Origin of the sequence: Pseudomonas sp. GL-RE-26 (genome assembly GCF_019956275.1) — a bacterium.
GTDB lineage: Bacteria > Pseudomonadota > Gammaproteobacteria > Pseudomonadales > Pseudomonadaceae > Aquipseudomonas > Aquipseudomonas grandcourensis.
The window spans coordinates 1-56,695 of the sequence record NZ_JAHBDI010000008.1 but is presented as its reverse complement, the minus strand read 5'-3'; the positions used below and the strand labels follow the sequence as shown (position 1 = coordinate 56,695).

General features: G+C 60.3%; 53 protein-coding genes (1 of these 53 cut by a window edge). 26 read left to right on the top strand and 27 right to left on the bottom strand.

Annotated features, from left to right (window positions below):
* Positions 1-1,304 carry the 5' portion of an imelysin family protein gene (locus KGB07_RS05860; RefSeq protein ID WP_223464893.1) on the bottom strand. It extends 46 nt beyond the left edge of the window, so only the first 1,304 of its 1,350 coding nucleotides appear in the window; its start codon is at positions 1,302-1,304; its stop codon lies beyond the left edge, outside the window.
* Positions 1,305-1,489: 185 nt separating this feature from the next.
* On the bottom strand, positions 1,490-3,541 hold the full coding sequence (locus tag KGB07_RS05855) for a putative bifunctional diguanylate cyclase/phosphodiesterase (RefSeq protein WP_046042141.1): 2,052 nt from the start codon (positions 3,539-3,541) through the stop codon (positions 1,490-1,492).
* Between the two features lie 1,125 nt (positions 3,542-4,666).
* On the opposite strand from KGB07_RS05855, the gene KGB07_RS05850 reads away from it, so the two are divergent.
* Positions 4,667-4,900: a DUF6124 family protein gene (locus KGB07_RS05850; RefSeq protein ID WP_046042142.1), complete on the top strand. Its 234-nt coding sequence runs from the start codon at positions 4,667-4,669 to the stop codon at positions 4,898-4,900.
* A gap of 30 nt (positions 4,901-4,930) precedes the next feature.
* On the opposite strand, the gene KGB07_RS05845 is transcribed toward KGB07_RS05850, so the two are convergent.
* The 3 genes from KGB07_RS05845 to KGB07_RS05835 form a co-directional block, all read right to left on the bottom strand.
* Positions 4,931-5,527: a superoxide dismutase gene (locus KGB07_RS05845; protein WP_008022038.1), complete on the bottom strand. Its 597-nt coding sequence runs from the start codon at positions 5,525-5,527 to the stop codon at positions 4,931-4,933.
* A gap of 164 nt (positions 5,528-5,691) precedes the next feature.
* The gene (locus KGB07_RS05840; protein WP_046042143.1) at positions 5,692-6,294 is read right to left on the bottom strand and encodes a LysE/ArgO family amino acid transporter; all 603 of its coding nucleotides are present in this window, start codon (positions 6,292-6,294) and stop codon (positions 5,692-5,694) included.
* A 6-nt stretch (positions 6,295-6,300) separates the two neighbouring features.
* Positions 6,301-6,702: an ACT domain-containing protein gene (locus KGB07_RS05835; RefSeq protein WP_046042144.1), complete on the bottom strand. Its 402-nt coding sequence runs from the start codon at positions 6,700-6,702 to the stop codon at positions 6,301-6,303.
* Positions 6,703-6,798: 96 nt separating this feature from the next.
* Between KGB07_RS05835 and KGB07_RS05830 the strand changes: the two genes are divergently transcribed.
* The 4 genes from KGB07_RS05830 (at position 6,799) to KGB07_RS05815 (ending at position 10,884) form a co-directional block, all read left to right on the top strand.
* Positions 6,799-7,698 (top strand): LysR family transcriptional regulator ArgP, encoded by a 900-nt coding sequence (locus tag KGB07_RS05830; protein ID WP_046042145.1) that lies wholly within the window; start codon positions 6,799-6,801, stop codon positions 7,696-7,698.
* A 96-nt stretch (positions 7,699-7,794) separates the two neighbouring features.
* Positions 7,795-8,787: an NAD-dependent epimerase/dehydratase family protein gene (locus KGB07_RS05825; RefSeq protein ID WP_046042146.1), complete on the top strand. Its 993-nt coding sequence runs from the start codon at positions 7,795-7,797 to the stop codon at positions 8,785-8,787.
* Between the two features lie 116 nt (positions 8,788-8,903).
* A complete protein-coding gene (locus tag KGB07_RS05820) occupies positions 8,904-9,776 on the top strand; it encodes an ATPase (RefSeq protein ID WP_223464892.1) in 873 nt (290 codons plus the stop codon).
* Positions 9,777-10,035: 259 nt separating this feature from the next.
* Positions 10,036-10,884 (top strand): cache domain-containing protein, encoded by an 849-nt coding sequence (locus KGB07_RS05815; protein ID WP_046042148.1) that lies wholly within the window; start codon positions 10,036-10,038, stop codon positions 10,882-10,884.
* A gap of 148 nt (positions 10,885-11,032) precedes the next feature.
* Here the strand turns inward: KGB07_RS05815 and KGB07_RS05810 are convergent, their stop codons facing one another.
* Both KGB07_RS05810 and pobA read right to left on the bottom strand, forming a co-directional pair.
* Positions 11,033-12,550: an MDR family MFS transporter gene (locus KGB07_RS05810; RefSeq protein ID WP_046042149.1), complete on the bottom strand. Its 1,518-nt coding sequence runs from the start codon at positions 12,548-12,550 to the stop codon at positions 11,033-11,035.
* A 78-nt stretch (positions 12,551-12,628) separates the two neighbouring features.
* Positions 12,629-13,822: a 4-hydroxybenzoate 3-monooxygenase gene (gene pobA / locus KGB07_RS05805; RefSeq protein ID WP_223464890.1), complete on the bottom strand. Its 1,194-nt coding sequence runs from the start codon at positions 13,820-13,822 to the stop codon at positions 12,629-12,631.
* 181 nt (positions 13,823-14,003) lie between these two features.
* Between pobA and KGB07_RS05800 the strand changes: the two genes are divergently transcribed.
* Positions 14,004-14,900, top strand: coding sequence for a helix-turn-helix domain-containing protein (locus KGB07_RS05800; RefSeq protein ID WP_223464888.1), 897 nt, complete (start codon positions 14,004-14,006; stop codon positions 14,898-14,900).
* A 9-nt stretch (positions 14,901-14,909) separates the two neighbouring features.
* Here the strand turns inward: KGB07_RS05800 and KGB07_RS05795 are convergent, their stop codons facing one another.
* Entirely contained in the window at positions 14,910-15,086 is a 177-nt protein-coding gene (locus tag KGB07_RS05795) for a hypothetical protein (protein WP_162837843.1), read from the bottom strand.
* 131 nt (positions 15,087-15,217) lie between these two features.
* Positions 15,218-16,123: a LysR family transcriptional regulator gene (locus KGB07_RS05790; protein ID WP_221174493.1), complete on the bottom strand. Its 906-nt coding sequence runs from the start codon at positions 16,121-16,123 to the stop codon at positions 15,218-15,220.
* Between the two features lie 114 nt (positions 16,124-16,237).
* On the opposite strand from KGB07_RS05790, the gene KGB07_RS05785 reads away from it, so the two are divergent.
* Positions 16,238-17,116, top strand: coding sequence for an MBL fold metallo-hydrolase (locus KGB07_RS05785; RefSeq protein ID WP_046042154.1), 879 nt, complete (start codon positions 16,238-16,240; stop codon positions 17,114-17,116).
* A 219-nt stretch (positions 17,117-17,335) separates the two neighbouring features.
* Positions 17,336-17,950: an NAD(P)-dependent oxidoreductase gene (locus KGB07_RS05780; protein WP_046042155.1), complete on the top strand. Its 615-nt coding sequence runs from the start codon at positions 17,336-17,338 to the stop codon at positions 17,948-17,950.
* 130 nt (positions 17,951-18,080) lie between these two features.
* On the opposite strand, the gene KGB07_RS05775 is transcribed toward KGB07_RS05780, so the two are convergent.
* Positions 18,081-18,962, bottom strand: a complete 882-nt coding sequence (locus KGB07_RS05775; RefSeq protein WP_046042156.1) for a LysR substrate-binding domain-containing protein — start codon at positions 18,960-18,962, stop codon at positions 18,081-18,083.
* 159 nt (positions 18,963-19,121) lie between these two features.
* Between KGB07_RS05775 and KGB07_RS05770 the strand changes: the two genes are divergently transcribed.
* The 6 genes from KGB07_RS05770 to KGB07_RS05745 all read left to right on the top strand — a co-directional run bounded on the left by KGB07_RS05770 (position 19,122) and on the right by KGB07_RS05745 (position 26,698).
* Positions 19,122-20,759: a 5-guanidino-2-oxopentanoate decarboxylase gene (locus KGB07_RS05770; RefSeq protein WP_223464886.1), complete on the top strand. Its 1,638-nt coding sequence runs from the start codon at positions 19,122-19,124 to the stop codon at positions 20,757-20,759.
* A complete protein-coding gene (locus KGB07_RS05765) occupies positions 20,756-22,204 on the top strand; it encodes an aldehyde dehydrogenase family protein (RefSeq protein WP_046042159.1) in 1,449 nt (482 codons plus the stop codon). Before KGB07_RS05770 ends, KGB07_RS05765 begins: the two co-directional genes overlap by 4 nt.
* A gap of 217 nt (positions 22,205-22,421) precedes the next feature.
* Positions 22,422-23,525 (top strand): ABC transporter substrate-binding protein, encoded by a 1,104-nt coding sequence (locus tag KGB07_RS05760; RefSeq protein WP_007986100.1) that lies wholly within the window; start codon positions 22,422-22,424, stop codon positions 23,523-23,525.
* A gap of 205 nt (positions 23,526-23,730) precedes the next feature.
* Positions 23,731-24,639 carry an ABC transporter permease gene (locus KGB07_RS05755; protein WP_046042160.1) on the top strand — a complete coding sequence of 303 codons (909 nt, stop codon included), beginning with the start codon at positions 23,731-23,733 and terminating at the stop codon, positions 24,637-24,639.
* Entirely contained in the window at positions 24,636-25,484 is an 849-nt protein-coding gene (locus KGB07_RS05750) for an ABC transporter permease (protein ID WP_223464884.1), read from the top strand. The genes KGB07_RS05755 and KGB07_RS05750 overlap by 4 nt, the downstream gene beginning before the upstream one ends.
* 158 nt (positions 25,485-25,642) lie before the next feature.
* Positions 25,643-26,698: an ABC transporter ATP-binding protein gene (locus tag KGB07_RS05745; RefSeq protein WP_150757246.1), complete on the top strand. Its 1,056-nt coding sequence runs from the start codon at positions 25,643-25,645 to the stop codon at positions 26,696-26,698.
* 153 nt (positions 26,699-26,851) lie between these two features.
* On the opposite strand, the gene KGB07_RS05740 is transcribed toward KGB07_RS05745, so the two are convergent.
* A complete protein-coding gene (locus tag KGB07_RS05740; protein ID WP_046042163.1) occupies positions 26,852-27,781 on the bottom strand; it encodes an AraC family transcriptional regulator in 930 nt (309 codons plus the stop codon).
* A gap of 339 nt (positions 27,782-28,120) precedes the next feature.
* Here KGB07_RS05740 and KGB07_RS05735 point away from each other — a divergent pair, with 339 nt between their 5' ends.
* On the top strand, positions 28,121-28,474 hold the full coding sequence (locus KGB07_RS05735; RefSeq protein WP_046042164.1) for an antibiotic biosynthesis monooxygenase family protein: 354 nt from the start codon (positions 28,121-28,123) through the stop codon (positions 28,472-28,474).
* 40 nt (positions 28,475-28,514) lie between these two features.
* On the top strand, positions 28,515-28,745 hold the full coding sequence (locus tag KGB07_RS05730; RefSeq protein ID WP_110661890.1) for a hypothetical protein: 231 nt from the start codon (positions 28,515-28,517) through the stop codon (positions 28,743-28,745).
* Here KGB07_RS05730 and KGB07_RS05725 read toward each other — a convergent pair whose 3' ends face one another.
* The 6 genes from KGB07_RS05725 to KGB07_RS05700 form a co-directional block, all read right to left on the bottom strand.
* Positions 28,746-29,375 (bottom strand): flavin reductase family protein, encoded by a 630-nt coding sequence (locus KGB07_RS05725; RefSeq protein ID WP_223464882.1) that lies wholly within the window; start codon positions 29,373-29,375, stop codon positions 28,746-28,748.
* A 256-nt stretch (positions 29,376-29,631) separates the two neighbouring features.
* The gene (locus KGB07_RS05720) at positions 29,632-29,865 is read right to left on the bottom strand and encodes a hypothetical protein (protein WP_046042167.1); all 234 of its coding nucleotides are present in this window, start codon (positions 29,863-29,865) and stop codon (positions 29,632-29,634) included.
* A 510-nt stretch (positions 29,866-30,375) separates the two neighbouring features.
* Positions 30,376-31,695 (bottom strand): MFS transporter, encoded by a 1,320-nt coding sequence (locus KGB07_RS05715; protein WP_046042168.1) that lies wholly within the window; start codon positions 31,693-31,695, stop codon positions 30,376-30,378.
* A 296-nt stretch (positions 31,696-31,991) separates the two neighbouring features.
* Positions 31,992-33,326: a sigma-54-dependent transcriptional regulator gene (locus tag KGB07_RS05710; RefSeq protein WP_046042169.1), complete on the bottom strand. Its 1,335-nt coding sequence runs from the start codon at positions 33,324-33,326 to the stop codon at positions 31,992-31,994.
* Positions 33,320-35,086 carry an ATP-binding protein gene (locus tag KGB07_RS05705; protein ID WP_046042170.1) on the bottom strand — a complete coding sequence of 589 codons (1,767 nt, stop codon included), beginning with the start codon at positions 35,084-35,086 and terminating at the stop codon, positions 33,320-33,322. Before KGB07_RS05705 ends, KGB07_RS05710 begins: the two co-directional genes overlap by 7 nt.
* Before the next feature lie 144 nt (positions 35,087-35,230).
* Positions 35,231-36,754, bottom strand: coding sequence for a fumarate hydratase (locus KGB07_RS05700; protein WP_046042171.1), 1,524 nt, complete (start codon positions 36,752-36,754; stop codon positions 35,231-35,233).
* 509 nt (positions 36,755-37,263) lie between these two features.
* Here KGB07_RS05700 and KGB07_RS05695 point away from each other — a divergent pair.
* The 4 genes from KGB07_RS05695 to KGB07_RS05680 all read left to right on the top strand — a co-directional run bounded on the left by KGB07_RS05695 (position 37,264) and on the right by KGB07_RS05680 (position 40,630).
* On the top strand, positions 37,264-38,370 hold the full coding sequence (locus KGB07_RS05695) for a GGDEF domain-containing protein (RefSeq protein ID WP_046042172.1): 1,107 nt from the start codon (positions 37,264-37,266) through the stop codon (positions 38,368-38,370).
* On the top strand, positions 38,363-39,298 hold the full coding sequence (locus KGB07_RS05690) for an iron-sulfur-binding ferredoxin reductase (RefSeq protein ID WP_046042173.1): 936 nt from the start codon (positions 38,363-38,365) through the stop codon (positions 39,296-39,298). The genes KGB07_RS05695 and KGB07_RS05690 overlap by 8 nt, the downstream gene beginning before the upstream one ends.
* 29 nt (positions 39,299-39,327) lie before the next feature.
* Positions 39,328-40,077: an enoyl-CoA hydratase-related protein gene (locus KGB07_RS05685; RefSeq protein ID WP_046042174.1), complete on the top strand. Its 750-nt coding sequence runs from the start codon at positions 39,328-39,330 to the stop codon at positions 40,075-40,077.
* Between the two features lie 274 nt (positions 40,078-40,351).
* Positions 40,352-40,630, top strand: coding sequence for a hypothetical protein (locus tag KGB07_RS05680; protein WP_155292762.1), 279 nt, complete (start codon positions 40,352-40,354; stop codon positions 40,628-40,630).
* 56 nt (positions 40,631-40,686) lie between these two features.
* Here KGB07_RS05680 and pyk read toward each other — a convergent pair whose 3' ends face one another.
* Positions 40,687-42,138 (bottom strand): pyruvate kinase, encoded by a 1,452-nt coding sequence (pyk, locus tag KGB07_RS05675; protein WP_046042175.1) that lies wholly within the window; start codon positions 42,136-42,138, stop codon positions 40,687-40,689.
* A 173-nt stretch (positions 42,139-42,311) separates the two neighbouring features.
* Between pyk and KGB07_RS05670 the strand changes: the two genes are divergently transcribed.
* The 3 genes from KGB07_RS05670 (at position 42,312) to KGB07_RS05660 (ending at position 44,091) form a co-directional block, all read left to right on the top strand.
* Positions 42,312-42,695 (top strand): tetratricopeptide repeat protein, encoded by a 384-nt coding sequence (locus tag KGB07_RS05670; RefSeq protein WP_046042176.1) that lies wholly within the window; start codon positions 42,312-42,314, stop codon positions 42,693-42,695.
* Between the two features lie 234 nt (positions 42,696-42,929).
* The gene (locus tag KGB07_RS05665) at positions 42,930-43,289 is read left to right on the top strand and encodes a PilZ domain-containing protein (RefSeq protein WP_223464880.1); all 360 of its coding nucleotides are present in this window, start codon (positions 42,930-42,932) and stop codon (positions 43,287-43,289) included.
* 340 nt (positions 43,290-43,629) lie between these two features.
* Positions 43,630-44,091 carry a hypothetical protein gene (locus KGB07_RS05660; protein WP_223464879.1) on the top strand — a complete coding sequence of 154 codons (462 nt, stop codon included), beginning with the start codon at positions 43,630-43,632 and terminating at the stop codon, positions 44,089-44,091.
* Positions 44,092-44,424: 333 nt separating this feature from the next.
* Here KGB07_RS05660 and KGB07_RS05655 read toward each other — a convergent pair whose 3' ends face one another.
* Genes KGB07_RS05655 through KGB07_RS05630 form a run of 6 tightly spaced genes read right to left on the bottom strand, consistent with a single transcriptional unit; the run spans position 44,425 to position 51,141 of the window.
* On the bottom strand, positions 44,425-45,756 hold the full coding sequence (locus KGB07_RS05655) for a DUF58 domain-containing protein (protein ID WP_223464878.1): 1,332 nt from the start codon (positions 45,754-45,756) through the stop codon (positions 44,425-44,427).
* The gene (locus tag KGB07_RS05650; RefSeq protein WP_223464877.1) at positions 45,753-46,754 is read right to left on the bottom strand and encodes an AAA family ATPase; all 1,002 of its coding nucleotides are present in this window, start codon (positions 46,752-46,754) and stop codon (positions 45,753-45,755) included. The genes KGB07_RS05655 and KGB07_RS05650 overlap by 4 nt, the downstream gene beginning before the upstream one ends.
* Entirely contained in the window at positions 46,751-47,914 is a 1,164-nt protein-coding gene (locus tag KGB07_RS05645) for a DUF4350 domain-containing protein (protein ID WP_223464876.1), read from the bottom strand. The genes KGB07_RS05650 and KGB07_RS05645 overlap by 4 nt, the downstream gene beginning before the upstream one ends.
* Positions 47,911-49,455 (bottom strand): DUF4129 domain-containing protein, encoded by a 1,545-nt coding sequence (locus tag KGB07_RS05640; protein WP_223464875.1) that lies wholly within the window; start codon positions 49,453-49,455, stop codon positions 47,911-47,913. The genes KGB07_RS05645 and KGB07_RS05640 overlap by 4 nt, the downstream gene beginning before the upstream one ends.
* A complete protein-coding gene (locus KGB07_RS05635) occupies positions 49,442-50,419 on the bottom strand; it encodes a stage II sporulation protein M (RefSeq protein ID WP_223464874.1) in 978 nt (325 codons plus the stop codon). The genes KGB07_RS05640 and KGB07_RS05635 overlap by 14 nt, the downstream gene beginning before the upstream one ends.
* Positions 50,416-51,141 (bottom strand): RDD family protein, encoded by a 726-nt coding sequence (locus tag KGB07_RS05630; protein ID WP_046042185.1) that lies wholly within the window; start codon positions 51,139-51,141, stop codon positions 50,416-50,418. The genes KGB07_RS05635 and KGB07_RS05630 overlap by 4 nt, the downstream gene beginning before the upstream one ends.
* A 187-nt stretch (positions 51,142-51,328) precedes the next feature.
* Between KGB07_RS05630 and sbcB the strand changes: the two genes are divergently transcribed.
* The gene (sbcB, locus tag KGB07_RS05625; RefSeq protein ID WP_223464872.1) at positions 51,329-52,759 is read left to right on the top strand and encodes an exodeoxyribonuclease I; all 1,431 of its coding nucleotides are present in this window, start codon (positions 51,329-51,331) and stop codon (positions 52,757-52,759) included.
* A gap of 100 nt (positions 52,760-52,859) precedes the next feature.
* Here sbcB and mvaT read toward each other — a convergent pair whose 3' ends face one another.
* Positions 52,860-53,237: a histone-like nucleoid-structuring protein MvaT gene (gene mvaT, locus KGB07_RS05620; RefSeq protein WP_007933316.1), complete on the bottom strand. Its 378-nt coding sequence runs from the start codon at positions 53,235-53,237 to the stop codon at positions 52,860-52,862.
* A gap of 336 nt (positions 53,238-53,573) precedes the next feature.
* Here mvaT and purU point away from each other — a divergent pair, with 336 nt between their 5' ends.
* Together purU and KGB07_RS05610 are read left to right on the top strand one after the other, a co-directional pair.
* Positions 53,574-54,422 carry a formyltetrahydrofolate deformylase gene (gene purU, locus KGB07_RS05615; protein ID WP_223464871.1) on the top strand — a complete coding sequence of 283 codons (849 nt, stop codon included), beginning with the start codon at positions 53,574-53,576 and terminating at the stop codon, positions 54,420-54,422.
* 86 nt (positions 54,423-54,508) lie between these two features.
* The gene (locus tag KGB07_RS05610; RefSeq protein WP_185754818.1) at positions 54,509-54,685 is read left to right on the top strand and encodes a hypothetical protein; all 177 of its coding nucleotides are present in this window, start codon (positions 54,509-54,511) and stop codon (positions 54,683-54,685) included.
* Between the two features lie 50 nt (positions 54,686-54,735).
* On the opposite strand, the gene KGB07_RS05605 is transcribed toward KGB07_RS05610, so the two are convergent.
* Together KGB07_RS05605 and KGB07_RS05600 are read right to left on the bottom strand one after the other, a co-directional pair.
* Complete coding sequence (locus tag KGB07_RS05605; protein ID WP_223464870.1) at positions 54,736-55,512, bottom strand: DUF2334 domain-containing protein; 777 nt, start codon at positions 55,510-55,512, stop codon at positions 54,736-54,738.
* Complete coding sequence (locus KGB07_RS05600) at positions 55,505-56,617, bottom strand: glycosyltransferase family 4 protein (RefSeq protein ID WP_046042190.1); 1,113 nt, start codon at positions 56,615-56,617, stop codon at positions 55,505-55,507. Before KGB07_RS05600 ends, KGB07_RS05605 begins: the two co-directional genes overlap by 8 nt.
* Between the last annotated feature and the right edge of the window lie 78 nt (positions 56,618-56,695).

The window sequence follows — 56,695 nt, the reverse complement described above, 5'->3', positions numbered from 1 at the left end:
AGTTTGCCAGCGGCGGCTTCGATCGAACCGGTCTGCTTGACCAGGGACGCGATGGCGTCACGGACGATCTGATTGCCCGCGGTGTTGCCGGCAGCGATCAACTGGTCGTAGTGCTCACCCTTGTTGGCGTGATCAACCATGAGCTGGATCTTGGCTTCGGTGGCGGCCAGGTCGTCTTTGAGCGCGGTGTCGGCAGTCGGGTCGGCTTTGGCCACCAGGGACGACAGGCTGGCGCCGGTCATTTTGGTGCCGTCGACGCGAGTGTATTCGCCCAGGTACACGTTACGAATGCCCTTGGCATCGTAGAAGTGCGAGTTGTGGGTGTTGTCGCTGAAGCAATCCTGTTCGTCTTCCGGGGAGTTGGCTTCCAGGGAAACCTTCATGCGCTCGCCCGCCAGTTCGCCCAGGGACAGACTACCCATGCCGAACAGCATTTTGCGCAGGCCGGTTTCAGCCGGTTCTGCTTCCAGGGTGGCGCGGTAGTTGTCGGCCACGTTCGGCTTCCAGTTACCGACCATTTCTTCCAGGTCGCTGACCAGCAGCTGAGTCACGGACTTCAGGTAGGCACGACGACGATCGTTGTGACCGCCGGTAGCGCCTTTGCCTTCCAGGTAGTCCGAAGCCGGACGGTTGCCAGCACCTGGGCCGGTACCGTTCAGGTCCTGGCCCCAGAGCAGGAATTCGATGGCGTGGTAGCCGGTGGCGACGTTGGCCTCGGAACCGCCCAGCTCGTTCAGGCTGGCGAGTTTTTCCGGGGTGATGTCTTTGACATCGACCTTGTCTTCGCCGATCTGGACTTCGGTGTTGGCGATGATGTTGGCAGTGGCACCCGGGTTGCCCAGGGCGTGTTCGTAGGATTTGTCGACATAGTCGATCAGGCCTTCGTCCAGCGGCCAGGAGTTCAGCTGACCTTCCCAGTCGTCAACGATGGTGTTGCCGAAGCGGAACACTTCACTCTGCAGGTAAGGTACGCGAGCGGCAACCCAGGCAGCCTTGGCGGCTTTCAGGGTGTCGGCGTTCGGCTTGGCGAGGAAGGCGTCGACGGCGGTTTGCAGGGTCTTCGCGGTGGATTCGGCATCGCTGTAGACGGCGAACACGATGTCGGCGTAATGGGCGACAACGGCTTTGGCAGCGGCTTCGTCGACTTTACCGGCAGCGGCAGGCACAGCGGCTGGAGCAGCCGGGGCAGCCGCAGTGCTGGCAGCTGGCGCGGCAGCTTTTTCTTGGTCTTTACCTTCGCCGCAACCGGCGAGGGAAATAGCGATGGCCAACAGACTGGCGGTAGCCAGAGGCATACGAATCATGGCGAACATCCTGCTTCGATAGAGGTGGAGTCGTGCAATGCACACGCAAAACTGCGACATAATGCAAATCTTTCGCATTATGTGTAAAGGGTTGTACCTGTAAATATTTCTTATTCAGCGAATGGTTTGCTGCAAATCAAGGGATCGCTCGAGCGGCTGAACGCCGCCGTGCGGTTCTTGACGATTCAGAGGATGGCCGCATTACTGCGTTGGGCCTGCTTGAGGTAAACGCCCAGCTCCCGTGCCGGCAAAGGCTTGCTGTAGTGATAGCCCTGACCTTCGTGGCAGCCTTCGGAAATGATGTAGGCCTCTTGCTCGGCGGTTTCCACACCTTCGGCAATCACCTGCATGCCCAGGCTCTTGCCCAGTTGGATGATGGCGCGAACGATGGTCGCATCGTCGTCGTCATCGAGCAGGTCCTGTACGAAGCTCTTGTCGATCTTGATCTTGTCCAGCGGCAGGCTCTTGAGATAGCTCAAGGACGAATAGCCGGTTCCGAAGTCGTCGATGGCGATCAGCGCGCCGGAGCGGCGCAGGCTGAGCAAGTGCTGGGCCGCGGTGCTGATGTCTTCCATCAGGCCGGTTTCGGTGACTTCCAGCTCCAGGCTGCGCGGTGGCAGGCGGTACATCTGCAGCAGATTGTTGACCACCCGTGGCAGTTCGGCGTGGTGCAATTGAACCGTAGACAGGTTCACCGCCATGCGCAGGTCGGAGAAGCCCTGGTCGTGCCACTCGCGCAGTTGTTTGCAGGCCTGGTCCAGCACCCATTCGCCGATGGCAATGATGGTACCGTTCTGTTCGGCCAGCGGGATGAACAGGTCCGGCGGCACCAGACCGTGCTCGGGGTGTTGCCAGCGAATCAGGGCTTCGACGCCCACCACGCGGTTGTCGCGATAGCTGATCTGCGGTTGGTAGACGAGGTAGAACTGATTGCGGATCAACGCATCGCGCAGGTCTTTTTCCAGCTCGCGGCGGCGACGCATTTCGGTGTCGACGCTGGCGATATAGAACTGATAGCGGTTGCGCGAACGGGTCTTGGCCAGCGTCATGGTCTGCTCGGCCTTCTGCAGCAATTTCTCGGTGCTGTTGCCATCCTCGGGGAACAGGGTGATGCCGATGGTGGCGCGCAGGCGTATCTCCTGATGGTCGAGGGCAAACGCCGCTTCCAGGTCATCGAGAATGCTTTGCGCCAGCTCGGCGGCTTCGTAGGGCTGCTCGATATCGGCCTGGACCAGGGCGAACTGGTCGCCACCGAGGCGGGCGAGGGCGCCGAGGCGACCGCTATGACCGCGTAGGCGATCGGCCAGGGCCAGTAGCAACTGGTCGCCGGTCTGGTAGCTGAACTGCTCGTTGATGCCCTTGAAGTCATCGAGACCGACACACAGCACCGCGACCCGGCGCTGTAACTTGCCGGCGTCGATTAGGATCTTGTCCAGTTGCTGCTGCAATTGCTGCCGGTTCGGCAGCCCCGTCAGGAAATCGTACTGGGACATGCGCACCAGGCTGTTTTCCGCTTCGTGGCGCAGATGGGTATTGCGTTCGATGGATTCGAGCAACTGGTTGGCGGTGTTGATCCAGATGCCCAGTTCGTTGTTCTCGTGCCCCTTGAGCAGCGGGATCTTGTGCTCGCTGGGACGATCCGGATTGATTTCCGTGAGGTGCTCGATGATCCGCGACAGCGGCTTGGTCAGCAGCCAGTGGTAGACCAGATACAACACCAGCCCCATGGCGAGTGCGCGCAGGACGCCCGAGATGAAGATGATCACCGAGCTGACAATGAATCCTTGGCCGTAGTTGGCGGTATCGAGAGTGATGCTCAGGTCGCCGTAATACTCGCTGTAGGGCCCGCGGCCGACCAGCTGGGTGGTGAAGGTGCGTTCCTTGCCAAGAATCAGGTCGGTCAGCCAGCGACTGTTGGAGTGCTGCAATTCGCGGGTTTTTTGCGCGAGCATGGCTTCGTTGGGATGGCCGATGGAGGCCTGGCGTACGGCTTCGTCCTGAAACAGGCCTTCGATCACCTGCATGCCCATTTCCCGGTCCAGGCTATAGACGGCCTGGGTCGAAGGGTCGCGAAACATGTCGAGGATGCGTTCGGCATCGCTGGCGACGGCCTGGCGTGTTTTATAGGCATCGAACACAATCTGCGCGCAGCTCAAGACCACGCCGACGATCAATGCCGACAGGAGTACGACCCGGAGCAACTTCACCGACAAGCTGTTCTTGAGTTCCAGCTTCAAAGGGTTATTCCTTGTTCCGTGCGGGTAGCATCAAGTTGCCATGAGTATTGGCAATCCCGTGATGGCAGTCAAAGGGACAATCATCCTCGGGGGATTTTGCCTGCTGCTTGGCCGATTTGCAGTTGTCCTGGCGAGTTAGCCTATTAGTACTGTGTCGGTTGTCGAGTCCTTCAACTTGAGGGGCGGGGGTGGAGATATTTTCCTTTTGTTGATGTTAGTCGTCCGCGGCGGGGGAGCAAGGGCCGCAAGGCTTGTTTCATCGTCGGAAAATGCCTTGGATTCGGTAGGTTGTTTTGGAATTTCAACGGAGAGGGACATATCCATTTCTTCGGTAACGGCGGCTTATGGTTCCGCTCTTACAGCGGGTCACTTTTGGCAAACGCCCCAAAAGTAACCAAAAGGTCTCGCCCCTTACGTACGGCCCCTCGCTAAGGCTCGGGGTTCCTTCGCTGCGGTATTCATCCGGGGGCATTGCCCTCCGGTCGGCTTCGCTTCGACCTACATGCAATGAGTTCGACTGCGTCGAACGGCGCTGCGCGCCAATCCCCGGATGAACACCTCCGCTCAGCCTGCCGAGGGGGCGGGTGGATCAAGATCAAGAGCTGCAGGCGAGCTAACGCTCGGCCTGATGAGTGGTGAGAAGCGTGGGTGTACGCTGGTCTGCCTTTGCTTTTCTGTGGGAGCGAGCTTGCTCGCGATGGCGGCCTGACAGCCGACCAATCTCCCACGCCTCTAAGCTGATCGTTCCCACGCTCCCGCGTGGGAATGCTGCCAGAGACGCTCCGCGTTACGTTTTTGCGAGTTAGAGCGGTGTAGGAAAGCGCCAGAAGTTTCCCACGCAGTTTTCAGGTTGCCCGTCGGAAGCGGGCTGAATAGCCTTTGGCTGTCGCTGAAAACTCAGCGATCGGGTGTGAGAACCCGGCTACTTATGGTCATCCAGAACCTGTGCACGCATAATCGCCGCCAGCTAGTCCGCTGTCTGTAAATGCGTCATGGCGGCTGTGTGCGGGCAGACTTAGGTCTGGTCCGGGTGTCCATACCGGTTTCTCACCTCGCACATAGCTGCCACCTCTTCACCGCGTGAGAAACGGCTAGTGGTGGCCCCAGCGCTAGAGGAATGGTTTTATGGACAAATTAATCCCCGATCCCCCCTACAACACCACCAAACCCTACACCCCCAACACCATGTTCATGATCGTCCCGGATATGGATACCGAATCCCTGCTGGCCCACGCTTGTGAGTCATTGGCTTCGGCCAACGTCATGGCGAGTGATTTCGCCCGAAAACGAGAAAAGCCCTGCAAGCGTAAACCTGCAGGGCTTCTCGGTCAGGCTGACCATCTCATTAAACCCGGCTAAAAAGCCGGGTTCTTTTGACTGGCGTCGAGCTTAAGCGGTGAAGGTTTTGCCTTCGAACTGCTCAGCCACGAACTTCCAGTTGACCAGGTTCCAGAACGCTTCGACATACTTTGGACGCAGGTTGCGGTAGTCGATGTAGTAAGCGTGTTCCCAGACGTCGCAGGTCAGCAGCGGGGTGTCGCCGTTGGTCAGCGGGTTGCCGGCGCCGATGGTGCTGGCCAGGGCCAGGGAACCGTCAGCCTTCTTCACCAGCCAGCCCCAACCGGAACCGAAGGTGCCGATGGAAGTCTTGCTGAACTCTTCCTTGAACTTGTCGAACGAACCGAAAGCCGCGTTGATGGCTTCAGCCAGAGCGCCGGTTGGTTGACCGCCGGCGTTTGGCGCCAGGCAGTTCCAGTAGAAAGTGTGGTTCCAGACCTGAGCGGCGTTGTTGAAGATACCGCCCGAGGAAGTCTTGACGATTTCTTCCAGGGTCTTGCCTTCGAACTCGGTGCCTGGCACCAGGTTGTTCAGGTTCACGACGTAGGTGTTGTGGTGCTTGTCGTGGTGGAACTCCAGTGTTTCCTTGGAGATGTGCGGCTGCAGGGCATCGTGTGCGTACGGCAGTGGCGGCAATTCGAAAGCCATGATGATTCTCCTAATCAGGTCAGTTGCGGTGAGCGCAAGGCCGATCACGGGCGGCCAGACAAGCGCCGGGGAGTTTGTACTCTTTGCGGCGCAGGGAGTCGGATCATAGCACCGGGGGGGCGGCATAACCACGCAACAACTGTGTGGAATAGAGGTTCCGCGAATCAGCTGGTCGCGATCAACTGCAGCGCTACGGCAAACATCATCATAGCCACCAACAGATCGAGTATTCGCCAGGTGCTGGGCCGGGCGAGCCACGGTGCCAGCCATGCCGCACCGAGCGCCAGGGTGAAGAACCACAGCAGCGAGGCACTGGCCGCGCCGACGACATAAGCGCCGGGCTCGGTTTGTTGTGCGCCCAGGGAGCCGATCAGCAAAACGGTGTCCAGATAGACATGCGGATTGAGCAAGGTCACCGCCAGCGCGCTGAGCATGACCGCCCGCAGCGAGCGTACGGTTTGGCCTTCGCCTTGCTCAAGGCTCTGTTTCGAAAAGGCGCGGCGCAGTGCCTGGCTGCCGTACCACAACAGGAACGCTGCGCCGCCCCAACGGGCGATGGCCAACAGCGTCGGATTCTGCGCCAGCACCGTCGCCAGGCCGAATACCCCGGCGGCCACCAACAGGGCGTCGCAGGCCACGCAGAGCGCCGCCACCGGCAGGTGATGTTCACGCCGCAGGCTTTGCGCCAGGACAAACGCATTCTGGGTGCCGATCGCCATGATCAGGCCGAAGGCCACGAGCAGCCCGTTCACATAACTTTGCCACATGATTTTTTACTCCGCGTTGGCTGCCAGATCCCGCAGCACTAGCAGGGCTCGGTCGGCGTCGGCCTGGCCGACAAACAAATGGTCGTGGTAGTAGCCGGCAATCACGTTGCAGCTGATTCCTGCCTGGCCAAGCGCCGTGGCGAATGCAGCGGTCAGGCCGACCGCTTCGAGGGCCGAATGTACGTTCAAGGTGATCCAGGCGGCGATGTAGTCGAAGCTGAATCCGGCTTTTTCGGCGTGGGAACGCTCGAGAATCACGGTCAGGCCTTCCTGCTCGCGGAAGCTGCCGACAATCTCCAGATCCTTGGGCAACTTGCCGTCGCGCAAGGTGCAGAACACGTATTCGCCGGCGTTGAGTTGCGGGCTCATGCTGCGCAGCAGCGTTGCCAATGAAGTTTCGCCAGCCATGTGGATGATCCTTGTTCAAGAGTTCTTGATGGTCATTGTCCTTGTGAAGGCTGTATAAGAAAAACCAATCTTGCTGATCGCTCATTAGGAAAACTGATGTTCGACTATAAATTGCTTTCTGCCCTGGCCGCCGTGGTCGAACAGGCTGGTTTTGAACGGGCGGCCCAAGTGCTGGGCTTGTCGCAATCGGCGATATCCCAGCGCATCAAGTTGCTGGAAGCGCGGGTTGGCCAGCCGGTGCTGGTGCGGGCCACGCCGCCAACGCCGACGGAAATCGGTCGACGGTTGCTCAACCACGTGCAGCAGGTGCGATTGCTTGAACGGGATTTGCAAAGCCTGGTGCCGGCGCTGGATGAAGAGGGCCTGCCGGAACGCCTGCGGATCGCCCTGAACGCCGACAGCCTGGCCACCTGGTGGGCGCAGGCGGTGGGCGAGTTTTGCGCCGAACAGCATCTGCTGATGGATCTGGTGGTCGAAGACCAGACCGTCGGCCTCAAGCGCATGCGCGCCGGTGAAGTGGCGGCCTGCGTTTGCGCCAGCGAGCGGCCGGTGGCAGGTGCGCGCAGCGTGTTGCTGGGGGCCATGCGTTACCGTGCGCTGGCCAGCCCTGCGTTCATTGCCCGGCATTTTCCGCAAGGCGTACGCGCCGATCAGTTGGCCCGAACCCCGGCGCTGGTGTTTGGCCCGGACGATTTCCTGCAGCATCGCTACCTCGCGTCCCTCGGCGTCGAGGGTGGATTCGAACACCATTTGTGCCCGTCCTCCGAAGGTTTCATTCGTCTGACGGAGGCCGGGCTGGGCTGGGGTCTGGTTCCGGAACTGCAGGTGCGCGAGCAACTGGAAAGGGGGGTATTGCAGGAGCTGCTGCCAGATAAGCCGATCGATGTGCCTCTGTACTGGCATCATTGGCGTAATGGCGGCCAGTTGCTGGGGCTGCTCACCGATCAATTAGTCAGCGCATCGAAGCAATGGCTGGTGCCTTGGAAGCAGCCTTAAGCGTCAAGCTGCAAGCTGCAAGTGAAGCGCTTGCGGACCGTTTTTAACTTGCAGCTTGCAGCTTGAAGCTCGTGGCTGCATTTGTTGGAGCAATTCATGAAGATTCTGGTTACCGGCGCAAGCGGCTTCATCGGCGGGCGCTTTGCGCGTTTTGCCCTGGAGCAGGGCCTGGACGTGCGGGTCAACGGTCGCCGGGCCGAGAGCGTGGAGCATCTGGTACGCCGGGGAGCCGAGTTCATCCAGGGTGACTTGAGCGACCCGGAACTGGCGCGCGAGCTGTGCTCGGACGTCGAGGCCGTGGTGCATTGCGCCGGTGCCGTCGGTTTGTGGGGCCGCTATCAGGACTTCCAGCAGGGCAACGTCCAGGTCACCGAGAACGTGGTCGAAGCCTGCCTGAAGCAACGGGTTCGGCGGCTGGTGCATTTGTCGTCGCCGTCGATCTACTTCGATGGTCGCGATCATCTGGGCCTGACTGAAGAACAGGTGCCCAAACACTTTAAGCACCCTTACGCCGCCACCAAGTACCTGGCCGAACAAAAAGTCTTCGGTGCCCAGGAGTTCGGTCTCGAAACCTTGGCCCTGCGCCCGCGTTTCGTCACTGGGGCCGGAGACATGAGCATCTTCCCGCGTCTGCTGAACATGCAGCGCAAGGGACGCCTGGCAATCATCGGCAACGGTCTGAACAAAGTTGATTTCACCAGCGTGCAAAATCTTAACGAGGCGTTGCTCAGCAGTTTGCTGGCCAGCGGTTCCGCGTTGGGCAAGGCCTACAACATCAGCAACGGCACGCCGATTCCCCTGTGGGACGTGGTTAATTACGTCATGCGCAACATGGAAGTCCCACAGGTCACCCGCTACCGTTCCTACGGCCTGGCCTACAGCATGGCGGCGCTCAACGAGGGCGTGTGCAAGTTGTGGCCGGGGCGCCCCGAGCCGACGCTGTCGCGTCTGGGCATGCAGGTCATGAACAAAAATTTCACCCTGGACATCAGCCGCGCCCGGCATTATCTGGATTACGATCCCAAGGTCAGTCTCTGGACGGCGCTCGATGAATTCTGTGGCTGGTGGAAGGCCCAGGCTGTTCGCTGACGCTCGAACAACGATCCCTGACTGAACCGGATTCGGGCTTGGGGGTCAATGGTTGCGGCTGTGGGGTTTATACTGCGCGGCATTAAGCCACTATGTGATTCACTAAGGTTGATTCAATGTCCATGCGAAACGATGCCAACGACGACTTCGATGATGTACCGAGCCTGCGTGCAGACGTTCTCGATGACGACTTTGCGCCCACCGCCCGCACGGTCGTGCATTCGCGCACGGCGCCGGTGGTGAAGGTCAAGGCGGCGAGTACCGGTGCCTTGTGGGCGTTGGTCGGGGCGTTGTTCTTTGCGTTCGCGGGCCTGGCCTGGTGGAGTTTTCAGCAGATCTCCCTGATGGAACAGCAACTGGTGGCGACCCAGGAAAGCTTCGCGCGAATCAGTGAGGAAGCGGCAGGGCGCCTGCAGGATATTTCCGGCAAGGTTGTTGCCAGCCAGACCAGTGTCAACACCGACAGCGAGGCCTTGAAGCTGCAAATCCGCCAGCTGGAAAGCAAGCTCCAGGACCAGAACGCCCAGCAGCAAGGTGTTGCCGGCCAGGCCTCGGACCTGGACAAGCGACTGGCACAAATGACCGCGCAAACCACCGAACTGGACAAGCGCCTGGTGCAATTGACTGCCCAGGACACCGAACATCAGACGGCCAATACGCAGTTGCAGGCCCAGGTCAAAGCCTTGAGTGCTGAACTGGCCGCCCTGAAAAGTGCCCCGTCGGACTCGGAAAAATTCGATGCACAGTTGAAAAACCTGGGCGCCGATGTTGCCGCACTGAAGAAGCAAGGCAATCCGAGCGCTGCCATCGAGCGTCTTGAACAAGACATGATCGTGCTCAAGAGCGTGCAGGACAACCGTCCGGCGGTCACACAGGGCTCGACCAACACGGCCGAGTTCGATGCCTTCCGCAGCCAGGTCACCCGCAACATCAATACCCTTCAGGCGCAGATCCAGAACCTTCAACAGCAACTGCGCGCCCGACAGTAATTGTCTGCTCCAGAAGCATTTGTGGCGAGGGAGCTTGCTGTGGCGAGGGGGCTTGCCCCCGTTCGGCTGCGTAGCAGTCGTAAATCCGGTAGCGCATTTAATCTGTTGAATCGCGGTGAATGGATTCCGGGTGGCTTCGCCACCCAACGGGGGCAAGCCCCCTCGCCACAAAAATCTATGACCACGTTCTGGCGAATATTCGTACATATCCCCATCCCGTCTACGCTCTTGAAACACCATCAGGAACGAGGGATGCGCAATGGGGTTTCTGCATAGGTTCACCTTGCTGTGCGGCATGTTTTTGTTGTGCCTGGGCCAGGCGCAAGCCGCCGGGACGGAAAAGGACGACAGCAAAGCGGCCATTGCCCTGCTGGAAAAAGCCCTGGCTTACTACCACCAGAATGGCGACAAGGCCCTGGCGGCGTTCAGTCGCCAGGGTGAGTTTGTCGACAAGGACCGTTATGTCTTCGTGCTCGACACCAAGGGCGTGATGCTCGCCAGTGGTGGGCCGTCGTCGGCGCTGATTGGCCGGGACGTTTCGGAAGTGCTTGGGCCGGATTTGCAGAAAACCTTCAAGGACGCCCTGAAAGTGCCGGAAGGCAATGGCATTCAGCAGGCTGAATATCGCTGGCAGAACTGGAATGACGGCAAGGTTGAGCGCAAGCACGTCTACTACCAGCGCATCGGCCAGCGGATTCTGGCGGTCGGTTATTACCTTCCACGGGCCTCCGCCGAACAGGCCATGGCCTTGCTGAACAAAGCGGCCACCGATCTGGCCAAGGACGAAAAGGGCACCCTGACGGCGATCAACGCCCTCAAGGGCGGCTACCTGCAGGATGATCTGTACGTATTTGTCGTCGACCTGGACACCCAGCGTTACGTGGCTCACGGCACCAACCTGCGGTTGATCAATACCGACTTCAGCAAGATCGTGGACCCGGAAGGCAAACCGGTGGGCGAGCCGATTCTGGCGTTGATGGCCAAGCAGGATGATGGCGAATACGAGTACCGCTGGAAAAACCCGGTGACTGGCAAGGTCGAGAACAAGCACGCCTACCTGAAGAAGGTCGGGCATTTTCTGGTGGCGGTCGGGTATTACAGCCCTTGATTATATGGTTTCAATGAGGACGCCATCGCGGGCAAGTCGGATCGCCGCACCGCCGCTCCCACAGGTTTGAGTGTTGACCACAGATTTTGTGAACGACATCAATACTTGTGGGAGCGGGCTTGCCCGCGATGCAGGCGCCTCGGTCTATCTATCGAACCTTGTCCTCACGCCCACGCAACAACATGTTCGGCATGGCAATCGCCGCCGCCAGCCCCAGCAATGAAACAGCCGCGCTGACCGTCAGCAAATGCCGGAACGTCAGCAACAATTCGGCACGCAAGGCGTTCTGCGCATCACCCGGCGCGGCATTCAAACCGTCCAGCAACACATTCCCCGAACTGCCTTCGGCAATCAGCGACGAGTCGGCCAGGTGCGCAAAACTCGAGTCCTGCAACAACGCCAACAGCAGCGCCGACATCAACGCCACACCCACGGCACCACCCAGCGAACGGAACAGATTGGTGGTGCTGGTGGCGACACCGATATCCCGCTGGTCCACCGAGTTCTGCGTGCCGACCAATGACGTGGGGAACTGCATGCCGGAGGCAATCCCGCAGAGCAGCATGAACAGACTGCTCACGACGAACGCCTGGGGCGGGCTGAACGCCATGCCGATAATCGAGGCAGGCATCAGCGCCGCACCGCTAAGGATCATCGGTTTGTAGCGCCCGGTCACCGAGGTGCGGCGGCCGGCGAAATACGCGCCGATCGGCAAGCCCATGGCCAGGGGCAGCAGATGCAGGGCGGCGCTGTCGGCACCGGCGCCGGTGACGCTCTGAAAGCGCAGCGGCATCAATACGATCAGCGAGATGGCCTGGAAACTGGTGAAGAAAATCGTGCACCAGCACAGGATCGCGTTGCGGTTGGCGAACAGATGCATGGGCAACAACGGCTCCCGTGCCCGCCGCTCGTGGGCGACGAACAGCCCCAGCACCAGCACCGCACTAGCCAGCAGCGCCAGTACTTCGGCGCTGCGCCACGAATGGCCCTGACCGACCTGGGTGATGCCCAGCAACAATGCCGTGAGCCCGATGATCATCAGCATGGTGCCCAGGTAATCGATGATCGGTTTGCGTTGCGGAATCGGCAGGCCCACTAGCGTGCGATGGGCCACCAGCCAGGCACCCAGGCCCAGCGGCAGGTTGATCAGGAACACCCAGCGCCAGGACAGGTATTCGGTCATGTAGCCGCCAAGCACCGGGCCGGCGACGCTGGCCACGGCATACATACTGCTGAAATAGCCCTGGTAACGACCGCGCTCCCGTGGCGGCACGATGTCCCCGATGATCGCCTGGCTCACCGAAATCATCCCGCCGGCCCCGATGCCCTGGAGGATCCGCGCCAACACCAGTTGCTCCATGCTCTGGGCCATGCCGCAGAACACCGACGCCAGGGTGAACAGGCCCATGCCGAACAGCATCAGCTTGCGCCGCCCGTACAGATCGCCCAGTTTTCCGTAGATCGGCACCGCCACGGTCATGGCCACCATGTAGCCGGAAATCACCCAGGCGAGCAGGCTGACGTCCTTGAATTGCGCGGAAATGGCTGGCATCGAAACAGCGACGATGGTCTGGTCCAGCGCGCCGAGAAAGATCGCCAGCATCAGGGCGATCAGCACGCTGCGGATGGCGGGTTTGGGCGTTTCAGGCTGGTGGAGATTGGTCACGGGAAAACCTGCGGGCGGTGATTGACCCGCACGAGGCAAGGCGAGCGGGAATGCTCGCCAGTGTAAGTCGGTAGGAGGCTATTCGATAGCCTCATAAGGAAGACCGACGTAGTTTTCTGCAATGGTTTTTCGACCCGCTTCGGAGCCGACAAAATACTCCAGCTCCGACTCGGCAATGCGCTGGCTAAAGGCATCGTGGTCATCGAAACGGTGCAGCATCGAGGTCATCCACCAGGAAAACCGCTCGGCCTTCCACACCCGGCGCAGGCAGATTTCCGAGTATTTCTCCAGCAGATCAAGGCGATCGTCGCGGTAAACCTTGAGCAGGATGTTGAACAGCGTGCTGACGTCACTGGCCGCCAAATTCAGGCCCTTGGCGCCGGTGGGCGGGACAATGTGCGCGGCGTCACCGACCAGGAACATGCGCCCGTACTGCATGGGTTCGACGACGAAGCTGCGTAGCGGCGCGATGCTTTTTTCGATGGACGGGCCGGTCACCAGTTTGTCTGCCAACTGTTGTGGCAGGCGCGACTTGAGTTCGTCCCAGAAGCGTTGATCCGACCAGTTATCCACATGATCGCTGGTGGGCACTTGCAGGTAATAACGGGTGCGCGTCGGCGAGCGCATGCTGCACAGGGCAAAACCGCGCTCGTGGCGGGCGTAGACCAGCTCTTCGTGGGCCGGCGGGGTGTCGGCCAGGATCCCGAGCCAGCCGAACGGATAGATCCGTTCGAAGACTTTCAGGCTGTCGGCTGGAATCGATTGCCGTGCCACTCCATGGAAGCCGTCGCAACCGGCGATGTAGTCACAATCGAGACGATACAGTTCGCCGTCTTTCTCAAAAGTGACAAACGCTTCGTCGGTTTTCATGCCATGGGGAACGACGTTGTCGGCTTGATAAATCGTCTGCGCGCCGGCCTCCCGACGAGCGGCCATCAGGTCGCGGGTGACTTCGGTCTGGCCGTAGATCATCACGGTCTTGCCACCCGTCAGGGCGTGCAGATCGATGTGTACCTGGCGTCCGTCGAGGGCCAGTTCGAAGCCGCCATGGACCAGTCCCTCGGCGTCCATGCGCTGACTCACACCGGCCTGACGCAACAGCTCTACCATGCCTTGTTCAAGCACGCCGGCGCGGATTCGGCCGAGCACATAGTCCGGGGCCTGACGTTCGAGAATAAGGGTGTCGATGCCGGCGTTGTGCAGCAATTGGCCGAGCAACAAGCCAGAAGGGCCTGCACCAATGATGGCGACTTGGGTTTTCAGCGTTTTCATTGTTCTTATGACTCGCAAGCTTCACGCGACCAGGGCCGGTGAATTATTTTTATGGATCGAGTGCTTGCATTTTTCCCTTGCGAGTCTGTCAATTGAAGGTGAAAACTGAGCCGATAGCTGTACATTCTGCCAATCGGTGCGATTATCGCCCGTCATCTACTCCGAGGCCTGGATTGAAGTGATGAACAAGCCTGACCTGCCTTCGATTCCGGTGTTCAAGCTCTACGGTGAAAGCCTGGATTGGCCGACCCCTGACTTGCTGCACTGTGAAACCATTTCCAAACGCAGTCGCGAACATCATTGGGAAATCAAACCTCACCGCCACGCTGATTTGTGCCAGTTGCTCTTCGTGTTCAAAGGTCAGGCCGAGCTTGAAATCGAAGGCAAGCGTACGCAACTGTTGGAACCGGCCATCCAGATCCTGCCACCGCTGTCGGTGCACGGCTTTCGCTTTTCCGAGGACGTGGAAGGGTTTGTCGTGACCCTGGCCGCGCCGCTGATCGCCCACCTGCAGATGCAGTTGGGGCAATCGGTCAATGCCCTGGCCCAGTCCGAAAGCTACCCGGCAGGCAAGGACGCCGAGTACCTCAACAGCCTGTTCAGCGCCTTGCAGAACGAATACACCAGCCATCAACCGGCGCGGGAAATGCTCATGCATTCGCTGGTCAGTGTGATCGTGGTGTGGGTCAGTCGCCAGGTGATCCAGCGCCGCACCGCCATGGCGCGACCGCAGCGGGCCCGGGAATACCTCAACGGGTTTATTCAGCTGGTGGAAGAGACCTATCGCCAGCACGTCAAGGTCGAGGACCTGGCGCACCGACTGGGGATTTCCGTGTCCCACCTCAACGGCACCTGCCGTGAGCTGGCGGGGCAACCGGCGTTGCAGATCATGCACGAACGGCAATTGCTGGAGGCCAAGCGTTTGCTGACCTACACCAGCATGACCATTTATGAAATGTCCGACGTGTTGGGGTTTTCCGATCCGACCAACTTCACGCGCCTGTTCCGGCGTCGTGTGGGGATTTCGCCCAAGGTGTTTCGCGACCGCTTGAAGGCCGATCAGGACAACGAAGCCTGACCCCCTTCGTTAGCGGAGGGCGTTGAGGGTGGCGTTGTGGGGGATACAGCGCTCGAAGTTGCAGCTCGCGTATTCACGGGGCAGGTTGCGCAGTTGCTCGACGCGCCAGGCCGCAGCTCCGTATAGCCCGAGCGTGACCGCACAGGTGATGAAAATCGCGAGGTATCTTCTTGTTTTGATGTTCATGGCGTTGACCTCTGAACGAATACCTTTCGGTATTACTTTGAGCATAGGTCAGCGCGGGTGAGTTACCAGCAAAGCACGTTATGGATGTACCGCGACATTCAGAACCCTGATACCTCCCACAGGGTTTCCATTCACAACCCGATATCCCACTCCGGTTCTTCGGGAAACCTCACCACCAGAAAATCCAGCAAGCTGCGCAACGCCGCCGGCATGTGTTTGCGCGAGGCATATACCGCATACACGTTCATTTGCCGGGGTTCGGCCGTCGGCAGCAGGCGAATCAATTCGCCGCTGTGGATGTACACGCCGGCCTGGTACGTGGGCAGCATCGCCACCCCGGCGCCGGCGATCGTTGCACGCAGCAGCGTGCTGGCCTCGTTGGCGCTGATGTTGCCCTGCACCGGTACTGAAACCTGCTCGCCGTCCTGCTCGAAATGCCACAGGCTTTTGCCGAAGTAGGAGTGGGTCAGGCAATTGTGCTGGCTCAGGTCCTCGACCCGTTGCGGCGCCGGATGCTCGCGCAAGTAAGCGGGGGACGCGCAGATCACCGAGCGGCAAACCGTCAGGCGGCGGGCAATCAGGTTCGGGTCCAGGTCGTTGCTGGTGCGGATCGCCAGGTCGATGCGCTCATCCACCAGGTTCACGGTGCGGTCGAGCATCTGCATGTCGATGCTGACGCCGGGGTAGCGTCGGACATACGCAGCCATGGCATCGGCCAGTTGCGCCTGGCCGAAGGAGGTGCTGACGCTTATCCGCAGCAGGCCGCGCGGTGCGTCATCCGGTTCGCTGACGGCGGCCTGCATGTCGGTGGACAAGTCGAGCATCTGCCGACAGCGGGGCAGGATCTCGGTGCCGGCGGCGGTCAGGCTCAACTTGCGCGTGGTGCGATGCATCAGGCGCGCGCCGACCCAGTCTTCCAGTTCCGCCAGATACCGCGATACCACCGGCCGCGACAGCTCCAGATGATCGGCGGCGGCCGACTGGCTGCCGAGGTCGACCACCGTGACGAACACGCGCATTGCTTGTAGACGATCCATGATTTGCCCGCTTTCAGAAACAAACTATGTTCAAGCATCGCATTTTTTGTACTGACTCAGGCAACTAAGCTCTGTTCCATCGCCAAGCAAGGCATTTGGACAACGGAGCAACAGATGATCGGTTTCACCACTTTAAAGCGCATTGTGCTGGCGGTCGCCGCCCTCGGTTTCTCCGCCCATGCAGCCGCCTCGACCCTGACGCTGGATGTCTACAATCCCGGCGAAAAAGCCATCTTCCCAGTGACCTCGGTACTGGTCAGCGGCGAGAAAGAAGCGATCCTGGTGGATGCGCAATTCGGCAAATCCCAGGCCGAACAGGTGGTGGAAAAAATCCGCGCCAGCGGCAAGCAACTGACCACCATCTACATCAGCCATGGCGATCCGGATTACTACTTCGGCCTCGACACCCTGACGGCTGCGTTCCCCAAGGCCAAAGTCCTCGCCTCACAGCCGACCGTCGACCACATCAAACGAACCGTCGACGGCAAACTGGCGTTCTGGGGCCCGAAAATGGGCACCGACGTGCCGGCCAAAACCATTGTGCCGGGTGTGCTCAAGGGCGACAGCCTGATCCTTGAAGGGCAGAAGTTGCAGGTAGTTGGTCTTGAGGGCCCGCAGCCGGATCGCAGCTTTGTGTGGATTCCGTCGATCAAGGCGGTAGTCGGTGGTGTCGTGGTGGCGCAAAACATTCACGTGTGGATGGCTGACACGCAAACGCAACAGTCCCATGCCGATTGGTTGGCTACGCTGCATTCCATTGAAACCCTGAAACCGCAGATGGTGGTGCCGGGTCATTACCTCGGCGAGAGCGATCGCTCCCTGGCCGCCGTGCAGTTCACCGCCGCTTACATCAAGGCCTTCGACGAGGAAACCGCCAAGGCCAAGGATTCTGCCGCGCTGATCGCGGCGATGAAGAAACGCTTTCCGACCCTGGGTGATGAAAGCTCCCTGGAACTGAGCGCCAAGGTCGCCAAGGGCGAGATGAAGTGGTAACCGGAAGTACATGAAGCCGAAGCAACTTTTGAGATGAAAGTGATTACCTGTGGCGAGGGGGCTTGCCCCCGTTGGAGTGCGAAGCGCTCCCCTGCATTCTTCAGCTACACCGCATGCAGTAGGTTTTACGACTGCTACGCAGCCGAACGGGGGCAAGCCCCCTCGCCACAAAGGTTACATCGATCGCACAAGTTACAAGTCAACCCACTGGAGAACGTCATGAGCAAAATCGCAATCATCGGTGCCACCGGTCGTGCCGGTAGCCAACTGCTGGAAGAAGCCCTGCGTCGCGGTCACAGCGTTACCGCCATTGCCCGCGATACATCGAAAATAGATCCGCGTGAAGGTGTGGTCAGCAAGGCCGTCGATGCCCTTGATGCCGCTGCGTTGCAAGCTGCAATTGCGGGCCATGACGTGGTTATCAGCGCGGCGCATTTCGCCACGCTGCCTGCCAGCGCAGTCGTAGGCCCGGTGAAAAAAGCCGGGGTCAAACGTCTGCTGGTGGTGGGCGGGGCGGGTTCGCTGCTATTGCCCGATGATACTCGAGTGATCGATAGCGAAGGTTTCCCTGAGGCTTACAAGGCAGAGGCCAGCGCCGGTGCAGAATTCCTCGCAAGCTTGCGTGAAGAGCGGGATCTGGACTGGACCTTCCTGTCGCCATCGGCCGAATTTGTCGAGGGCGAGCGCACGGGGAAATTCCGCCTCGGTCAGGATGATTTGCTGGTAAGCAGCGAAGGGCGCAGCTGGATTACTTTTGCCGACTACGCGATTGCAATGCTCGACGAAGTGGAAGCGCCGAAGCATTCGCGGCAGCGGTTTACCGTCGGATATTGAGTTCACTGGTCATTTGTAGGAGTGAGCCTGCTCGCGATAGCAGTGGAGCAGTCAACATTGATTTTGAATGTGAATCCGTCATCGCGAGCAGGCTCACTCCTACAGGGTGGAGCATCAGAGTTGTACGGTTTTACCGCGACTGCGCCTGCTCCACCAACCAGCCCATCAATTCCCTCAACTTCGGCGAAGGTCCTGGTTTTTCGGGGAACACCAGGTAATACGCAAGTCCGGTCGTCACTTTCAATTCGAATGGCATGACCAGCCGCCCGGCGTTCAGGTCATCGCCGATCAGCGACCAGTCGCCAATCGCCACCCCCGTTCCCTGGGACGCCATCGACATCGCCAGGTCCAGTGTTTCGAAATGCTGGCCCTTGCCGACATTGGTCAAATGCACATCCGCGGCTTTCAACCAGGCTTTCCAGTCCCGTTCGTCGCGGGTCGGGTGCAGCAGCAGGTGCTGTTGCAGATCGGCTGGGGCCTGCAGGGGCATAGGGCCTTCGAGTATCGGTCTGGAACACACCGGCGTGAGTTGTTCGTCGAAGAGTTTTTGCGACATCAATGAATCGTCCGGCGGTGCGCCGTACATCACCGCCGCATCGAATTGCTCGCGATGAAAATCCACGCCGTGCTTGACCGTGGTGGTCAGCTCCACCGGTACGTCCGGGCGTTCCCGTTGCCATTGCAACAGACGCGGCAGCAACCAGCGCATGACGCAGGTCGGTGCCTTGAGTTGCAGGGTTTCGCGCTTCTCGCCGATCTGTTCAACGGCCTCGTCGATCAGGCCGAAAATCTGCTGCACCCGTGGCAGCCATTCCCGTCCCTCGGCTGTCAGGTCCAGGCCTCGGGCCAGGCGGATGAACAGTTCATAACCCAGATGATCTTCCAGCCCGGCGATCTGTCGACTCACCGCGCCCTGGGTGATGTGCAGCTGTTCGGCGGCCCGGGTGAAATTGCAGCACTGCGCGGTAATCAGAAAAGTGTGCAGCGCCGGCAGGGGAGGCAGTCGTTTCATTGGGATCCAAGGTATGACGTGAGGACATGGCTAGTATGACTTTTTATCCATTGTTGCGGCTACCTGTCGCCCGTTCCAATGAGGCCATTCCCGGGCCTGCAAATCCAATCTAAACACAGCGCACGCCCGGCGTCTCAAACGAACAAAAAGGGCAACGACATGGCGACGTGCGGCGAAGTATTGGTCAAGTTACTCGAAAACTACGGGGTCGAGCAGGTGTTCGGCATTCCGGGGGTGCATACCGTGGAGCTGTATCGCGGGCTGGCCCGTTCGAGCATCAACCACGTCACGCCGCGCCACGAACAGGGCGCCGGTTTCATGGCCGACGGCTACGCCCGCACCAGCGGCAAACCGGGTGTGTGCTTCATCATCACCGGCCCTGGCATGACCAACATCACCACCGCCATGGGCCAGGCCTATGCCGATTCGATCCCGATGCTGGTGATCTCCAGCGTGCAATCGCGCAGCCAGTTGGGCGGCGGTCGCGGCAAGCTGCATGAGCTGCCGAACCAGGGCGCACTGTGCGCCGGTGTCGCGGCGTTCTCCCACACCCTGATGTCGGCTTCCGAGCTGCCGGGCGTGTTGGCCCGTGCCTTTGCGCTGTTCCAGGCGGGCCGTCCGCGTCCGGTGCACATTGAAATTCCGCTGGATGTCCTGGTTGAAGAAGCCGACGACTTGCTCAGCAGCCTGCCGGTCAACATCGACCGCGCCGGTGCTTCGCCGAGCGCCGTGTCGCGCATGACTGAATTGCTGGCCGGCGCCAAGCGTCCGCTGATTCTCGCCGGTGGCGGCGCCATCGACGCGGCCGTCGAACTGACTGAGCTGGCAGAACTGCTGGACGCGCCGGTCGCCCTGACCATCAATGCCAAGGGCATGCTCGCTTCCGGCCACCCACTGCTGATCGGCTCGACCCAAAGCCTGGTCGCCACCCGTGCATTGGTCGCCGAGGCCGACGTGGTACTGGCCATCGGCACCGAACTGGCCGAGACCGACTACGACGTGACCTTCGCCGGTGGCTTCGAAATTCCTGGCAAGTTGCTGCGCGTCGATATCGACCCGGACCAGACCGTGCGCAACTACCCGCCACACGTGGCACTGGTGGCCGACTCGCGTAACGCCGCCCAGGCTTTGCTCAGCGCCCTGTCGGACAAACCCCTGGCCGAGCGCCGCAACGATTGGGGGCAAGTACGTGCCGCTCGTCTGCGTGAAGACCTGGCCGCGGCCTGGGACGCACCGACCCTGGCCCAGACCCGTTTCCTCGAAACCGTGCTGCATGAACTGCCGGACGCGGTGTTCGTCGGCGATTCGACCCAGCCGGTGTACACCGGCAACCTGACGTTCAACCCGGAGCGTCCGCGTCGCTGGTTCAACTCGTCTACTGGTTACGGCACCCTCGGCTACGCCTTGCCGGCGGCGATTGGCGCCTGGCTGGGTGGCCGCGTCGAAGGTGGCGCGCGTCCTCCGGTGGTGTGCCTGATCGGCGACGGCGGCCTGCAGTTCACCCTGCCGGAACTGGCCAGTGCCGTTGAAGCGCGCACCCCGGTGATCGTGCTGCTGTGGAATAACCAGGGCTACGAAGAGATCAAGAAATACATGGTCAACCGCGCCATCGAACCGGTGGGCGTGGACATCTACACCCCGGACTTCATCGGTGTAGCCAAGGCATTGGGTTGTGCTGCTGAAGCGGTCAGCAGTGTCGAGCAGCTGCGCGGCGCCTTGCGTGTGGCCACCGATCGCCAGGGGCCGACCCTGATTGAGATCGACCAGACCCAGTGGATGCAGGCGGTGTCGAAATGACTTTCCCTACGACCCTGGATGGCCTGTACATCAACGGCCAATGGTCGGCCGGCAACGAACACCTGCGTGTGATCAACCCGGCGACCGAAGCCCTGTTGACCACCGTCAATGGCGGCGATGAGCGCGCCGTTGATCAAGCCGTGAGCGCGGCGACCCAGGCGTTCGCCGACTGGTCGAAAACCACGGGCGTCGAACGCGGTGCGATTCTGCGCAAAATTGCCGTGGGCGTGCAGGCCAATCGTGAAAAGCTGATGCACTTGCAGTCGAGCAACAACGGCAAGCCGCAATTCGAAGCCGCAATCGACGTCGATGACGTGATTGCCACGTTCGAGTATTACGCCAGTCTGGCCGAGGGGCTGGATGCGAAACAGGACTGCGCCATCGAGCTGCCGACCGACGATTTCAGCGCTCGCCTGCGCCGTGAGCCGTGTGGTGTGGTCGGCCTGATCGTGCCGTGGAATTTCCCGATGGTCACCACCGCGTGGAAACTCGCCCCGGCCCTGGCCGCCGGTTGCTGCGTGGTGCTCAAACCTTCGGAAGTGACGCCGCTGCCGGAGCTGGAACTGGCGGCGATCATTGCTGAAGCCGGGTTGCCAGCAGGCGTGTTCAACCTGGTGTGCGGCACTGGCCTCGCGGTTGGCGCGCCCCTGTCGGCAGACTCGCGCATCGCGAAAATTTCCTTCACCGGCAGCAATGCGGTCGGCGTGCAGGTCATGCAACGGGCGGCGGAAACCGTCAAGGGCGTTAGCCTGGAACTGGGCGGCAAATCGTCGTTGCTGGTGCTGGCCGATGCCGATCTCGACCTGGCGGTGGAAGTGGCCTGTGGCGGTGGTTTCTTCAACGCCGGGCAGATGTGTTCCGCCACCAGCCGCGTGCTGGTCGCCGATGAACTGGCCGATGAATTCCTGAGCCGAGTGAAGGCTCGTGCCGAAACGATTCGCGTGGCTGACCCGTTCGACCCGAACGTGGAAATGGGCGCGCTGGTCAATCAGGCGCAATACCAGCGCGTGCTCGGTCACATCGATCGCGGTTTGAGCGCCGGCGCCAAGCTGGTTTGCGGTGGCAATCGCCCGGCCGACCTGCCGCGCGGATATTTTTTGCAGCCGACGGTGTTCACCGAAGTGCCCCTCGACAGTGCGCTGTGGTGTGAAGAGATTTTCGGCCCGGTGATCTGCGTGCGCAGTTTTGCCTCTGAAGCCGAGGCGATTGCCCTGGCCAACGACAGCCAGTTTGGCCTGGTCGCCAGTGTGGTGACGCGCAATGCCGAAACCGCCGACCGCGTCGCCAACGCTTTGCAGGCGGGGCTTGTGTGGATCAACGCGCCGCAGGTGATCTTCCCGCAGACCGCCTGGGGCGGCTACAAGCAGAGCAGCATCGGCCGCGAATTGGGGCCGTGGGGCTTGCAGGCTTTCCAGGAAATCAAACACGTAATCCGGGCGGTCTGAAGGCACGAAAAAGGTGAGCACATGCCTCCTGTTGAGGCATGCGCTGGCGTCATGGCTTCAATGAGTTTTTATCGATAGTCAGGTGTTTTACACGACCTCAGGATGAACTCGCTGGCTCAGCCAAGCCCCCGAAAATACGAGGGATAACGCTGATCCAGTCGCGCGGATGCAACAGTTTCGACCTGCCTCATACCTACAAAAACAAAGGGAGTCCGTAATGGGCGAGCATGATCTGAACAGACGTCAATTTATCAAGACCGTGGGCGTAGCCTCGGTTGCAGCGGCAGCCATGAGCATGCCGTTCATCAAAGCCAATGCCAGCGACACACGTTTTGCCGGCAAGACCCTGCGTTTGCTGACCTGGTCCGATGACACCGGCCTGGCTGCTCTGCGCAACATCGCCGCGACCTTCGAAGACAAGTACGGCTGCAAGGTCATCGCCGACCGCACCGGCAGTACCTCGGAAATGGTCGCCAAGCTCAAGGCCGGCGGTGATCGTCCGCAGTACGACATCATCACCCTGGCAGGTGTCGGCGCCGAAGGTCTGGCCGCCGCCAACCTGCTGGAAAAACCCGACCTCAACCGCATTCCCAACCTCGTCGATGTACCGGAGAAATACCGCACCGGGGCCAATGGTCACGGTATCGGTTACCTGCTGTGGTGCAACAGCCTGGTCTATAGCACCCGCACCCAGAAACAAGCGCCGGACAGCTACGCGGCCCTGTGGGATCCAGAACTGGCCCCGAACATCTTCCTGCCGCCGCCGAACTGGACCGAGGCCATGGACCTGATCATCATCGCCGCCAAACTGGCCGGTGGTGACGAACACAACATCGAGCCTGGCTTCAAGAAACTCGCCGAGCTGAAAGATCGTGTGGTGACCCTGGGCGAAAACCCCAACCAGATCGCCGAACTGTTCCGCACCGGTTCCCTGGACATGGGGGGCCTGTACGCACCGGCCTTCTTCCCGAAACAGATCCGCGACCCGAACTACGGCCTGGGCGCCACGTTCGGCATGAAGGAAGGTTTCTACACCGACCTGATGCTCTCGGTAATGCCGAAGAACCGTCCGGGCGATACCGACATGGCCTACGCCTTCATCAACCACTCTCTGGACCCGCTGGTGCAGGGCAAGATGGCTGAAGACATCTATAACGGCCCGGTCAACGCCAAGGCGATCATCTCCGCCGAAGCACGCAAGAGCCCGTACATCCTCACGCCGGAGCAGATTGCCGAGAAGGCGATCATGCACGACAACGCCTTCCTGGCGACTGTGCATGACCAATGGATTCGTCGTTACACGGAAATCTTTTCTTCCTGATTTCTGAGGTTCAAAGATCTTTTGTGGCGAGGGAGCTTGCTCCCGCTCGGCTGCGCAGCAGCCGCAAAACCAGGCACTGCGATCCATCTGGATCAACGCGGTGAGTGATTGGGGCCGCTTCGCGACCCAGCGGGAGCAAGCTCCCTCGCCACAGGTTCTTGCTCAATCTCAGTCTTGCTGCTTTCCATTGACGAGACCCTTTGCTATGGAACACCAACCTCTGACTCATCCGGTGAGTGCCGCCCCCGTGCGCGCCGCTCGGGGTGTTTCGCCAACGACGCGCGCCTGGCTTTTCCTCTCGCCGTCGATGCTGTTTCTTGGCGTACTGATTGCCGCGAGCCTCCTGGTACTGCGCATGAGCGTGGGCACCAAAGGCGCGGAATGGTCCGGGTTCAGCCTGGCCAGTTACGCCCAGTTGCTGGAACCCTATTACCTCAAGTCGCTGATGCTGACCCTGCGCCTGGCGCTGATCAGCGCGGTGATCGCAGTGATCCTGGCGATCCCGGTGGCCTACACCATGTCGCGCCTGACCTCGCCGTTCGTGCGGCGGATCTTCCTGGCGGCGGTGTTGCTGCCATTGCTGGTCAACCTGCTGCTGCAAAGCTACGGCTGGCTGGTGATCCTCGGCCCCGGTGGCATGCTCAACCAGACCCTGATGGGCCTGGGCCTGATCAAGCGCCCGATCATGCTGTTGTACAACCAGAACGGTGTGTTGATGGGCCTGGTGCAAACCGCCTTCCCGCTGGCCGTGTTGCCGATTGCCAGCGCCATGCGCGGTGTCGCCCGCAGCTACGAAGAAGCTGCCGCCACCCTCGGCGCCAGTCGCTTCCAGGTGTTCCGCCAGGTGGTATTGCCGATGAGTCTGCCGGGGATCATTACCGGTGCGACCCTGGTGTTCGCCTACAACGCCAGCAGTTTCGTGGTGCCCTTGCTGCTCGGTGGCCGGCGCGTGCCGATGCTGGCGGTGATGGTGCATGACCAGATCGCCCCGCTGATGAACTGGCCCGCCGCATCCGCTGCCGGTGTGGTGCTGATCGTCACCACCCTCGCGATCATGACCTTGTCCGAATACATCACTGGCCGTCGTCGCCGCATGCTGGAGGCTTCGCAATGAGTACCCTGATCAAGAAGCGCCAGTCGCTGTTGCCGGGTGATACCGGCAAGTTTGCCGGCATCCTTTCGGGCTTCATCCTGCTGCTGGCGGTACTGCCGATCCTGACCATGATCGTCATGTCGTTCAGCGGCGCGTCGAACCTCGACTTCCCGCCGAGCAGCTACAGCCTGCAATGGTACAAGGCCGCCTGGCACACCTTCGTGTCGCCGGACGCCAGCGATGTGCTGAGCCTGGGCAAAGCCATGTCCACCAGCCTGATGGTGTCCTGCCTGACCATGGTCTTCGCGACCATCATCGCGGTGCCGGCGGCGTATGCCCTGACCCGTTGCGAGTTCCGTGGCAAGGCCGTGGCCCTGCAATTGATGTCGTTGCCACTGGTGTTCCCGATGGTGGTATTGGGGCTGGCGTTGCTGCTGGTGTTCGACAGCCTGCCGTTCCAGATGACCACCTCGCGCCTGGTGATTGCCCACGTGATCCTCGCGTTGCCGTTCGTGGTGAAGAACTGCACGGCGGCTATGCTCTCCATCGGCAGCGAAGTCGAAGAGGCCGCGCAAATGCTCGGTGCTTCACCGCTGCGGGCGATTGTCGATGTGGTAGTGCCGTTGATGAAGTCGGGGATCTTGGCGGGCATGCTGCTGGCGTTCATCGTCTCGTTCAACGAATTCACCGTGACCTATTTCCTCTACACCATCGACGTCATGACCGTGCCGATCTGGATGTACAGCCGCACCGTGTCTTCGCTCGACCCAACCGTATTTTCGTTTGCCGTGCTGATCGTGCTGATCGACTTCGTCCTGATCTGGGCGCTGGAGAAGCTAGTCGGTGAAGGTGGCGTTTCGTTCTAGCTTCTGCCTGGAGGTGCCTGCGCTCGATCATGCTGCGTTAAAAGTCAGCTCAGAATGCTCATTGACTAAAGTCAACTCCGCTTCTTCGCAGACTTTTGCCTTGCCTGATCTTCGCTCGGCAACCTCCAGCCAGAACCATTATTCTTGAGGTGATTCACATGTCTGGTCTGATTCTGGAAAACGTCGAGAAACATTACGGCTCGGCCTGCGCGGTAACGGATGTGAACCTGCATTTGCCCGAGGGCAAACTGGTGTGTTTCCTCGGCCCTTCGGGCTGCGGCAAAACCACTTTGCTGCGCATGATCGCCGGCCTTGAAACCCTGACCGGCGGCGAGATCCGCCTGGACGGCGAAGACATCGGCAACACCCCGGCGCACCTGCGCAACTTCGGCATGGTGTTCCAGTCCCTGGCGTTGTTTCCGCACATGACTGTGGGCGAGAACATCGCCTATCCGCTGAAACTGCGCGGGGTCAGCAAGGCTGACCAGCAGGCGCGGGTGGTGGAGTTGCTGGAACTGATCCAGCTGCAAGCGATGATCAATCGTCCGGTGGCCAAGCTGTCCGGCGGCCAACGCCAGCGCGTGGCGATTGCCCGGGCGATTGCCTCGCACCCGAAAATCCTTCTGCTCGATGAACCGTTGTCGGCGCTGGACGCCAAGCTGCGCGAGTCGATGCAGGTGGAAATCCGTCAACTGCAACAACGCCTGAACATCACCACCATCATGGTGACCCACGACCAGCGCGAGGCCATGACCATGGCCGATATCGTGGTCGTATTGGGTGAGCACAAGGTGCAGCAGGTGGGCACGCCGATCGAGATCTACCGGCACCCGGCCAACGAGTTCGTCGCGGATTTCATCGGCTCGGGCAACATCTTCCCGGCCACGGTGCTGGGTAACGGCAAGGTCAGCTTGCCGGGCGGCGATGCGCTGCAAGTACCGATCTGCAGCAGCATTGTGGCCGGTGAAAAGGTGAAGATGCTGATTCGCCCGGAAGACCTGCAACTGTCGGCTCCGCAGGCGACAGCGGGCAACCGTCTACTGGGCAAAGTGACCTTCGTGCGCGATATCGGCGCGACCATCGAGACCACGGTGGAGTGTTCCGGGGTGTCGTTTACCGCGCTGAGCACGCCTTGCCAGGGCTTTGGCCTGAGTGTTGGTCACCCGGTGTCGGTGACCTTGCCGGTGGAGGCCTGCCGGGTACTTGGGGCCTGATCCGGATTTGATGTTGGCCTCACTGGCCTCATCGCGAGCAGGCTCGCTCCTACAGTTGATCTGAAGTGTTCACAAGTATTGTGTTCGCAGGAGATCCAATGTGGGAGCGAGCCTGCTCGCGATGAGGCCGGTACTGGCTGCAAAAAAGCCGGATCAGACCGACAAGCGCAACCGCGCCAGATCCCGCAACGGCGGAGCCCCGAACAACCGGCTGTACTCCCGGCTGAACTGCGACGGACTTTCATACCCGACCCGATACCCCGCCGCCGAAGCTTCCAGCCCTTCGGCCAGCATCAACCGCCGTGCTTCCTGCAGGCGCAACTGCTTCTGATACTGCAACGGACTCATCGCCGTCATCGCCTTGAAGCGGTGATGCAGCGTCGACACGCTCAGGTTCACTTCCTTGGCCAAATCATCAATGCGCAACGGCTGTTCAAAATTGCTGTTGAGCCATTTGATCGCCTGGCTGATGCGATGGCTTTGACTGTTGGCGATGGCGATTTCGTACAGCCGATGCCCCTGTTTGCTGCGCAACAGGCGATAGAGGATCTCCCGGCGAATCAGCGGCGCGAGCATGGCGATGTCTTTTGGCGTGTCCAGCAACCGTGCCAGACGCAGCACCGCATCAAGCATGGCGGTGTCGAGTTTTTCGACATACAGCCCGCGCCCGGTCGGCCGGGAAGGCACGCCGAGAGGCCCGGCGTCGGCGATCAGTGCGGTGATTTCCGCCGGGTCGATGTCCAGGCGCAAGGCCAGGATCGGTTCCTCAGGCGAGACATCCACCACCCGTCCACTGAGCGGCATCGAGACCGAGACCACCAGGTAGTTCAACGGGTCGTAGTTGAAGTACTCGTTGGCCAACTGAACTTCCTTGCGCCCCTGGGCCATGATGCACAGCGCCGGTTGCGCGAGCACCGGGGCGAACTCGTGGGACTGGCTGTGGCGTGACATGAATAGCGAGCCGATGGCCGTGGCATAACTGCCATCTTCGGCGGTGTTGCGGCGAATGATCGCCGCCAGTTCCGCACGCTGCTTTTCCATGTCGGTGTCCAGCGGGGCTTGAAAGTGATCGAGCGACGACATGCGAGGCATCCTCGGCAAGGCATGGAAGGAATGGAGCAGAGCATAAGTTTGTGCAAGTGGCAGCGGTAGACACATCCTGTCAGATGCTTGCCTGATTCTGCTCGGGGTCGACCGGCGGTGTAGCCACTAGAGCCTTGTGCCGCAAGAACTTGCTTGAAACTCGTGTGGCAGAACCGTGACAGGGTTTTACAGCTTGTTACAGGCTGGCGATGCAGTTTCGCAGGATTGTGCAACGCGCCGGCAGGAATCGACTAACGAGACAGGCGTCGCGGCCCTTAACCTTTGATCCTGTCGCAGCCCGTCCCCCGGCTGCCACGCGACTCCCCGGGAGGGTTGAACATGTCCACGCAAATCCCCGTCAGTCATATGGCCTTCGTTCGAGCGCGCGCCGGGCGTTCGACGGAACTCGGTGTGCGCCTCAGCGCCCTGATCGAACCATCCCGCGCAGCGCCAGGCTGCCTGAGCTTTGCCTTGCAGCATTCGCAGTGCGACCCGGAACTGTGGCTGGTGTCCGGTTTCTGGAGCAATCAACAGGCCATGACCGCGTACTTCAGCACGCCGGCGATGGAGATTTTTGCCGAGCTGGTGCAGGAGCTGGTGGTCAACAGTCTGGATTTCCACACCTTCAAGGATGTCTCGGCGGCGCAGGCCCTGGGGCAGTCCGCAGTCGCGGTACACAAACTGGCCGGTTGAGGGTTTAATGACAGCATCTCAACCAGCCAGGACTCGCGACATGGCACGTAAAGCCTTTGATCACTTCGAAGCTGTTTCCGCTGTAGTACCGGGCGAGGGTGGTTACCACGCCGCTATCGCCGTCAAAGCGCTGGGTGGTTCCGGCGCCCCGCGTTTTCACAAAGTGCTGGAAGGCCAGACCTTCAAGACCGCTCATGAGGCCGATGATGCGGCCGCCAAGGAGCTGACCCGTCTCAAGGACGTCAAGGAAAACACCGACCTGCTCTGGTGATCACTTCACCGCCCCCGGGCGGTACATCTTGAATAACGCCTCAGGCCCCAGCTGGAAATAATCCGCCGGCCCGCCGCCGCGCAGAATCGGTTCTGCCGCGGCGGTGTCGTATATCCCATCCTTCAACAGCCATTTGGCGATATGCACGGCGACCACTTCGCCGAGGATCAGCCAGCTCGGCACCACATTGCCGTCCGCCCGTTGCAACTGGATGATCTGCGTGACCTTGCACTCGAAGGACACCGGGCTCTCGGCCACCCGTGGCACCTGAATGACCTTCGAGGCAGCGGTTGTCAGCCCGGCCAGTTCGAATTCGTTGACCTGAGGCTTGACCATGGCGCTGCTCTGGTTCATCTCCTCGGCCAGCGGCCGCGTGGCCAGGTTCCAGGCGAACTCGCCGGTTTGTTCGATGTTGTTCAGGCTGTCTTTGCGCCCGACGCTGGAAAAACCAATGATCGGCGGGATGTAGTTGAAGGCGTTGAAGAAGCTGTAGGGCGCCAGGTTCAAGCGGCCCTCGGCATCCTGTGAAGAAATCCAGCCGATGGGGCGCGGGCCGACGATGGCGTTGAACGGATCGTGGGGCAGGCCGTGGCCGTTGGCGGGTTCGTAGAAGTGGATGTCGTCGGGCATGGGAAGTGTTCCAGAGGGCAACATTTGAAGAGCGGACATAGTGCTAGGGCCAGACGCTGATTTCCAGTCTGATATAGAGCCCTGTGGGAGCGAGCTTGCTCGTGATTGCGGACTGACATTCAGCATAGATGTCGACTGAATGTCAGTCATCGCGAGCAAGCTCGCTCCCACAGGTTTTTCGGCCAACCCTGAGATTTGCTTTACCCCAGAAACGACTAAGCCCGGCCGAAGCCGGGCTGTGAGTTTCCCTCCACGATCAGCCGATAGCTTCAGCGCTACCGGTTTTGTCGAAACCGTCGGCAGCGACAGCGCCCGCGGTGCCGGTTTTATCGAAGCCGTCCGAGGCATAGGTGCCCGAGTGGCTGCGTTCGATGGCGGCGCTGGCACCGGATTCGAAGGAGGCCGAGCCGGTTTTGTCGTAGCCATCGGCGGCGAACGTGTTGGCGGCCAGTACGGAAAGGGCCAGGGCAAGGATCAGTTTGGTTTTCATGGTGGTGACTCCCGTCTCGTTGGCGTTTTGTGAAAAAAGCCAAGACGCCAGATATATCGATTAAATTTCGCAATTAAATCCTGCTACTTATCGATTAATTGGATGTTAAGGCCGTCAGGCTTTTTCGCTTTCAAGGACTGAGTGAGCGCATCGCAATGAATCGATCAGGCCGTTAAAGGTTGGGCGGCAAGCATTAACACGTGATTAATCGGCTCTTTTACCTGGGTGACAGATTTTTCATGAAACCCTTGCCCATTTTTACTACGGCAGCACCAATCCGGGAGCGGGCCGAATCTGGATTTGGCTGTGGTGGTGATTGCGGGGGAGCTTTGATCGCGCAGAACAAGCATGGCAAACGAGAGGTTGCCGAACTGACTTGATGTCGAGTCGGCTCCATTCGCGAGCAATCCCGCTCCCACATTTAACCGGGTTGTTCCAGAAGGAACGCGGTCGAATGTGGGAGCGGGCTTGCTCGCGAAGAGGCCGGTACAGCCAGCTTCGATCTATCTATCAGTCAGTGACAATCCGCGAATGCTTGCGGGTGTCTTTCATGGTGACGTACACCAGCAACGACACGGCAATACACGCGGTCACGTACCAGTAGTAACCCGTTTCCATGCCGATGCTCTTGAACCACAACGCGATGTATTCAGCGGTGCCGCCGAAGATCGAGACGGTCAGTGCATACGGCAGGCCCACGCCCAGGGCGCGGATTTCGGTCGGGAACAGTTCGGCTTTTACCACCGCATTGATCGAGGTGTAGCCGCTGACGATGATCAGCGCCGCCATGATCAGGAAGAACGCGCCCCACCAGGTCTGGATGGTGTGCAGGGTGGTGAGGATCGGCACGGTGAACAGTGTCCCGAGGATGCCGAAGGCAATCAGGATCGGCCGGCGACCGATCTTGTCCGACAGCCCGCCGATGATCGGTTGCAGGCACATGAACAGGAACAGCGTGGCAGCGGAAATGGTGGTGGAGTCGGAGATGCTCATGCCGACGGTGTTCACCAGGTATTTCTGCATGTAGGTGGTGTAGGTGTAGAACGCCAGGGTACCGCCCATGGTCAGGCCGACCACGGTCATCAGTTCCTTGGGGTGACGCATCAAGGTGCGCATCGCGCTTTCCTTGGCTTTTTCTTTCTTGGTGAAGGACTCGGTCTCTTCCATACCGCGACGCAGGTACAACGCAACCACGGCACACAGCGCGCCGATGGCGAACGGGATGCGCCAGCCCCAGGCGTAGAGCTCCTCGGTGGTCAGGAAGTTCTGCAGGACAATCAGCACCGCCAAAGCGATGAGCTGGCCGGAGATCAGGGTCACGTACTGGAAGCTGGAGTAGAAACCGCGACGCTCCTTGGTTGCCATCTCGCTGAGGTAAGTGGCGGAGGTGCCGTATTCGCCACCCACCGACAGGCCTTGCAGCAAGCGCGCGAACACCAGCAGGATCGGCGCGCCGATGCCGATGACTTCATAGCTTGGGCTCAGCGCGATCAGCAGCGAGCCGAAGCACATCAGGTACACCGAGGCCATAAGGGCTTTTTTGCGCCCGACTTTGTCGGCATACAGACCCATCAGCCAGCCACCGATCGGACGCATCAGGAAGCCCACGGCGAAGATCGCGGCGGTGTTGAGCAGTTGGGCGGTGGTGTCGCCTTTGGGGAAGAAGGTCTTGGCGAAGTACAGGGAGAAGGCGGCGTAGACGTACCAGTCGTACCACTCGACCATGTTGCCGACAGAACCGCTGAAAATCGATTTGATGCGACTGGCGGTGGTTCTTTCTTTAGCCGGCGTGGCAGCCGACCCAAGGGGCAGGGCGTTGGAGTTATCCATTGAAGGATCCTTCATTTAATTGTTTTTGTGGAGCGCGATTAAACGCAGCCTGCCAGGGCTATAGCAGGAGCTGTGCCAACGGGGAGAGGGCCGGTTTAGAGGGGGGAGGGTGTTTCAGTGCGCGGAAATCCGCTCATATGCGGCGGGTGGTGAGCGGAAAATTGCTTATCGGGAGGAGGTGCATTGCCTTTGCCGGCCCCATCGCGAGCAATCTCGCTCACACAATGATCGGCGCACACAGATCCCCTGTGGGAGCGAGCTTGCTCGCGATGGGGCCAGAACGGGCACTGCGAAACTCAGTTTTCTTGCAGGAACATCTCTCGGCTCAACCCATGCCGCTGCATCTTTTCATTGAAGGTCCGGCGCGGCAGTTGCAGTTCTTCGAGCACCGCTTTCACATCGCCCTTGTGCCGGGTCAGTGCCGCACGCAGGCATTGCGCCTCGAACGCTTCCTGCTGAGCCGCCAGTGACTGGCCGGGCTCGATGCCCAAGGGCTCCGGCTCACCGAGCCCCAATACCTGACGCTCGGCGACGTTCGCCAGTTCGCGCACGTTGCCCGGCCAGTCGTGGCTCAACAGGTGACTCAACTGCGCGCCGCTCAACGGTGGAAATTTGCGTCCCAGGCGTTCGGCGGCGTTTTGGGCAAAGGATTCGAACAGCAAGGGTATGTCTTCGCGGCGTTCGCGCAAGGGTGGCAGGCGTAGTTCAGCGACGTTCAAACGATAAGCCAGGTCTTCACGAAAACGTCCGGCCCGCGCTTCGTCGAGCAGGTCCGGCTTGGTCGCGGCAATGATGCGCAAATCCACGCGGATGCTCTGGTTCGAGCCCAGCCGTTCAAGCTTTTGCTCCTGCAATACCCGCAGCAATTTCACTTGCTGGGCCAACGGCATGCTTTCGATTTCATCGAGAAACAGCGTGCCGCCGTCGGCGTACTCGAGTTTGCCGATGCGCTTGCCGGACGCCCCAGTGAACGCGCCGCTCTCGTGACCGAACAACTCGGCCTCGAACAATTGCTCGGGGATGGCGGCGCAGTTGAGTGCGACAAAGGGCTTGTCGGCCCGCGGCCCGAAGTCGTGCAGGCAACGCGCGACCAGTTCCTTGCCGCTACCGGTTTCGCCGCGAATCAGCACGTTGACCGGCAGTGCTGCCAGGTCCAAAACCTGTCGACGCAGGGTCTGCAAACCCCGGGACACGCCGAGCAGCGTGGCGTCCAGCTTGGCGCGGTTGTCCGCCTGCTCGTGCAACGCGCGGTTTTCCAGCACCAGCCGGCGTTTGTCGAGGGCGCGGCGCAGGCTGCCGAGCAGGGTTTCCGGGCTGAAGGGTTTTTCGAGGAAATCGTAGGCGCCGTCGCGCATGGCCTCGACGGCCATCGGCACATCGCCGTGACCGGTCAGCAGGATCACCGGCAAATCGGCATCCCGGCGTTGCACCTCGGCCAGCAGTTCCAGGCCGGTCATGCCGGGCATGCGCACGTCGCTGAGAATCACCCCGGCAAAATGCCTGGGCAACTGCGCCAGGCACTCGTCGGCGCGGCTGAACAACTGCACCTCGAAACCCGACAGGCTCAACCATTGCTCGACGGCACTGCGGATGCTGCTTTCGTCGTCGACCACGATCACTGAGTTCAGCATGGTTCATGCACCTCCAGGTCGATGGGCAAGGTCACGGTGAACACGGCGCCTTTGTCATGATTGTCGGCACTCAGGCGCCCGCCGGATTCGTGAACGATGGCAAAGGATACGGCCAAACCGATCCCCAGGCCGTCGCCCACCGGTTTGGTGGTGAAGAACGGATCGAAGACCTTGGACAGGTTCTCTTCGGCGATGCCGCCACCGTTGTCGATCACGCTCAGGCGCCACAATTGTTCGTCGGCTTCGAGGCGAATTTCCAGGCGTTTGCAGGGTTTATCCTGCATCGCATCGAGGGCATTGCGCAGCAGATTGATCAGTACCTGTTCCAGGCGGATCGCATCGCCACGCACCCAGGCCGGGCGGGTCAGGTGCAGCACGGTACTGACCTGTTCATCGCGCAGCCGGGTGTCGAGCAGTTGCAGCGACTGGTCCACCACCGCCGCAAGGTCCAGGCGTTCGCGCAAACCGCTGGGGCTTTTGCGGGCGAAGGTTTTCAGATGGCCGGTGAGGGCGGCCATACGCGTGAGCATTTCATCCACTGGTTTGAGCGCTTTGTAGGCGTCGTCGACCCGGCCGTGGTCGAGCAGCAGGCGCAAGGTCGCCAGCTGCATGCGCTGGGCGGTTAGCGGTTGATTGATCTCGTGAGCCAGCGCCGCCGACATTTGGCCAAGCGCGGCGAGTTTGGCCGATTGCACCAGGCCCTCCTGGGCGGTGCGCAGGTCGCGGGTACGCTCTTCTACAAGCTGCTCAAGTTCTTCGCGACTGCGCTGACGCAGTTTGGCCAGGCGCCAGCGCTGGTTGAGAAACAGCAGCAGGAACACCAGGGTCAGCCATAGCCCGGCTGCGGCGAGGGCGGCGTTTCGGCTGTCTTCGAAGGCGACTTGCGGGCGCCGCAGCAGGTGCAGGGTCCAGCCCTCGCTATTCAGTGGCAGGGATTCCCACAGGTAATCCGCCTTGCCGTCGGGGCCGTCGACCCGAGCCAGGTCACTGTTGTCGTCGAAGCGTCGCAACGATTGAAACTCAAGCGGCGTCAGCGGCTGCTTGTCGTACTGGCGGGTGGCCTTGAGTTCGGCATGATCACTGTCGCTCAGCGGCTTGAGCAGGCGATAGCGCCAGCCCGGCTGGTTGGCGATGAATATGATCCCGCGCGCGTCGCTGACCAACAGGGTGTCGCTGCCCTGGCGCCACTCGCGTTCCAGTTCGGGGAACTCCAGTTTCACCACCATGGCGCCGAGGAACTGGCTGTCGTCATCGCTGACCGCGCTGGAGAGGAAGTAGCCGGGAATTCCGCTGGTCACCCCCACGGCGTAAAAGCGCCCGGTGCCCTGGGTGCGGGTCTGGTTGAAATAGGGACGGAAACCGTAGTTGTGGCCGACATAACTGCTGGGCAAACGCCAGTTGCTCGCCGCTACGGCCAGACCGGTACGATCGAGCAGTTCAAGGGTCGAGGATTGAGCGGCGCCGTTGATCTTTTCCAGTTTGCGGTTTAGCGCATCCTGCTGCTCGGGACTCACCACCCCCTTGAGCGCCGAGCGCAGCTCCGGGTCCAGCGCCAGCACGGCGGGCAGGGCGCGGTAACGTTCGATCAGGGTATGCAGGGACGTGGCATACAGCGCCAGTTGTTGATTGGCGCGCGCCGCGTCTTCGACCATTGACTGGCGCACGGTGTGGCGCATGGCCAGGGTGGCGGCGATGGCGGCACCGGCAATGATCAATAAGGTGTAGAGCGCCAGGCGCAGGGGTCGGGAGGTCGTCAACATGCAGTGAACAACAGGCCAAAATGGGGGAAGGCACCATAGCATGCGAAGGGCGGTCTGCTCTCGCTGGAGTACAGTTATCCGGCCGAAAAAAAACCGGTCTGTCGTTGCCGACAAACCGGTTTTTTCAGCGGACATCAGTGCCGTTTATTGCACTTCTACCGCCAGGCTTTCACTGATCTTTTTCTGCCAGATGGCAGGACCTGTGATGTGTACCGACTCGCCCTTGCTGTCGACCGCAACGGTCACAGGCATGTCTTTTACGTCGAACTCGTAGATCGCTTCCATGCCCAGTTCGGCGAAAGCTACCACGCGGGATTTCTTGATCGCTTGCGCCACCAGGTAAGCCGCGCCGCCGACAGCCATCAGATAAACGGCTTTGTGGTCCTTGATCGCTTCGATCGCGGTAGGGCCGCGCTCGGATTTGCCGATCATGCCCAGCAGGCCGGTTTGCTCGAGGATCTGGCGGGTGAACTTGTCCATCCGCGTCGCGGTGGTAGGACCTGCGGGGCCAACCACTTCTTCGCGCACCGGATCAACCGGGCCGACGTAGTAGATGAAGCGACCCTTGAGGTCCACCGGCAGGGTTTCACCCTTGTTCAGCATCTCGACCATGCGCTTGTGCGCAGCGTCGCGACCGGTGAGCATCTTGCCGTTGAGCAGGACGGTTTCGCCCGGCTTCCAGCTCTGCACTTCTTCCGGGGTCAGGGTGTCGAGGTTGACGCGACGGGCCGACGGGCCGGCTTCCCAGACGATTTCCGGGTAGGCGTCCAAAGGTGGCGCTTCCTGGGCAACCGGGCCGGAACCGTCGAGCACAAAGTGCGTGTGACGGGTGGCAGCGCAGTTCGGGATCATGCACACCGGCAGCGAGGCTGCGTGGGTCGGGTAGTCCATGATCTTCACGTCGAGCACGGTGGTCAGGCCACCGAGACCCTGGGCGCCGATGCCCAGTTGGTTGACCTTCTCGAACAGTTCCAGGCGCATTTCTTCAATGCGGTTCTGCGGGCCACGGGCTTTGAGCTCGTGAATGTCGATGGATTCCATCAACACTTCCTTGGCCATCACTGCGGCTTTCTCGGCGGTGCCGCCGATGCCAATGCCGAGCATGCCTGGTGGGCACCAGCCGGCGCCCATTTCCGGGACGGTCTTCAGCACCCAGTCGACGATCGAGTCGGACGGGTTGAGCATGGCCATCTTCGACTTGTTCTCGGATCCACCGCCCTTGGCCGCCACGTCCACTTCCACGGTGTTACCCGGAACGATGGAGTAGTGGATGACTGCCGGGGTGTTGTCCTTGGTGTTCTTGCGAGCGCCCGCCGGGTCGGCGAGGATCGAAGCACGCAGGACGTTTTCCGGCAGGTTGTAGGCGCGACGTACGCCCTCGTTGATCATGTCGTCCACGCTCATGGTGGCGCCATCCCAACGCACGTCCATGCCCACGCGGACAAACACGGTCACGATGCCGGTGTCCTGGCAGATCGGACGATGGCCGGTGGCGCACATGCGCGAGTTGATCAGGATCTGTGCCATCGAGTCGCGGGCCGCTGGCGATTCTTCGCGCAGGTAGGCCTCGTGCATCGCCTGGATGAAATCCACGGGGTGGTAGTAGGAAATGAACTGCAGGGCGTCGGCAACGCTCTGAATCAGGTCGTCTTGCTTGATCACGGTCATGAGTCGCGCTCCTCTAAAAGACGGGAACATTCAATAAGGTGCTTGCAGCTTGGGTGCATCGGTCGGTTGCAAGCACCTTTCAAGGCACGCCGGGCAAGCTGGCGCGACGCTAAAAAGGCGCGGCAGTATACCGCGCCTCGCGCACAGGCACACGCGCCGGCAGTCAATCGTTGGTCGCATAGAAGCAGCTACAAGCGGCAAGTTTGAAGCTGCAAGAGGAGTGCGTGGCTTTTGTGGCGAGGGGGCTTGCCCCCGTTCGGTTGCGAAGCAGCCGCAAAACCGGTGAAAACAATCCGCCTGACACAACGACCTGTCTGTTACCGGGACTGCTTCGCAGTCCAACGGGGCGATGCGGCGGTCCGACAAGCCCCCTCGCCACAGGGTCGTGCAAGGCTCAGCCCGTCGATCCCGAAAATTGAATGGTCATTTATCGGTCACGCCACTAAAGTGATATGCGGTCTGTAGAGTAGGACGCTCTGTCAGTCTCCTTTCATCTGGTGAGTCAACGATTGACCCATAACGCCATCCAGCGCCTGTTGCTCAAACGTTTCGCCCTCGCGGCCGGCACCTATGCCCTGGCATTGCTGTTGCTGTGGCTGGCGTTTTTTACCGGTCACTACGATGCACCGCTTTCCAGTGTCGCCATCGGCAGCGCACTGGTGGTGATCAGCCAGGCCATCCTGTTCGCGGTGTTCTACAGTGGCTGCAACCTGCGCTTCGCCGACCCCAGTCTGACCGAGGCACAAGTGTTGCTGGGGCTGGGCTGGCAAACCTGGCTGATCGCCCATCTGGACGAAGCTCGGGGCGTGTTCCTGGTGTTTTACGTGCTGATCCTGCTGTTCGGCCTGTTCCATCTGTCACGCCGGTCTTTAGTACGATGCGCGCTGCTGGTGTTTTTCAGTTTCAGTGCGATCACGCTGTGGGAGGGCTACCACTTCCAGCTGCCTGACCCGGCCATGGCGGTGTTGCAGGTCTGTGTGCTGTTCATCGTGCTGGTGTGGCTGGTGCTGTATGCCCGCTATGTGCAGGCTTCGCGACAGCGTATGCGCCAGCGGCGTTTTGCCTTGCAGGCGCACCAGGACACGTTGCGCGGGATGATGCGCCAGCTCGAAGACCTGGTGGCCACCGACGAGCTCACGGGCCTGTTCAATCGCCGGCATTTCCTGCGCCTGGCTTCCCGCGAATTGAACGCCATGGACGCCGGTGTCGTGCATGGCCTGGCGCTGATTGACCTCGACCATTTCAAGCGCATCAACGACCTGCACGGCCATGCCGCCGGCGATCAGGTGCTGCAAGCCTTTGCCGGCGTTGCCAACGCGTGCCTGCGCGACGGCGATGTTCTGGCCCGCTACGGCGGCGAAGAGTTCGTGGTGCTGCTGCCCGATTGCGATGCCGCCAGTCTGACTTCGTGCTGCGAACGGCTGCGCATCGCATTTACCGATGTCGAGCTGATTGGTCTGAATGTGCGCAACCTCAGCCTGTCCGCCGGTATGACCCTGCTGGAGCTGGGCGACGACCTCGATGATGCCCTGCAACGGGCCGATCAGGCGCTCTATCGCGCCAAGCGTGACGGCCGCAACCGGTGCGCGGCAGCGTGGGAGAACGTCGATGCCTGAGCTGCGGGTCGGTGAGCGCCACTGGTCGGTGACGGCGGGCAGCAATCTGCTCGACGTGCTGAACCAGAACGGCGTGCCAGTGCCTTACAGTTGCCGCGCCGGCAGTTGCCATGCGTGCCTGGTGCAATGTGTGCGGGGGTTACCGAGCGACAGCCGCCCCGATGCCCTGAGTGCACAGCAGCGTGAACAGGGCTGGCGGCTGGCGTGCCAGTGCCAGGTGATCGAGGACTTGCAGGTGCACGCCTTCGACCCGCAAACCGATGGCCATCCGGCCGAAGTCGCAGCGATCGATTGGCTGAGTACCACGGTACTGCGCTTGCGGGTAATCCCCCAGCGACCGTTGCGCTACAGCGCCGGCCAGCATCTGGTGTTGTGGGCGGGCAGCGTGGCGCGCCCGTATTCTCTCGCCAGCCTGCCGCAGGAAGACCGTTTTCTGGAGTTTCATCTCGATTGCCGCAAGCCCGGGGAATTCAGCAATGCCGCCAGGCAATTGCGCATTGGCGATCCGATCCGTCTCGGCGAACTGCGCGGCGGTGCCTTGCATTACGACCCTGACTGGCACGCCCGGCCGTTGTGGTTGATGGCGGCCGGCACCGGGTTGGGGCCGTTGTTTGGTGTATTGCGCGAAGCGCTGCGTCAGGATCACCAGGGGGCCATCCGCGTCATCCACCTCGCCCATGATGCCGATGAGCACTACCTGGCCAAACCCCTGCAAGCCATGGCCGCCAGCCGTCCGAACCTGAGTGTCGAATTGTGGACCCCGGCCGAGTTGCCAGCGGCTTTGGCGCAACTGCGGCTTGTTTCCCGGCAAACCCTGGCCTTACTCTGCGGAGCCCCCGACAGTGTCGACGCCTTTGCCCGGCGCCTGTACCTGGCGGGATTGCCGCGCAATCAACTGCTGGCCGATGTGTTCCTGCCCCGTGGTTGAGCGCTGACTTTTCAGACGCGAGACCTGCCATGACCGATGCCATCGAAGTTGAACGCGAACGCGGCCTGTTGACCCTGCGCCTGAATCGCCCGGACAAGAAAAACGCCCTGACCCGCGCCATGTACAGCGACCTGGCCGAGGCGTTGAAACAGGCCGATAGCGACCCCGGGATCAACGCCGTGCTGATCACCGGTTCTGCCGAATGCTTCACCGCCGGCAACGACATCGCCGATTTCATCCAGCAACCGCCGAGCGGCCTCGACAGCCCGGTATTCCAGTTCATGCTCAACCTGCTCGAATGCCGCAAACCGGTGGTCGCCGCCGTGGCCGGAGCGGCGGTGGGCATTGGCACGACGATGTTGCTGCATTGCGACCTGGTCTACGTTAGCCGCGACGCACGCCTGCGCATGCCGTTCGTCAACCTTGGTCTATGCCCCGAGTTTGGTTCCAGCCTGATCCTGCCGCGCCTGCTCGGACAGGCCAAAGCGGCGGAGTTGTTGCTGCTCGGTGAAGGGTTCAATGGAGAACAGGCGGCCGCGTGGGGCATTGCGTCCGAAGCGCTGGGCAGTGGCGAAGAAGCTTTGGCCAAGGCGCGGGAGATGGCGCTGCGCTTCGAGTCGCTGCCGCCGGAAGCGGTGCGCATCAGCAAGCAATTGATGAAGGCGCCGGACCGGGAACTGTTGCGCAAGGTGATTGAGGAGGAGGGGGCGTTGTTTACCCAGCGGCTGCGTTCGCCGGAAGCGTTGGCGGCGTTGACGGGGTTTATCAAACGACACTGAGTCTTCGCTGACTGGGCCGGCCCATCGCGAGCCTGCTCGCGAAGGCGGCAGTTCAGCCAGTACAAATTCAAAATCAGAATGCAAAAAGCCCCGTCATTCACATGGCGGGGCTTTTGTTTTTCAGCGCTCTGTCACTCATTCATTGATGTAACTCGACGGTAGGAGCCCAGTTTACCGTTAGTCGGAACTGTCATTTCTATCAGCTAGTTCTCAGCAAGGGTAAAGACTTAAGTTTTGTACTCGCTAATTTTTACGTGCCAAGGAGTGTTATCAAATGAGCGAGTTAGAAATTCCAACAATTTTGAAACCTCGAGATGGAGCTACAACTACTGTAGATCCGGACATCGAAATCAAATGCACGCCGGGTGCCAAAGTGATGATTTACGGATTGTCGAGTTTGACTGAGTGCACAATCGGTAGTGATGGTTTGTGGAAAGGGCGGCCAGCTCGAAGTCTGGTGCCGAAAAAGCATACCTTCCATGCAGTGCATGTGACTGACGATGACAAATCGAAACCATCCCCCGATGTTACTTTCACGGCATCAAATCATTGAAGCAAAAAGCCCCGCCATTCACATGGCGGGGCTTTTGTTTTTCAGCAACCGGTCACTCAGACCATCGGGTCGCCAACGTGCAGGATCTTCATGCCGTTGGTGCCGCCGGTGGTGTGGTAGCTGTCGCCTTTGGTCAGGATGACCCAGTCGCCTTTCTGTACTACGCCGCGCTTGACCAGCTCGTCGATTGCCTTCTGGCTGACTTCGTTCGGCGCCAGCGAAGCCGGGTCGAACGGGATGGTGTACACGCCACGGAACATTGCCGCGCGAGCCTGGGCTTCGCGGTGTGGGGTGAACGCGTAGATCGGCACCGAGGAGCGAATGCGCGACATGATCAGCGGGGTGTAGCCACTTTCGGTCAGGGCAATGATCGCCTTCACGCCCGGGAAGTGGTTGGCGGTGTACATGGTCGCCAAGGCAATGCTCTCGTCGCAGCGGGCGAATTCCTTGCCGATGCGGTGGCTGGAGGTCTTGCTGGTCGGGTGCTTTTCGGCGCCGACGCAGATACGCGCCATGGCCTGAACGGCTTCCAGTGGGTACAGGCCAGCAGCACTTTCAGCCGAGAGCATTACGGCGTCGGTGTAGTCGAGCACGGCGTTGGCTACGTCGGACACTTCGGCGCGGGTCGGCATCGGGTTCTGGATCATCGACTCCATCATCTGGGTCGCGACGATCACTGCCTTGTTGTGGCGGCGTGCGTGCAGAATGATTTTCTTCTGGATGCCCACCAGCTCGGCGTCGCCGATTTCCACGCCCAGGTCACCACGGGCAACCATCACCGCGTCGGACGCCTTGATCAGGCCGTCGAGGGTTTCGTCGTCGGCCACGGCTTCGGCTCGTTCGATCTTCGCCACCAACCAGGCAGTACCGCCGGCTTCGTCGCGCAGCTGACGGGCGTATTCCATGTCGGCGGCGTCACGCGGGAAGGAGACCGCGAGGTAGTCGACTTCCATTTCCGCGGCGAGCTTGATGTCGGCCTTGTCTTTTTCAGTCAGGGCCGGAGCTGTCAGGCCGCCACCGCGACGGTTGATGCCTTTATGGTCGGACAGCGGGCCGCCGATGGTCACGGTGCAGTTCAGTTCGGTGGCCGTGGCGGTATCGACGCGCATCACCACGCGACCGTCGTCGAGCAGCAGCTCGTCGCCCACGCCGCAGTCCTTGACCAGGTCCGGGTAGTCGATGCCGACCACTTGCTGGTTGCCTTCGGTCAGAGGATGACTGGTGGAGAAGGTGAATTGATCACCGATCTTCAGCTCGATCTTCTTGTTGGCGAACTTGGCGATACGGATTTTCGGGCCTTGCAGGTCGCCCAGCAGGGCGACGAAGCGACCGTGCTTGGCGGCGAGCTCACGCACCAGCTTCGCGCGAGCCTTGTGCTCGTCGGGAGTGCCGTGGGAGAAGTTCAGGCGGGCGACGTCCAGGCCAGCCAGAATCAGCTGTTCGAGAACTTCCGGCGAGTTACTGGCCGGGCCAAGGGTGGCGACGATTTTGGTACGACGGACGGACATGCAAAGACTCCTGAGTTCAAGCGCTGAGTGAGGCTACTATGCTCCGAAGTTGTAGTCATTGTTCGTTTGCACTACTTATTTCTTTCTTTATTGAACCCTGCAACTTTGCGTCCCGGCAGCCTGAAGATTTCCGACCATGGGTCGATACAGCGTTCAAGACAGGAGATTTCCCCATGCGTTTCGTTCTCATTGCCGCCCTTGCCGTCAGCGCCCTCAGCGTCACCGGTTGTACCCGTTGGGCGATGAACCACCATTTGAATAACGCCTACAGTGCCTATGACCGGGGCAATTGCGAGCAGGTGATGCTCGAGCTGTCCAAGGTCGAACGCGACAGCCGCGCGCGGCCATATGTGTGGCCGGAAGTGTCGATGATGCGCGGCCTGTGCCTGGAGCGGCAGAAGATGTACATCGATGCGGTTCAAACCTATCAGTTCATCATGGCGTCCTACCCACAGAGCGAATATGCCTATCGCTCCCGTGCCCGCATCGAAACCCTGCAGAGCCTGGGCCACTACCCGACGCGCAGTGCCGCAGCGGCAAAACCGACGCAGTTCTGACGGCCGTAACCCTCTGATCGCTGACTCCCCTACGGTGGTGAGCTATAGTCCAGTGAACCGGTTTTAGAGCGTTGCCTCTGATGAACCGGGGCAACACCTGTGACCGGCACAAGCAGGACTCTGCGCTACAAGGACTGGCGCACCGGAAGCGGGGAGAGCGGGCAAGACTTATGCATACCCGTTCCGAAGCAGTAGTGCGGCTCTGCTTAAGGGCCTTGCATAGCGAAATTGCACATGTTCACCGACCGCCGAATCGAGCGGCATCAACTGCCGTACTTCCTGAAAGTGTTCAACGGCATCACCGGCAAACCCATCGGCTACCTGGGCAATGTCTCCGAAGACGGGCTGATGCTAATCAGCCAGTTGCCGATGATGATCGGCGCGGACTTCAACCTGCGCCTGAAAATTCCCGCCAGCGAGGGTGGCCTGCGGATCATCGACCTGCAGGCCTATTGCCTGTGGTGCCACGAAGACGCGACCCCCCGACATTACGACGCCGGATTCAGCCTGCAACGGGCGCCACCGGAATATGGGCAACTGGTGGAGGCATTGAAGCAGTACTTCAGCTTTCTGCCGTTGCCGGCTTCAGCCTGAAGAACAAAAGAGCGCTATCTGCAGCAATTCCGGGAATTCAGGTTTCCTCTAAGAGTTGCTGCAGCTTGCGACTTTTTGATCCCTTGATTTTTACAATCGTAGCTAGCACTCGCTAGCGATTGCCCACCTGCAAGAACTCCCGATGCAAGATCAGCATTGCCTGACGTCGTGACCTTTCGTCCAGTTACATTCGATAGATTCGAAATCTGGGTATTACAACGTTCTGTTTTATGCCGTTTTAATATTAATTACTGTCATTTTTGACAGTGGTTTTTCATTGTCTCAGTGAGCTATGTTTCGTGCGCAGTCTTTCATTTGATATTTTTTAGGAGATAGTGAAATGAGTGGCGAAAAAGAAGTTGTGGCGAAAAAACCAGGAACCTCGGAAACGGAAAAGCTTCCTGGGGTTTTTTGGGATGGCGTTGAGGTTTTAACTTATCACCATCAGCATGTGCGTGTTTCTGAGTTGAAGGGTGAAATTCGCTATCAATTTAAATTGAGTGGTTCTCGAGTGTTGTTGAGGACTGTGGATTATATGTTGACTACTAGGCCGACTGGGACGAACTGGAAAAGGGCAAATATAAATTTTGAGCTCAGAAGCCTTGATTCTCAACGTGTGAACTCCCCCGATACAATGCAGCAGGACACGCAGCGGCATCCATATAATGCAGAGGCTAGCGTCAACTTTTCAGCGGCGAACGGCGCGAGTTTCAGAGTTGGGGTTCAGTATGATGGAACTAACAATGATACCAGTGAGACAGACCACTGGGGGCCGTGGAGGGAAATAATTCCGCGGGGGTGAAGTGAGTCGGTACCATTTTTCCGATTAGTGCTTTTTGAGGTTTTAGAGGGTTTCAGTTGTTCAGAAATATAAGAGACAACTGATCATAACTCTGTAGTGGATGGCGGCATATACAAATTGTATCCTTAATCGTGTAGGCTGTGCGTATGCCTATGTGAAATGTGCTGCCATCAGTTTTTTTAATGTCTGGTCCATGTGGTCGTTAGATGGAAAGGAGTATTGCGTGGATGATCAGATGCATAATGTGATTAACTAATATTGTCGATTGTGATCGAATGACCGTGGGTGTTATTTTTAACGGATTTAGTGTCGTAGGTTAAAGCTTGAAAACGCTCATAGCGTTCCGTTTTTTTTCCAGCTTAGATAGCGCGTCAACATATCCATGCCCAATTCACGGGGCAGGGCGTCCAGTACCGATACCCCATGAGCGCTTAACCGCTCATGAAGTTCGGCCCGAGCATTCAAATAACTCACTGTGCCGCAATAGTCCAGTGCCTCGGGCAAGGTTTGCACCGGTGTTTCCCGCAAATTGTCGAGCACGTGTTCGCGCAGGCTGGCGACCAGCACCCGATGCTGTTGGTTCAGGCGTTGGACAGCCGTGAGCAGTTCATCATCATCCTCATCGCGCAGGTTGGTCATCAGAACCACCAGCGCCCGGCGTTTCTGCCGGGCGAGCAATTGAGTGATGGCGGCTTGATAGTCGGCGCGGTATTGGCTGCTGTTCAGGTCATAGACCGTGTTGAGTAGGACATTGAGCTGCCCGGTGCCTTTGACAGGGGCGAGGTAGCGCGGTCGTTCACTGGCGAACGTGCATAGGCCGACCGCGTCGCCCTCGCGTAACGCGACGTAACTTAGTAACAGGCAAGCATTGAGCGCGTGTTCGAAATGCGCCAACTCACCGTCGTGGCTGCGCATGCGGCGGCCGCAGTCGAGCATGAAAATGATTTGTTGGTCGCGTTCGTCCTGATACTCCCGGGCAATCGGTGTGCGTTGTCGAGCGGTGGCTTTCCAGTCGATCTGGCGCAGGCTGTCGCCCTCGCGAAATTCGCGCAATTGATGGAATTCCAGGCCCAGCCCCCGGCGTTGTTGCTGGCGCACGCCGAGTTGATTCAGCCAGTTATCCACAGCCAATAGTTGACCGCCGTAGAGGCGGGCGAAGTCGGGGTAGACGCGGGTGTGATCGGTCAGATTCAGCAAGCGTTTGTCGGACCACAGGCCCAATGGGCCGGGGAAGTTGACTTCGCAGTGCTCGAAGCTGAAATGACCGCGTTTGAGCGGACGCAGGCGATAAGCAATAAAGTTTTGCTGGCCGGGTTGCAGTGCCATCGTCAATGGCAGGTTTTCGAAGCACAGGCCCGACGGCACGTGGTCGAACACTTGTATGTCAAGCGGTTGTGGGAAGTCGAGTTCGACCGTCAATCGCACTTCGCTCCAGCGACCCAGCGCCAAGCTGCCGGGTATCTGTCGTGTAACGCGTGGGGAGGGCCGTTGTTTGAGGCGGATGGCGTCGAGCAGGGCCAGGGCCAGCAGCGCCAGCAGCAAGCCCCAGTTGATCCGCGACACATACGCCGGCAACGCGACATCCAGAGCCTGCAACGCGCCCAGCACGATGCTAATGGCCAGCAGTACACCCAACCAGAGCATCAGCAGGCGGGTTGGTTTCACAAGCGCGGCGCCGGCACTTGGTCGAGCATCTGCTGGAGCACCTGATCGACATCCAGGCCCTCGATGTCCAGCTCCGGCGCAATGCGCACGCGATGGCGCAGCACAGCCAGGGCGCAACCCTTGATGTCATCCGGAATCACGAACTCACTGCCGCGCAGCAGCGCACGGGCCCGGGCACATCGCACCAATGCGATGGATGCGCGTGGGCCGGCACCGAGGATCAAACCGGGCCAGTTGCGGGTGGAGCGGGCCAGGCGCACGGCGTAATCGAGCACCTGATCGTCCAGTGTCAGGTCGCTGGCGATGCGTTGCAGGGCCAGTACATCCCTGGCCTGCAACAACGTGCGCATCGGCTGGACATCAAGCATGTCGGCGCGAGTCGAGCGGCTGACCTGACGCACCATGTCCAGCTCTTGCCCGGCGTCGGGGTAATCCATGCGCACCTTGAGCATGAAACGGTCCAGTTCAGCCTCCGGCAAGGGGTACGTGCCTTCCTGTTCGATCGGGTTTTGCGTGGCGAGCACCATGAACGGTTGCGCAATCGGCAATGGCTGGCCTTCGAGGGTGACTTGCCGTTCCTGCATGGCTTCGAGCAGCGCGGCCTGGGTTTTCGCCGGAGCACGATTGATCTCGTCCGCCAGCAGCAGGTTGGTGAACAATGGCCCCTTGCGCAGTTTGAATTTCTCGGTCTGCAAGTCATACACGGCATGCCCGGTGACGTCGCTGGGCATCAGGTCAGGGGTGAACTGGATGCGCGCGAACTCACCGCCGAAGCAGCGGGCGAGGGCGCGTACCAACAGGGTCTTGCCCAAACCCGGCACGCCTTCGAGCAACACGTGGCCGCCGGCGATCAGTGCCGTCAGGACGTCGTCGATCACGCTGTCCTGGCCAATCACTGCTTTTTGCAGTTCCTTGCGTACGGCCTGGGCCAGATGGCCGGCACGCTGACGCTGTTGAGCTGCGTGGCTCGGTGCGTCGGGCTCGATCGGTTGACTCATAGGGCGTTCCTCAAGGATTGCAGGTGGGCGACCTGACGGCTGAATTCAACGCTGGAAAGCCGTTGTTTCGGTCGCGGGCTCATGGCCTGGCTGATGGCGCGTGTGGGTTGGCCGGTCAGGCGCGCGAGCACCAGCCATTGTTCGGCAACGCCGAGTTGTTCAAAACCGGGATGGCGGCGCCGCACGCGCCGCAGGATGTCTTGCTGCAAGGCTTGCAGCAGGCCGGCCTGACCGTTGCGGCGCAACAGGAAGTCGGCACTGGCACGCAGGTGCTCCTGCAATTGCCGGCGCGCTTTCGGCGCCGGTTCCAGCAGTGGCCCCTGACGCACGCCAAAGTGCCAGAAACCCAGGCCGATCAAGGCGAATAGCGCGACCAGCGCTTGGGGGAAGTAACGCAGCAACAAGGTCAGCAGGCTGTCGTGACCGATGTTGAATATCAGGGTCACGCGGGTGTCGGCGGTCAGGTACCAGAGTAGCCAGGCGTTGTCGTATCGGTCGATGGCCGGGGTTTTCCACAGGTCGGCATCGGTGACCACGATGATCGAACCGAGCCCGTGGTCGAGTTGCATCATGTGGGTGGCCCTGGCGCTGTTGGCCCAGGCCAGGGCGAGGTTTTTCGGGTCTTCGAGATGGAACGCGGTATCGAAACCGGCATAGGCCGGGGCGTCCTCGTCCTCCAGATAGAGCTTGGTCAGTAGCGGGTACGGATCTTCACCGACACCCGGCGGTGGGTCCTTGAGGTCTTTGCTCAGGGACTGGTGCAGTTCCACCCGGTCGAGCAGAAGGTCATTGCTATGGCCGAGTTTTTCATCCCACAGCGACTCGGCGACGAACAGAAGCCGCCCGCCGGCCCGAGTCCAGTTCATCAGCTGGTCGATCTGCCGTGGGGTCATGTTGCCGCGTTCCCCGAGCAACAGCAGGCTGTGTTGACGCGGGTCGAGGCTGGGCAGGATATCGAGGCCGTTGGCGTGGCCGACGTTCAGGCCCTGCTTGTGCAGGAACAACTCCGCCGCCAGATAAGGGTTGGCATTGGCTTCGGGGGAGGGACCGTGGTCGATTTCGGTCTGGTAGGGGGTCGCCTTGAGGTACAGAGAAACGCACAGAGCAGCCAGCAACACGGCAACCAACGCACCGGCTATCGAGCCCCAGCGCCGACTCAACGGACAGCCTCCGGGCCGAACAGAACACGCCAACCGTTACACAGTTCCTGCTGCACCTGAGCGGGCGGCAGGCGATGCCCGTAGGCCATGTTTTGCCAGTGCCCGGTCAGGTTTTGGCTATAGGCCAGTAAGGCCGGCTGCTGCAGTAGCTCGACACGCTGAAGCACCTGGCCCTCGGTGTCGGCGGACTTGAGCGCGATGTTGAAGTCGTGCAACAGACGGCTGAGCAGGGCGCGATAAAGCAAGCCGAGCGCTTCGCGCGGGTGGGCCTGCCAGAGGCTTTCGGCGTGGGCGGCGATGTCGGCGGGCAGGGACTCGGGCTTGAGATCCAGGCCGAACGCCTGCTGCGGTAACGGTCCCGTGGCTTTGTTGACGGGGATCGGTCGGCGGCTGACGAACGCCTGCAACCAGTCGCGATAGCGCCAGATCAACAGGCCGATGGCGCCAATGACGATGCCCCACAGCACGATTTCAATCAGGGTCGCCAATGCCCCGAAGCCTTGCCCCTCAAACAGTTTCAGCAGGGCCTTCAACCATTGCGGCGTCTTGCCATCGTCCACGGCTTCAGCACTCGGTTGCTCTTCGCCAAAGCGGTAGCGTGTCACCGTTTCCCGGTTCTTGAAGGGCGGCTGGTCAAGGATCGACTTGATGCTGTCCCTGGAGGCCTGGCTGGTCAGGGGTTGGCTCAGTAGGCGCGGGCTGTCGGGTGAAATGGCCGGTTCGGCGGCCCACGCGCTGTGGGTGGTCGGCACTAGCATAATCGCGGCCATCAACAAAACTGCGCCTGCACTGACGAGGCGTTGGCGCATTCGGCGGAACACCAGTTCGATATCCCAGGCCTCCAGTACGGTGCGCCGGTTCAGGTAAAGACTGAAACCGCAGGCGACATAGATCGGTTCCCAGACCACCAGCACCAGTGCATAAAAGGCGTTGGTCAGGTGTTCCAGCCAACGCCAGTCCTGGGTGGCCGCCGAGATCAGCGACTGCCAGCTCCAGTCGAGCGCGACCTGTTGTGGCAGCAGCAGATAGAACAACACCATCAAGCCGATCCACAACGTGCCTTCCAGGTGTGCGCCGATGATCGTCAGCCAGCGTGCGGCGCCGGCTTCTCGCTGCAACAGCACCTGTAGGCGCTGTTGCCGTTGCTGCCCGTTGAGTCCTTCGAGTTGCACCACTGGCATCAGGAAACTGCGGGGCAAACTCAGGCGTCGCCAGGTCAGGCTGGCCAGTAATTGTGGTTTGAGCCGGCGTGGCCATTGGTGCAGCGCCTGCTTGAGCGTGGGCGTTTCACCGAACATGGCCTGGGACAGGATGTATAAGGGCAGGCGTTCGAACGCCGGCTTCAGCCACCAGAAAATGAACACGGCGAGTGAAGGCGAATCCCAGAGGATCCAACTGAGCAGCGCGAAAACCGGCAAGGTGACCAAGGCCCAACTGGTCATCAACAAACGTCGATGGCGTTGGCTCAGGAGCACCCCGAGGTCCATGGCTTCCCAGGTCGAACGCGGGCGAATCACCACCGTGGCGTCACTCAGGCGCATGGCGGCGACGTCCGGCGAACACGAGATAAACCACCACCAGCAGCCAGAGCGCAGCGCCGACCAGATATTTGGTCTGGTGCGAAGGGCCGGTCATTGACGACCAATAGGCTTCGATAAACGCCGCAATCAACAGAAACAGCATGACCCCGCAAATCAGCAGTACGCTCTTGCGCGCCGCCAATCGCAAGGCCTCGGCCCGTGGCAGGCGCCCCGGGGCGACCAAGGCCCAGCCCAGCTTCAGACCGGCGGCTCCGGCCAGGGCGATGGCGCTGAGTTCGAAAGCGCCATGGCCGATCACGAATGACCAAAAGGTTTGCCCGTAGCCGACGTAGGTCAGGTGCCCGGCCACCGCCCCGATCATCAGGCCGTTGAAAATCAGGAAAAACACAGTGCCCAATCCAAACAGCAAACCGCTGGCGAAGGTCTGAAAGGCAATGCCGATGTTGTGCATGATGTAGTAGCCGAACATCGCCCAGTCCTCACTGGCGGCTCGTTCCGCCGTGCGTCCGAGGTGACCGGCAACGGGGTCGTACATGCTTTGCATCTCGCTGACCTGCTCGGCGGGGATCAGGTTGTAGATCAGCTCCGGGTACAGGTAAACCAGCAGCGCGAAACCGGCCAGGCTGCCAAAGAACATCAGGCTGGCGGCGAGGACAAAACGCCACTGTTCGCGCACCAGTCGTGGAAAGTCAGCCAGGATGAACGCCAGCACATTGGCCCCCAAACGGCTGCGATGACGGTAAAGCTGTTGGTGTCCGCGCAGCACTTGTTGCTGCAAGGTGTCGATCAGAAAACTGCTGTAGCCACGCTCCTGTGCCAGTGCCAGATGTTGGCAAAGGCGTCGGTAGTCCTTCGGGAAACTGCCGGCGTCGGTGGCCTTGGCGTCCCGCTCCAACTGTTCGAGCAGGTGGGCGAAATGGTCCCATTCGGCCTTGTGCCGGCTTTCAAAAAGGCTTTGCTTCATGTCGGCCCCAACAAGCCGCGGGCGATGCCGTTGATCTCGGTCACCGCCTGCGGGGGCTGGACTTGCAAGGGTTGGGCGAGAATGGAAGCCAGTTCATTGACCCGCGCTTCGGAGAGTTCACCTTGGCGCTCGGCAAACCCGAGGATGGCCCGTTGCTCGGTGAGTGTCAGGACAAAGGCCGGGCGGCGGGGCCGGGCTTCAGGGAGCTGGGGGCGGGTGTGCGGTCGTTCGCGGTAGATCACCAGGGTCCCGGCGGCGATATCGCCGAGGCGCTTGAAGTGTGGATGTTGCAGGCAACTGATGGCCCCTAGGAAGTAACCGAAAGGCAGCAGGTCGACAACGCGCAGCAGGTTGCGCAGCAGTGACGCGGACCAGCCGACCGGAGTGCCATCGTCGTGCACCACCCGCAAGCCCATCCATTGCTTGCCCGGCGAGCGGCCGTGGTTCAGCACCTCGAACAGCACCATGTACCACCAGCTCACCACGAAAAGCAGGATCGAGCCGAGCCCGGCTCCCAGTTTGCCGAGCATCGCCAGCACAATGAACAGCACGCCCAGGACCAGGCCGCGTAAACCAAGATCGATGGAGAATGCCAGCGCACGGACCATCAACCCGGCCGGGCGCAGTGGCAGATCGACGCCCTCCGGCGTTTCGACCTGGTACCGCGTATCCAGCGGCGGTGACAGCGGTGCATTCCCTGGCAGTGCTGTGGTCTCGAGCATGGGCAACCTGACGATGTGGCCTGGATCGGGATTGTGTATCCATTCGATGCTAGCAGCCTATGCGGGGGGAAACGACATAACTATGTATTGCATGGTGAGTCGCGCAAGGTGCTTGAATGACAAGACTACTGGCCGGGGCGGGAGGTGAACGCCTAGACTTTGCCGATCTTCAGTTCAGGAATCGCCCGTGACCTCCATCTTCTGGTACGACTACGAAACCACTGGCATCAACCCCCGTTGCGATCGTCCGTTGCAAATGGCCGGCCTGCGCACTGACTTCGATCTCAATGAAATCGACGAGCCGGTCAATCTTTACTGCCAGCCCAGTGATGACATCCTGCCGCATCCGGCTGCCTGCACGATCACAGGGATCACCCCCGGGCAACTGCAGGCGCTAGGCTTGAGCGAAGCCGATTTCATGACCCGGGTGCATGCCCAACTCGCGGCGCCCGGTACCTGTGGCGCGGGGTATAACACCTTGCGTTTCGATGACGAGATGACCCGCTACAGCCTGTACCGAAACTTTTTCGACCCCTATGCGCGGGAGTGGCAGGGCGGCAACAGCCGCTGGGACCTGATCGATGTGGTGCGCGCCGCCTATGCCTTGCGCCCCGATGGCCTGGTCTGGCCGACCGATGACGAGGGGCGGGTCACGCTCAAGCTCGAATGCCTGACCGCTGCCAATGGCATCGATCATGGCAATGCCCACGAAGCGCTGTCGGACGTTCGCGCAACGATCGCCCTGGCGCGCCTGATACGGGAAAAACAACCGAAGTTGTACGACTGGCTGTTTCAACTGCGCAGCAAACAGAAAGTCATGGACCAGATTCGCCTGCTGCAACCGTTGGTACATGTTTCGGGGCGTTTCTCGGCCGCGCGCAACTATGTGGGGGTGGTGTTGCCGCTGGCCTGGCATCCACGCAACAAGAACGCCCTGATTGTCTGTGACCTGCACCTCGATCCCCAGGGCCTGCTCGACCTGGATGCCGAAAGTTTGCGCCAGCGCTTGTATACCCGCCGCGACGAACTGGCCGAAGGCGAGTTGCCGGTACCGTTGAAGCTGATTCACATCAACAAGTGCCCGGTAGTGGCACCGTTGTCGGTACTTCGCCAGGAAGATCAGCAGCGTCTGGGGCTGGATATGGCGCTGTATCAGCAGAGGGTGTCGCAGCTCAAAGACGCTCGGAAAGTTTGGCAGGATAAAATCCTGGCGATTTATGCCCGCGAAGACTTTTCCCGGAGCGAGGATCCTGAGCAGCAGTTATACGATGGCTTTATCGGTGATCGGGATCGGCGATTGTGTGAACAAGTCAGGACCGTTGACCCGATGCAATTGGCACAAGAACAGTGGCCTTTCGATGACGAACGTTTGCCTGAATTGCTGTTTCGATATCGCGCACGCAACTTTCCCGACACGTTGAGTTCCGAAGAGCAAGAACGCTGGCGAATATTCTGTCAGAAACGTTTGTCAGACCCTGAATGGGGTGCACCCAATACCCTTGAAAGTTTTGTAGAAGCCGCGGCCCAATTGAGCGTTAGTGCTACTGCGTTTCAGCAGGGGGTGCTCAGTGAGTGGCAGGATTATGTCCAGGGACTGCGCCAGCGTTTGCGTCTTTGAAATCGAACATGCCAGGGCTTAAATGCCGCGCATAAAAAAAACGCCAGCATTTGCTGGCGTTATTTTTTGTCACGGATCCATCTGCGACAAGCTCTGAGGCTTAGCCCAGCAGGGTAGCCCAGCCTTCCACCACGTCACCGCCCCACTTGGCTTTCCACTCTTTCAGAGTCTTGTGGTTGCCACCTTTGGTTTCGATGACTTCACCGTTGTGCGGGTTTTTGTATTGTTTAACTTTGCGAGCACGCTTGGTGCCGGTAGTTTTCACTGCACCGCCGCGTGGTGCCTTGGTTTTGGATTCTGGATCCAGCAGCGCGATGATGTCACGCAGGGACTTGGAGTATTCGCCCATCAGGGTGCGCAGTTTGCCTTCGAATTCCAGCTCGGTTTGCAGTTTGTCGTCTTGGGACAGGTTCTTCAAACGGGCTTGCAGCTCTTTGATAGCTTCTTCGGTGGCGCGATATTCGTTGATCAAGGACATGGTGACTACCTTATGTTGTACGCTGGATGGCAGGTGACAGTGCGGCAATAATAGTCACGGTGTTTCATCAAGTAAACATTTAAGGCAAGTTTATTTAATTTAATTGCCGGGGTTTTGGCGCGCAATGGTAGTGCAGTTATTAGTGTGGTCCCGGTCTGTCAGATATACATAAATTAACAATTGGCCGGTAGCGCAAGAGCATCTGTGCAAGCAGGCACTGCTGGTGTCCGCCCTGCCGCCCTGACCTTCCGGCAGGGTGAAACGTCAACAATACTGCAGTTTTGCTGCGCAATCGCTAGAATGACGGCCTTTGCGAAGTTCTGGAGTTTCCCCCTCATGCGCACTTTTCGTCTGGTGATTTCTTGCCCGGACCGTGTTGGCATCGTTGCCAAAGTCAGTAACTTTCTGGCATCACACAACGGCTGGATCACTGAAGCGAGCCATCACTCGGACAATCTCAGTGGCTGGTTCTTCATGCGTCACGAAATCCGTGCCGACTCCCTACCATTTGGTATCGAAGCGTTTCGTGAAGCCTTTGCCCCGATCGCCGAAGAGTTCTCGATGGACTGGCGCATCACCGATACCGAGCAAAAGAAGCGCGTGGTCCTGATGGCCAGCCGCGAGTCGCACTGCCTGGCCGACTTGCTGCACCGCTGGCACAGCGATGAACTGGACTGCGAAATTTCCTGTGTGATTTCCAACCATGATGACTTGCGCAGCATGGTGGAGTGGCACGGTATTCCGTACTACCACGTCCCGGTCAATCCGCAGGACAAGGAGCCAGCCTTCGCCGAGGTTTCGCGCCTGGTCAAACAGCACGACGCCGAAGTGGTGGTGCTTGCCCGCTACATGCAGATCCTGCCGCCCGAGTTGTGCAGCGAATACGCGCACAAGGTCATCAACATTCACCACAGCTTCCTGCCGTCGTTCGTCGGTGCCAAGCCGTACCACCAGGCCTCCCTGCGTGGCGTTAAGCTGATTGGCGCGACTTGCCACTATGTGACCGAAGAGCTGGATGCCGGCCCGATCATCGAGCAGGACGTGGTGCGCGTCAGCCACAGCGACAGCATCGAAGACATGGTGCGTTTCGGCCGTGATGTCGAGAAAATGGTGCTGGCCCGTGGCTTGCGTTATCACCTGGAAGACCGCGTGCTGGTGCACGGCAACAAGACCGTCGTCTTCTGACAGACCTGCGGCACAGTTGAAATTCGAAGGGCCTGGGCGTTCAATCGCTTCAGGCCCTTCGCCGTTTCTGCACCGAGGACATGACCATGGCCGATCCACTGGACAAAGCCACCGCCAAGGCTCCCGCCACGCTGGGCGAGGGTTGCCTGAGCCGCTACGACCCGGATGACATGGGGCCTGAAACCGGTACTGAGTTTCCTGACGCCGCGCAATTGTGGGAACAGTTGCAGCAAGAGCCCGAGGACAAACCTGAGCCTGCCTGAGTTTCATCAACCTCATCAGCAGCGACCGACGAGCAACAGCAGTCCGCGAGTCATGCGGCACGGCTCATACGGTCGTTTTGCAGCGCCAGCCAGTGGGCCTTGGTCATTGGCACTCGTCCGTTGTCGAGCAGGCGCTCAAGGGTTTGCAGCCAGTATCGGCGTGAGAGCTCATGGCGCATGTCCACCGGGTGCAGGCCCAGGCGAATCACCGGGGCGTGCTGCCAGCGCTGTTCCCGCCAGTCGCTGACGAGCTTCGATACGCCCCGGCGCAAGGCACTGCGCGCGCTCCAGACCAGCCCCGGCGCCTCGATCGCGATGAAATCCGGTAGCCGGTACAAATGTCGCGAGTCGCTGGTGTAACTCAACGGCAATTGGCGCAGTGCCTGGCGAGTGCCTTGGCTCATCAGCCAGGCCGGGGCGACGAACCCCTCCAGCGGCCAGTCATGCCGGTGGAACATCTCGATACCCGAACGCAGGCGGGCGAGGGCGGTTTCTTGCGACAAACAGTAAAACTCGCCTTCGTGGGTGTAGACCCGACGTATGAACCAGTCGCGAGGATTGCGGGTCATCGGCCCGTCGTCGCAATGGAAATAGCCATGCAGTGCCAGTTCGTCGCCCAAGGCGACCCTGGCACTGAGCTGGCGGCAAAATTGCGGATGGGCGTCCAGATTGTTGTGTTTGTGCAAATCCGGGATCACCAGCCAGGTGATCGGCACGCTACCCAAGGCGTCGACGGCTTTGACGAACGGCTGGTAATCGGCCCAGGTGGGTGGTGCCACGTCGTGCAGTACCAGAAGTAAAGCGGGACTGTTCATGGTCTCAACCATTGGCTGTCAGCGGCCATTGGCTGCCGAGCACGGCGTGATAGTGCTGCAGCAGGCTGTTGACCACCGTATCCCAGGCGTAATGCCTTTCGACATGTAATCGCGCTTGTCGGCCCAGCGCTACGCTGCCCGAACCGAACAGCTCTCGAACGGCAGTGGCCATTGCGGCGGGGTTGTTCGGTGCGCAGAGCACGCCACAGTCATTGGTGACGATTTCCTCGAAGGCCCCGGCCGCCACGGCCACCACCGGTATACCGCTGGCCATGGCTTCGAGTAACACCAGGCCGAAGGTTTCCTGATCGCCAGCGTGGAGCAATGCGTCGGCGCTGGCCATCAGGCGGGCAACTTGTACGGCCGGGCAGAATTCGTCGATCACTGTCACGTTGGACGGCACGGCCGTGGGCATCGACGAGCCAACCAGCAGCAGGTGATAGCGTCGGCCCAGGCGTTTCATGCAGTCGAGCAACACCGGCAGGTTTTTTTCCTTGGAACCGCGCCCGGCGAAGATCAAGAGGCGGGCGTTTTCGTCCAGGCCCAGTTCGGCCCGCAGCCCGGGGTCTCTGGCATCGGGATTGAAAGTTTGCAGGTCGACGCCCAACGGCTGCACGAAGACATTCCTGACCCCAAGTCCGGTAAGTTTGTCGGCCATGATCCGACTGGGCGCCAGGACCCGGTCGAAGTTGCCATAGAGCTTGCTGACATAGGCCTCGACATTGTTGGTCACCCAATGGCCCATGCGGTTGCTGACCAGTAGCGGCAGGTCCGAGTGATAAAAGCCGATGACCGGTACATCGAGTTGCCGCCGTGCATCCAGCGCCGCCCAGGCGGTGAGATAGGGGTCGCCGACTTCGATCAGATCGGGTTGCAAGTCTTTCAGGACATTGCGCCAGGGCGCCAGACGCAGAGGAAAGCGATAGCCCTTGCCGAAGGGCAGGGCAGGGGCGGGAACAGTGAAGATGCCATCCTGCTCGCTCAAGGACGATCCGGGGATCAGCAAACTATGGCGAATGCCCGGCTTGATGCCCAGGCGACGGTGCTTCGCATCCAGATAAGTGCGCACGCCACCGCTGGCAGGGGCGTAGAACATGGTGATGTCCGCGATATGCACGATGAACGATCCTCCGGTCCCGGTACTCCTTTGGTTGACCTATATGAAGGATAGATGTTCGGTTGGGGGTTGTGCGGG

Coding starts and splice junctions, on each gene's coding strand:
- KGB07_RS05850 (WP_046042142.1), top strand. CDS start 4,667: ATGGACAAATTAATCCCCGATCCCCCCTACAACACCACCAAACCCTAC.
- KGB07_RS05845 (WP_008022038.1), bottom strand. CDS start 5,527: ATGGCTTTCGAATTGCCGCCACTGCCGTACGCACACGATGCCCTGCAG.
- KGB07_RS05840 (WP_046042143.1), bottom strand. CDS start 6,294: ATGTGGCAAAGTTATGTGAACGGGCTGCTCGTGGCCTTCGGCCTGATC.
- KGB07_RS05835 (WP_046042144.1), bottom strand. CDS start 6,702: ATGGCTGGCGAAACTTCATTGGCAACGCTGCTGCGCAGCATGAGCCCG.
- KGB07_RS05830 (WP_046042145.1), top strand. CDS start 6,799: ATGTTCGACTATAAATTGCTTTCTGCCCTGGCCGCCGTGGTCGAACAG.
- KGB07_RS05825 (WP_046042146.1), top strand. CDS start 7,795: ATGAAGATTCTGGTTACCGGCGCAAGCGGCTTCATCGGCGGGCGCTTT.
- KGB07_RS05820 (WP_223464892.1), top strand. CDS start 8,904: ATGTCCATGCGAAACGATGCCAACGACGACTTCGATGATGTACCGAGC.
- KGB07_RS05815 (WP_046042148.1), top strand. CDS start 10,036: ATGGGGTTTCTGCATAGGTTCACCTTGCTGTGCGGCATGTTTTTGTTG.
- pobA (WP_223464890.1), bottom strand. CDS start 13,822: ATGAAAACGCTGAAAACCCAAGTCGCCATCATTGGTGCAGGCCCTTCT.
- KGB07_RS05800 (WP_223464888.1), top strand. CDS start 14,004: ATGAACAAGCCTGACCTGCCTTCGATTCCGGTGTTCAAGCTCTACGGT.
- KGB07_RS05795 (WP_162837843.1), bottom strand. CDS start 15,086: ATGAACATCAAAACAAGAAGATACCTCGCGATTTTCATCACCTGTGCG.
- KGB07_RS05790 (WP_221174493.1), bottom strand. CDS start 16,123: ATGGATCGTCTACAAGCAATGCGCGTGTTCGTCACGGTGGTCGACCTC.
- KGB07_RS05785 (WP_046042154.1), top strand. CDS start 16,238: ATGATCGGTTTCACCACTTTAAAGCGCATTGTGCTGGCGGTCGCCGCC.
- KGB07_RS05780 (WP_046042155.1), top strand. CDS start 17,336: ATGAGCAAAATCGCAATCATCGGTGCCACCGGTCGTGCCGGTAGCCAA.
- KGB07_RS05775 (WP_046042156.1), bottom strand. CDS start 18,962: ATGAAACGACTGCCTCCCCTGCCGGCGCTGCACACTTTTCTGATTACC.
- KGB07_RS05770 (WP_223464886.1), top strand. CDS start 19,122: ATGGCGACGTGCGGCGAAGTATTGGTCAAGTTACTCGAAAACTACGGG.
- KGB07_RS05765 (WP_046042159.1), top strand. CDS start 20,756: ATGACTTTCCCTACGACCCTGGATGGCCTGTACATCAACGGCCAATGG.
- KGB07_RS05760 (WP_007986100.1), top strand. CDS start 22,422: ATGGGCGAGCATGATCTGAACAGACGTCAATTTATCAAGACCGTGGGC.
- KGB07_RS05755 (WP_046042160.1), top strand. CDS start 23,731: ATGGAACACCAACCTCTGACTCATCCGGTGAGTGCCGCCCCCGTGCGC.
- KGB07_RS05750 (WP_223464884.1), top strand. CDS start 24,636: ATGAGTACCCTGATCAAGAAGCGCCAGTCGCTGTTGCCGGGTGATACC.
- KGB07_RS05745 (WP_150757246.1), top strand. CDS start 25,643: ATGTCTGGTCTGATTCTGGAAAACGTCGAGAAACATTACGGCTCGGCC.
- KGB07_RS05740 (WP_046042163.1), bottom strand. CDS start 27,781: ATGTCGTCGCTCGATCACTTTCAAGCCCCGCTGGACACCGACATGGAA.
- KGB07_RS05735 (WP_046042164.1), top strand. CDS start 28,121: ATGTCCACGCAAATCCCCGTCAGTCATATGGCCTTCGTTCGAGCGCGC.
- KGB07_RS05730 (WP_110661890.1), top strand. CDS start 28,515: ATGGCACGTAAAGCCTTTGATCACTTCGAAGCTGTTTCCGCTGTAGTA.
- KGB07_RS05725 (WP_223464882.1), bottom strand. CDS start 29,375: ATGCCCGACGACATCCACTTCTACGAACCCGCCAACGGCCACGGCCTG.
- KGB07_RS05720 (WP_046042167.1), bottom strand. CDS start 29,865: ATGAAAACCAAACTGATCCTTGCCCTGGCCCTTTCCGTACTGGCCGCC.
- KGB07_RS05715 (WP_046042168.1), bottom strand. CDS start 31,695: ATGGATAACTCCAACGCCCTGCCCCTTGGGTCGGCTGCCACGCCGGCT.
- KGB07_RS05710 (WP_046042169.1), bottom strand. CDS start 33,326: ATGCTGAACTCAGTGATCGTGGTCGACGACGAAAGCAGCATCCGCAGT.
- KGB07_RS05705 (WP_046042170.1), bottom strand. CDS start 35,086: ATGTTGACGACCTCCCGACCCCTGCGCCTGGCGCTCTACACCTTATTG.
- KGB07_RS05700 (WP_046042171.1), bottom strand. CDS start 36,754: ATGACCGTGATCAAGCAAGACGACCTGATTCAGAGCGTTGCCGACGCC.
- KGB07_RS05690 (WP_046042173.1), top strand. CDS start 38,363: ATGCCTGAGCTGCGGGTCGGTGAGCGCCACTGGTCGGTGACGGCGGGC.
- KGB07_RS05685 (WP_046042174.1), top strand. CDS start 39,328: ATGACCGATGCCATCGAAGTTGAACGCGAACGCGGCCTGTTGACCCTG.
- KGB07_RS05680 (WP_155292762.1), top strand. CDS start 40,352: ATGAGCGAGTTAGAAATTCCAACAATTTTGAAACCTCGAGATGGAGCT.
- pyk (WP_046042175.1), bottom strand. CDS start 42,138: ATGTCCGTCCGTCGTACCAAAATCGTCGCCACCCTTGGCCCGGCCAGT.
- KGB07_RS05670 (WP_046042176.1), top strand. CDS start 42,312: ATGCGTTTCGTTCTCATTGCCGCCCTTGCCGTCAGCGCCCTCAGCGTC.
- KGB07_RS05665 (WP_223464880.1), top strand. CDS start 42,930: ATGTTCACCGACCGCCGAATCGAGCGGCATCAACTGCCGTACTTCCTG.
- KGB07_RS05660 (WP_223464879.1), top strand. CDS start 43,630: ATGAGTGGCGAAAAAGAAGTTGTGGCGAAAAAACCAGGAACCTCGGAA.
- KGB07_RS05650 (WP_223464877.1), bottom strand. CDS start 46,754: ATGAGTCAACCGATCGAGCCCGACGCACCGAGCCACGCAGCTCAACAG.
- KGB07_RS05640 (WP_223464875.1), bottom strand. CDS start 49,455: ATGCGCCTGAGTGACGCCACGGTGGTGATTCGCCCGCGTTCGACCTGG.
- KGB07_RS05635 (WP_223464874.1), bottom strand. CDS start 50,419: ATGAAGCAAAGCCTTTTTGAAAGCCGGCACAAGGCCGAATGGGACCAT.
- KGB07_RS05630 (WP_046042185.1), bottom strand. CDS start 51,141: ATGCTCGAGACCACAGCACTGCCAGGGAATGCACCGCTGTCACCGCCG.
- mvaT (WP_007933316.1), bottom strand. CDS start 53,237: ATGTCCTTGATCAACGAATATCGCGCCACCGAAGAAGCTATCAAAGAG.
- purU (WP_223464871.1), top strand. CDS start 53,574: ATGCGCACTTTTCGTCTGGTGATTTCTTGCCCGGACCGTGTTGGCATC.
- KGB07_RS05610 (WP_185754818.1), top strand. CDS start 54,509: ATGGCCGATCCACTGGACAAAGCCACCGCCAAGGCTCCCGCCACGCTG.
- KGB07_RS05605 (WP_223464870.1), bottom strand. CDS start 55,512: ATGGTTGAGACCATGAACAGTCCCGCTTTACTTCTGGTACTGCACGAC.